The organism is Ruegeria sp. N11, from assembly GCF_056531525.1.
This window is the reverse complement of the sequence record NZ_JBQFLX010000008.1, coordinates 1-56379: the sequence shown is the minus strand read 5'-3', so window position 1 is coordinate 56379 and position 56379 is coordinate 1. Positions and strand designations below refer to the sequence as shown.

The window sequence follows — 56379 nt, the reverse complement described above, 5'->3', positions numbered from 1 at the left end:
CGACATCATTCTGGATTTTCACTCAGGCGGAACTGCCACGCGTTACATTGACTGTGCGTTCGTTTGCCTAGGGAATGATGCGGCGCTGAATGCAGACAATATTGATCTTGCGCGCCAATTTGGTGCCGATTTCACAATGGTGAGTCGAACGTCCGGCGAGGGTGCAGATTTCGACTCGGAAGCCTATCGTCAGGGCAAAAAATTCCTTTCCTGCGAGCTTGGGGGGATGGGCACGATGACCACCCGCTCTTTCCAGATTGGCTGGTCGGGCTGCTGCCGTGTTCTGTCAAACCTAGGGCTTTTCGCAGTCGATGAGGTCATGACGGAACCCGCGGATGCTGCCATGACCCGTTTTGTTGATGTGGGTGCAGACTGCTCGCATGTCACCAGTAATTTTGAGGGGTTGATTGACCTTCACGTGCAGCTTGGTGACGAGGTCGGCAAAGGACAGGTCGTTGCGACCTTGTATGACATACACAACATCGGGCACCCACCTGCATCATTGACGACCCAGCAGGACGGAGTCGTTTGCGTCACGCGTCGAAACCCTTTGGTCTCACCCGGTGATCACCTGCTGATGATTTGCGGGGACTACGCAATTTAGCCAATAGGCTGCGGGGGCTGGCCGAGATTCTGCCGCAGACCGACAATCACAGCATGGGCATGGGGGACGTGTTCAGGCAAGTGGCGACGAGCTGTGACCTATGTCAAGGACAGCGCTAGGGTCTCGGTGTCCATTGGGCGCGGTTTGTTGGCCGGGTTGCGACCCGTCCGATCATGAACAGTGTTGACGCTGGTTTGCCGGGGTTGTCCTTGCATTCGGCTGAACCCGGAGAAACAAAGATGGCTGATGGATGCGCCTGCGACCGGCACGCCCACATGTACGTGTCCGTGGCGGACGCCTTGACACGGGGGCTGGCCGCCGCCAATCCGATTGTCGAAACAAAGTCCGTACCGTTGACTGAGGCGATTGGCAGGGTTCTGGCCGAGGATTGCCTCAGCAGGACCGACATGCCCGCCTTCGACAACTCCGCCATGGATGGCTACGCGATCCGCACTCGCGATCTGGGCGCGGGGCCGGTCTTTGATCTGCCCGTCGCCGGGCGCGTGGCCGCCGGGGACAGTGGCGCGCATCAGGCACCCGCAGGAAGCGCCTTGCGTATCTTTACCGGTGCGCCGGTGCCGAATGACTTCGATGCCATTCTGATGCAGGAGGATTGCGAGCTATCAAAAGGCGGTATCCGCTTCTCAAGTCGCCCGACCGCCGAACAGCATATCCGCCGCGCCGGTGAGGACCTGAAAGCGGGGGCACTGATCCTGCGTCGCGGCTGCAAGATTGGCGCGCGCGAGGCCGCGGCGCTGGCCTCAGCCGGGTTTGGCCAGGTCAAGGTATACCGCAAGCTCAAGATCACCATCTTCTCGACCGGCAGCGAACTGCGCCAGCTCGGAGAAGACCTCGGCCCCGGCCAGATTTACAACTCGAACCGCTATATGCTGCGGGCGCTGCTGGACAAGCGCTGGATCGACCTGACGGACATCGGCCCGGTCGAGGATGACCCTGTTTTGCTGGAACAGGTCTTGCGGCAGGCATGCGACACATGCGATCTGATCGTCACAACCGGCGGCGTATCTGTTGGCGACGAAGATCACATGCCGCGCCTGTTTTCCGAAATCGGCGGTCAGACAGATGTGATGAAAGTGGCCATGAAGCCGGGCAAGCCGATCATGTTCGGACGTCACGGCGATGCGCTTTATATCGGGCTGCCGGGCAATCCGGTTTCCGCCTACATTACCTGGCAAATCATCGGGTCGCCGATGATGGCACGGCGCGCCGGTTTGCATCCAAGCCCGCTTGTCGCCGAACAGGCGGTGCTGGCGGAACCGCTGCAGCGTCATCCCGGGCGGCAGGAATTTCGCCCGGTGCAGATCCGGGGCACAGCTCCGGACGGCAGGCCGCGCCTGCACCTGATGGCACCGTCCTACAGCGGGCGCGTGGAGTTGCTGGCGCAGGCGGACGGGTTGGCCGTGATCCCGGCGGATGTCGAAACCCTACCAAAGGGGTACGCTCTGGAACTGATAAGGTTCTGAGCGCTCGGTGCCCGGGCCGAAGGTTGTGTCCCTATCGTGTGTTGAAAGACAGTGGCTTGATCCTCTGATGGGCGCAAAACAAAACCAAGCAGTCGCTGACTAACCACTAGTGGTTGTGAGCTTCATCAACCAAGACCTTGGGCAAGCTTCTTCAGCTCACATTGTGGGGCCACCAATCGTTCTGCCAACGCGACATTGTCTTCCATCAGCGCGCGGCAAATCTCTTCCTCCAGTTGGTTTGCAAGTCGCAGCAACAAAGGCGCGACTTCGTTGGCTCCGTTGTTGTTGCCAGAGGCTCCGGGTTGACCCAGTTTGTTCGTTGATACTTGTGGCATAGCGCGAATTCCTGATTGGCTCTCCGGAACATGGTATCCGCATGAACTTGGCGATGCCGTTGACTTATCGTTGATGTATCGTTGATCTTGCAGGCAGTGTGGGAGGAGCACATGCGGCGATGGGTATTGAATCTCAAGGATGGCAAATTGTCATCGGGAAAGGATCAATCGACACTATCGCCAAAAGCTACCGAAGTGCTGGAGTACATGATTTCCAGGGCCGGTATGGTTTTGTCTCGGGAAGAAATACTTCAGGCCGTACGGCATGGCTTGTTTGTGAACCCGGATCTTGTGCGCGAGTACATTTTTGAGATCCGAAAATCGCTCGGGGATGACGCAAAAAATCCAAGTTACATTGAGACTGTAGGGCGGCGTGGATTTCGGCTGATCGGACCAGTTTCCGTCCAACACGGTGAAGATCAGGCTTCGTACTCTGCTCTTTCCCCGGCGCAACCTAACCCATTGCCTTTGGTGAAATATTGTCGTTCCAAGGACGGGACCTCCATCGCGCATACTGTTTCCGGCGAAGGGTATCCGATGTTGATTTCCGGAAGCTGGACGACCCACTAGGAACAAGACTGGCAAAACCCTGCTTACGGCGATTACATTCGAAACCTTTCGGATAAGTTTACGGTCATTCGCTATGACCAACGGGGGAATGGTCTGTCCCAGTGGGCGGATTTCGACATCAGTTTTGAGCGCATGGTCGACGACATGGAAGTCGTGATCGATGCCTACGATTTTGAACAAGTAGCGATCCTGGGTTTGTCACAAGGCGCATCTGTTTCGTTGGCATATGCGCTGAGGCATCCGGAACGAATTTCGCATCTTGTACTAAGTGGAGGGTATTCAAGGGGGCGCAAACATCGCGGCAACGAAGCCGAGATTGAAGAAAGCGAAGCTCTTGTCAATTTAATCCGCAACAGCTGGGGAAACGAAAACCCCGCAATTCGGCAGATCCTGACAACGATGTTCATGCCGGACGCTACAAAAGCAGAAATGCAGTGGTTCAACGATTTCCAAAAGCTCTGCGGACCAGCCGAGAATATTGCTCAGTTTCGCGCTTTGTTTGACGACATTGACGTGAGCAACCTGTTAACAGAGATTTCATTGCCGACCTTGGTTCTTCACAGCGACAGGGATGCAGTGGCACCGCTTTCGGAAGGGAAAATACTAGCTTCCCAGATTCCGGATGCTTCATTCGTGCAACTGGATAGCCCCAACCACTTACTTTTTTCGTCAGAACCAGATTTCGAAAGAATGATTGCCAGCATCGACAGCTTTGTTCGGTCCTGATGCTTATTCTTGATGAGTTGTCGTTCCTTTTCCGACAGTTGCACAACAGGCCTGCCAAGAAACACCGCTTCAGCCCGGCGCTCTGAGAAATTCAGACGCCGGGCCGCTTGGCTCGAATCAGGCGGTTGCGCCCTTTATGCGGATGGCACTGCCCACCGCGCCCGCGCAAACGCCGACGGCGATGGCGATCATCAGTTCCAACACTTCGACATGGGCAAACTGCCATTTGGCAAAGACCAACGTCTCCAGCACGCCGACCACACCGCCCATGACCGCGCCCAGCCACAGCTTGCGGGTCATCATGCCAAGCGCCAAACCCAGAATGCCGGGCAGGCTGAGGATGTTGCCACCGATGGTTCCAAGTAATTCAAGCATGTGTCGAGCTCCTCTCAGTCTGCCCGTTTGGCCAGAAACGACCGGATTTCGTCACTGCCTGCCGAGGCGTGCTGCTGCAGGTTCTGCGGCGCCTCGTCCAGTTCGGCAGTGATGTCCTGATAGGTTTCCAGATAGTTGGGCGGCAGACTGTGGGCGATGCCCTGGTGGCAGTCGATGCATGTCATGCCGGAATCGATAGCGCGCTGATGCTCGGACGCGGCGCGGGTTTCCTGAAGGGTGAAGTCCATATACTCGAAATTGTGACAGTTGCGGCATTCGCGGCTGTCGGATTCCTTCATTTTCTTCCACACTGCCGAAGCCATGCTCAGACGATGGTCCTCATATTTTTCCGGGGTGCTGATGGTGCCGGCCAGCTCGTGATAAACGTCCTTGACCGCCATGATCTTGGCTTTGATCTTGTGGTTCCATTCGTGCGGCACGTGGCAGTCGGAACAGATCGCGCGCACGCCCGAGTGGTTGTTGTAGTGGATCGTCTCGCGGTATTCACCAAGATTGGTTTCCATCGTGTGGCACGAGGTACAGAATTCCTCGGTATTGGTCAGTTCCAGCGTCCAGTGGAAACCGCCCCAGAACAGGATACCGGCCAGAAAACCGGCCAAAATCAGGAAGCCCGAGCTGAACATCACAGCCGGAGTCCAGATCGCGTTCCAGAGGCGGCCAATCCAGCCGCGATTTTCGGGGGAGTCTGCCATATCGGTGCTCCTTTCAAAGATGCGTTGGATCAGTTGCCGGAAGAAGGTTCGAATTCATTGTCGACCAGCGCCGGAGTGTCGGCCTGCGGCACGTGGCACTGATTGCAGAAATACCTTGTACCCGCGATCCGGTCCAGTTCACGGCCTTCGCGGTCCAGGTAGTGGGTCATCGAAAGGGTCGGCGCGTTGCGTTCGCCCGCTTTGGTCCAGTCGTGACAGGACAGGCACTGATTGGTGCGCAAGTCGATCTGGTATTGTTCAATGGAATGCGGGATCAGTGGTGGCTGCTGGCGATAATTCCGCTGCATGCGTCCTTCGACATTGCGATGGACCTGATCGAGGACCACTGGTTCATCCACTTCGGCTCCGCGTAGCGAATTCACCTGAGCGGACTGCGCCAGAGCAAACCCACTCAGGAGCAAAACGGGGATCAGGGCAATTCCGCCTGTCAGGATTGGTCTATTCATCATGGCACTCCCTTAGATAGGTCTGGCGGCGCGCGGCTTGGGCGCGGCGGCTGGATCGGCAGGCGCGACGAGGGCCTCGTCGAACCGGTGAGTAAATTTGAAGACATCGACCGCACACACATCAATGCAGCGGCCACAATTGGTGCAGTCAGGCGACAGGATCAGTGGGCTGGATCCCGGCTTGCCCTTCAGCGCGGGCGAAATCACCTGGTTTTCCGGGCAGACCGCATAGCAGTCCATGCAATCGTCACATGCGGCGCGGTTACTGGCGCTGACGCGCAGCAGGCTTTTTGCGCCGATCAGGCCGTAGAATGCCCCGACGGGGCAGATATGTCCGCACCAGCCATGGCGTGCGACCAGCAGGTCAAGCACAAATATCGCGGCGATCATGGCCCAGACAAATCCCATGCCGAAGATCAGGCCCCGGTGCAGCATGGTGATCGGATTCACGATCTCCCACGCAATCACGCCGGTCAGGCCCGAGACGATCAGGACTGTCGCCAATATCCACAGCCGGGTGCCGCGCTTTGGCTGCCAGCCTTTCGGCAGGTCCAAACGCCGATGCAGCCAACTGGCGGCATCAGTCACCGGGTTGATTGGACAAACCCAGGAACAATAGACCCGGCCACCGATCAGCGCGTAAGTGACAAGCACGATCAGCCCGCCGATCAGTGCGGTCAGTTCGGGCCAGTGGCCTGCCACCATGCTTTGCAGCAGGATCAGCGGATCGGTCAGCGGTAGAACGCCCAATGTCAATGATCCGGCCAGGTTGCCCTGAACGATCCAGATGCCAAACCACGGCCCCAGCAGGAACAGCACCAGAAAGAACACCTGGCTTGCCCGGCGCAACAGCAAAAAGCGATGCGCGCCGATCCAGCCCTTGGCCTCTATCGCCTCTTGGCCCACAGGTATCTGGGTGCTGGCGCTCATTGTCCCACTCCCGGCAGGTTGTATTCGGGCGCAAACCCTCCGGGTGTGACCAGATTGTCGGTGCCGGGCCCCGGCAGGCGGTCGGGCAGGTCAATGATGCCCTCGACCAGAGGAGCGCCCTTGGCGGCCTTTTCTTCCCAGCCCTTGCGGTAGTGATCCGCCGCGCTGCCACGCGCCAGACGGGCTGGAAGCACCTTTATTGCGGCTTCCGGCAAAACGCAGCTTTTCTCGCATACGCCGCAGCCGGTGCAGCGGTCCGCATGAACCGTCGGCGCAAAGATCGCGTGGCTGCCTGAGCGGGTATTGTGTGACGGCTCAAGCGTGATGGCCTCATCAATGACGGGGCAGACGCGATAACAGACATCACAGCGCAGGCCGAGGTAGTTCAGGCAATTCTCCTGATCTACCAGCACCGCAACGCCCATCTTGGCATCGTCGATGTTGTCCAGCGACGGGTCCAGCGCGCCGGTGGGGCAGGCGGCGACGCATGGAATGTCGTCGCACATCTCGCACGGCACGTCGCGGGCGGTGAAAAAAGGCGTCCCGGTGGCGCCGGAATCCGAGCCCAGTTCCGCCAGTTTCAGCGTATCGTAAGGGCAGTCCCGCACGCATAACCCGCAGCGGATGCAGGCCGACAGGAAATCCTCTTCGGGCAGCGCACCGGGCGGGCGCAGGGCCTCGGCCGGCAGGCTGCGCGCATCGCGCGCCAGCCAGGCCAGCAACGATCCTGCAACCACGCAGCCGCCCGCCGCGCGCGCCGTTCCCTGCAGGAAACGACGCCGTTGCGGCGAAAGAGGTGTGCCGGCAAGGGACATGGGGACTACCTTCGCGATCCGTGCCGGTTACGCGCGCTCGACCTTGCAGGCGCATTTCTTGAAGTCGGTCTCCTTCGAAAGCGGGCAGGTCGCGTCCAGCGTCAGCTTGTTGGTCAGCTGTCCCTCGTCGAACCACGGCATGAAAACCAGACCACGCGGAACCTTGTTGCGCCCGCGGGTCTCGACCCGGCTTGTGACTTCGCCGCGACGGGTGGACAGAACGATCTCCTGACCACGGCGCAGACCCCGATCCTTGGCATCTTGCGGATGCATGTAGACCACGGCCGCCGGATAGGCGCGGTGCAACTCGGGCACCCGGCGGGTCATCGAGCCGGAATGCCAGTGCTCCAGCACGCGACCGGTGCACAGCCACAGGTCGTATTCCGCATCCGGCTCCTCAGGGGCGGGTTCATACGGCGCAAAGATGATACTCGCCTTACCGTCAGGCTTGCCATAGAATTTCACGCCTGCGCCTTCGGGCACGTACGGGTCATAGCCTTCGCGGAAACGATAGAGCGTTTCCTTGCCGTCCACGACCGGCCAACGCATGCCGCGCGCCTGATGGTACATTTCGAATGGTGCCAGATCGTGGGCATGGCCACGTCCGAAATCGGCATATTCCTCGAACAGACCCTTCTGGACGTAGTATCCGAAATGCTCGGCATCATCGTTGTCGAAACCTTCGGCAGTTTCCGACAGCGGGTACTGGTCGATCTTCCCGTTGGCATACAGCACGTCATACATGGTCTTGCCGCGATGTTCCGGCATGGCAGCCAGCAGATCCTCGCCCCAGACCTCCTCGACGGTGAAGCGTTTCGCGAATTCCATCAGCTGCCACAGGTCGGACTTGGCCTCACCCGGGGCCTTGACCTGCTGCCGCCAGAACTGGGTGCGGCGCTCGGCGTTGCCATAGGCGCCTTCCTTCTCGACCCACATGGCGGTTGGCAGGATCAGGTCGGCGGACAGGGCGGTAACGGTGGGGTAGGGGTCCGACACGGTAATGAAGTTTTCCGGGTTGCGGTAGCCGGGATACCCTTCTTCGTTGATATTCGGCGCGGCCTGCATGTTGTTGTTGCACTGCACCCAATAGGCGTTCAGATCGCCATCCTTCAGCTTGCGGTTCTGCAGCACAGCGTGGAAGCCCGGTTTGGGCGGGATGGTGCCCGCAGGCACGTTCCATGCGGTCTCGCAGATTTCGCGGTGCTTGTCATTTGTCACCACCATGTCGGCGGGCAGACGGTGGGCAAAGGTGCCGACCTCGCGCGCCGTACCACAGGCCGAGGGCTGACCGGTCAGCGAGAAGGGCGAGTTGCCGGGTTCGGAAATCTTACCAACCAGCAGGTGCACGTTGTACATCAGCGAGTTCACCCACGACCCGCGGGTATGCTGGTTGAACCCCATGGTCCACAGGCTCATGACCTTGCGGTTCGGATCGGCATATTGCTGGGCCAGCTTCTCAAGCTTTTCGGCGGGCACACCGGACAGTTCCTCGGTGTATTCCAGCGTGTATTCCGACACCGCTTCGGCATATTCCTCGAAACTGATCGGTTCCATCTTGCCGACATTGGGGTTCGCTGCCTCTTGCTGCAGCGGGTGGTTGTCGCGCAGACCATAGCCGATATCGGTGGCAGTCTTGGTGATGTTGACGTGGTTCTTGACGAATTCCTCGTTCACCGCGCCGTTCTGGATGATGTAGTTGGCGATATAGTTCAGGATCGCCAGGTCGGTCTGCGGATTGAACACCATGCCGTTGTCGGCCAGCTCGAACGAGCGGTGTTCGAAGGTCGACAGAACATGTACCTCGCACCCCGGCTTGGTCAGGCGCGTATCGGTCAGGCGCGACCACAGGATCGGGTGCATCTCGGCCATGTTCGATCCCCACAACACGAAGGTATCCGCGTGCTCCAGATCGTCATAGCAGCCCATCGGTTCGTCGATACCGAAGGTGCGCATGAAACCCACAACGGCCGAGGCCATGCAGTGCCGCGCATTCGGGTCGATGTTGTTCGACCGGAACCCGGCCTTCATCAGCTTGGCGGCAGCATAACCTTCCCAGACCGTCCACTGACCGGAACCGAACATGCCGACACTGGTCGGACCTTTCTTGGCCAGCGCTTCTTTCCACTTGGCGGCCATCACGTCGAAGGCTTCGTCCCAGCTGACCGGCTCGAATTCGCCGTTCTTGTCATATTCGCCGTTTGACTTGCGCAGCAGCGGAGTGGTCAGGCGGTCATTGCCGTACATGATCTTGGACAGGAAATAGCCCTTGATGCAGTTCAGGCCCCGGTTGACCGGCGCGTCCGGGTCACCTTGCGTGGCCACGACGCGGCCATCCTTGGTGCCGATCAGAACCGAACAGCCTGTGCCGCAAAACCGGCAGGCCGCCTTGTCCCAGCGAATATCCGGCGTTGCCACCTGGGCATTGGCCTGTCCGGCGGCCATTGGAATACCTGCGGCCGAAGCAGTGGCTGCCGCGGCTGAAGCTTTTAGAAAAGTCCGGCGAGATTCAGAGATGGTCATTGCATGGGCCTCCTGCTGGTCGGTTGGCTTGGGGCATCAGGACGCGGATAGCTTTCCGCGAGATCCTCGAAATGGTGATAGGTCAGCGTCAAAGAGATCACTCCGGGGATCTGGTGCAGATCCATGATGATCTCGGACGCCATACGTGCGGGCGTGTCTTCGACGACAACGACAAAGCGGCCGTCGTCGGTTGCGGCGTGAACCTCGACCCCCGGCGTGTCTTCCATGACCTGGCGCGCTGTGCCGGTGCTGTCCGGGGCGACGTGAACAAGGCAACCGCAGATATTCATTGCAGTGTCTCCGGGTGTAAGGTTGCAGGGCGTTCAAATCTGACCGCGTCGGCGGGGCAGGACGTGGCGCAGCCGCCGCATCCGGTGCAGGTCTCGGTATTCAGAACCGGTTCCGCCTTGCCGCCAGGCATCAGCTTGAACCGGATCGAGCCTTCATCGCAGCTGTCCTGGCAAAGGCGGCAACTGATCCCGTTCAGTGACAGGCAAGCGCTGGCGACGATGGATGCGCGCCAGGGCCAGTCGGCCATGCGATCAGCGATCAGGGCGCCCGTTTGGCAGGCTTCCACGCAATCGCCGCAGAACGTGCACGCCCCGTCCGTCATCCGTAGCGTCGGGTATCCCCCCGCGCTGAGCGTAATGACATCTTCGGGGCAGGCGTCCAGACAATCACCGCAGGCGGTGCACATGTCCAGAAACCTGCTTTCCACCGCGCCCGGAGGCCTGATGGCACCGGGGTCTTCGCGGAGCATGCGCCCACTGAGAAAAGCGCGTCTGCTGGTTGGCTGACTCATGCGTTGCTGACCTGCGTTTCTGGGGGCAGGTGATCCTGCCCGGATTCGCTTGCTAGCGCATTTTCACAAGACCGGAGTTGATCCAGATCATGTTTTTTTGGAACCGTTTCTCCAGCTTGCAAAAACAAGGCAGACACGCCCAAGAGCGGTTGCCGAAGTATCTGCTTGTTTGCCAGCGAAACATCCACTCTCACAGTGGTACAACACCTTCGGCCCTTTGCCAAAACTTTTGTGCCACAATCAAAAGTTGTGATCAGATCATCATCTCGATCCGACTGCCGGGAAAGTGGGCCAGCACGGTATCAACCCGCGTCTTTGGGATCAGGCAAAGGGCTGTGGAAAGACCATCGGCAATCGCCGCTCGGGGGGCCGAGACCGAGACGGCCCGGTGCAAGGGCTTGCTACCGTCCGGGCTCAGGATGTGGCCCTGACCGTCCTTCAGAATCGTGCCTCCGGGTGCAGAAGTGGCAACCGCCCGGTCGCTGATCCCGATCCGTTTCAGAACCGCACCGTCAGGCCCGGCCAGCCCGACACGCCAGTGGCGGCCATCCGCGTTGGCGCCTGTGGCTGCGATCTCGCCCATGTCCACCAAAACGTTCCCAAGGCCCATGGACCGCAACAGATCGGCAATACGATCTGTTATCGCCCCCTGCGCTATTCCGTTCAGGGTCAGAGCCGACACACCGGGTTGTGGCAGAAGAATATGATCTGCCGTCACTGTGACTTGGTGCCAGCCGACCACCTGCCGGGCCGAGCGGATCACGCTTTCATCGGCACCAGAGGCCAAGGCAAGCCACAGAGGTTGAACACTCGGATCAAACGCCCCATCCGATGCGTCATGCAGTGCCGAACACAGGCTGAGAACGTTCAGCAACTCCGGCGCGGGGGCGGTCAGCGTCCCGTCGCGGTTCAACCTGCTCAACTCAGAATCGGGGCGATAGAGGCTGAAAATGTTCTCAAGCCTGCGCAGTTCCGCCTCGATGGCAGAGTTCACAGGACTGGCCTCGTCATCGGTCAGACCGGACAATTGCAGGCTGGCACGCGCGCCCAGTGCGGTGCCGCGCCAATGAGCGACTGGGGCAGCCTTTGCTCCGGCGGGCAAGGCCATGCAAGCCGCGGAAATCGACAGGAAACGGCGACGGGACAAAACGGTCATACGGGGGTCTCCAGATTCAGGTCCAGATCGACGGGCCCCAGAACCTCGTCAGCCGGGATGTCGGACAGGGGCAGGGCGGTGCCGCCATACCGATTGATAAAGTCATCGGCGTCGGCGGGATCACCAAAAGGAACAACCTCGCGTGCGCCCATGCCGCCGGCGACGTTGGCCCCGACCACAAATGTCGCGCCGTCGGCGGTGATCCAGTTGGAGATACCGGGTTCTCGCCAGTTTACCGCGATGCCCATGTCACTAACATAGACGGCGGTAATCTTGGCATCGCGTTCAGGGCTTTTCAGATAGGCCACCATGTCGCGCACTTGCGCAAAGAACAGCGGCGCAGGGTAGCCATCCAGATGAATCTGGCCCTTGGGTCCACCATGTTCGGCGATGTTCATCTGGCAGAAGAAACTCAGCGCGTCCGGGGTCAGATCGACCGGATCGGGGGCGACAGCGACCTCTTCCTTGCAGGCGGCCAGAGCAATCAGCGCAATCAGGCACAGGCGTTTCACGGCTCGACCCTCCGGAATGCCGCACGGGCAAGGGCAAAACCGATCACCGGCCAGAGCAGCAGCGACGCTGGTGCGGCCCAGACGGGCAGGGCCTGAGCTGCACCGGTCATACCAGACGCCATGGCGACGCCTTCGGTCGCGGCGATGTTCCACAGACGGAATGCGTCGGCCGGGTTGGCCACCATCACCCATGGAAAGACGGATTGGGTGAAGGTGCCGCCCTTGTCCATGACGACGGCCCCCAACAGGCCCAGATCATAAAGGACGACAAATACCAGCCATAGCCCGGCCGACAGACCTGCCGCCGCCGTGGACCCCTTTGCCAGGGCGGACAGCAGGTATCCCAGCGCCAGAAAGACAGCGCCCAGAAGGATGGATGTAAGGATGAGGCGTGCCAGCGCCATCAGGCTTTCCGGGCCTGCGCCACCAAAGAAGGCGGCGACGGCGCCAGCGGTTCCGAAACCGACGGTCATGGCAAAGGCCAGGGCGGCCAGATGGGCGGTGAACTTGCCTAACAGGATTTCTCCGCGCCCCGCCGGGTAGGACAGCAACAGCGACAGGCTGCCCCGGTCCACATCCCCCGCGATAGCGTCGAACGAGATCATCAGCGCCAGCAGCGGCGCCAGGTAGACTGAAAGCGTTGTCATCGAGGCGACCGAGACGGTCAGCATGTCAACGCCCAACGTGCCGGTCGGGGCGCTGCCTGCAAAGGTCAGGGCTAGCGCGAACAACACCATTATCAACGTTGCCACCAGCAGCCAGCGGTTGCGGCGCAGGATCAGCATCTCGGTGCGGGTGATGGCGAGGAAGCGGGTCATAGCCTCTCCTCCTGTGCATAATGGCGATAGAGGTCTTCCAGCTTGGGCGGGGTCATTTCCACATCCGCCACCGCGTCGCCCAACCCGGCGATTCGGCGCAGGGCCTCCATCTTGTCGTCAGATGTACAGAGCAACTCAACGGATGCGCCGTTGATCCGGTTGCCGCCCAGTTCGGCGGCAAGCGCTTCAGGGTTTGCGCTGGCGCGGACCCGCAGGCGTATCGGAAGTCCCGCCAGGGCGGACAGGTTGGTCAGCGTATCGTCGGCCACCATCCGGCCCTTGCGCATGATGGCAATGCGGTCGGTACGCGCCTCGACCTCGGTCAAAGCATGCGAGGCGATCAGGACCGCCGTGCCTTGCGCCGCCAGTTCGTCGATGATGGCGTAGAGATCCTGCCGAGAAATCGGATCCAACCCCGATGTCGGCTCGTCCAAGAGGGCCACTTTCGGCCTGCCCAGAAGAACCTGAGCCAGACCCAGACGCTGCCGCATCCCCTTGGAATAAGCGCCAATCCGGCGGTCGAGTGCATCGCTCAGGCCGACGCGTTCCAGCAGACCGGGCACATCGGCTTTGGCTCCGGACAGCTTGGCAAACAGCGTCAGTTGCTCGCGTCCGGTCAGGGCCGGGTGGAAGGAGACCGCTTCGGGCAGATAGGCCGTCTCGCGCCGCGCTTGTGCGCTGCCGGGGGCGGCATCCCCGATCCGAATGGCACCACCATGGATAGGTGTCAGTCCGAGAATGGATTTGATCAGGGTTGACTTGCCCGCACCGTTATGGCCCAGCAACGCGACGCGCTGGCCGGGGGCAAGTGACAGGGTGATATCGTCAAGAACGCGGGTTTTCCCTCGGTCCTTGAGTACATGGTCGATTGACAGGGCCTTATCCGTCATGAGGCACCTTTTTCATAGCTGGGGGTTCAGGGGCTTGCATTAGCGGGTTGCTGTCCATCACACCGCCCGGCAGCAGGGCCGGGAATGCAGATTGGGACCAGCGCACCAACTGCACGGCAGGCGAGCCGAGCAGCAATTTGGCTGAGGGTTGGGTCCACAGCACATGGTCCATCGAGTCATTGGGGCGATAGGGGGCATCGGCGATACCGTTGCCATCCACATCATACGCGGCGAAATCGGACCAGTAATTGCCGCGCCCTTCTTCTGACCACTCGACCCATTTGGTCGAAACGTATTTCACCTGTGTCCGGTTACCGACAAAGGCGTTGCCGACGATCCGATTGCGCTCGGACCCGGCGGTAAAGTGGATGCCGATGCCGCAACCTTGGAACCAGTTGTCGGTAAATTCGTTTTTGTTCGAGTTATAGAGGAAGGTGCATTTTTCCTTGGCACCTTTCACCACGTTTCCGGTGATAACGCTCTTGTTAGCGTAGTTCAGCATCACGCCATGTTCCCGGTCACTGATCGAGACATTGTTGGCGACGGTCACATTGGTCGTGAACATCACCGCATAGCCCAGATCGTTCCCGATTGAGACGTTGTCGCTGACCACCGAATTGTCGGCATACATGTAGTGCACGGCAAATCGAAGATCGCGGAACAAATTGCCCGTGAAGGTGTTCTTCTTGGACGAGTTCACAAAGATCCCATCGCGGCCGTAGCGAATGTCGTTGTCTTCCACTCGCGCGCCCGGCGCGTTCCAGACGTAGACTCCATTGCCACGGTCGTTCATCCGCTGGTCCAAACGCCCTTCGATCCGGTTACCACGCACGATGCTGTGCTTGGCCCCGTGAATGTCGACGCCATAAAGGTTGCCCAGCAATACGTTATCCTCGACCACTGGCGCATTGGCCGTTTTGGTCAGCTGGATGCCACTGTCGATTCCGTCATGGTCAGAACCCGAGCCGACCACCGTCAGCCCGCGTACCGTTACGCCCGGCCCGGTCACGGTAATGACGCTGCCGTCGCCTTGCCCGTCGATGGTGGCCTGGCCCTGCCCGTCGAGGGTAACGGGCCGGTCCAGAACCAGTGTTTCAAAGTATACGCCTGGGCTCAGGCGGAGGGTGTCTCCATCCGCCGCCTGCGCCAGTGTTTCGTTGATGGCCCCCGCCCGGTTGGGCACATCCCAGTCCGCCGCCCAAAGGGGCGAGCCGAGCAGGAGCGGTATGAGCAGGGACCAACGCATCGTTATGCGCTCCGCGGCTCAACAAACATCCGGCCGCGCATTTCCATGTGCAGCGCGTGGCAGAACCACTGGCAGTAATACCAGTGCACGCCCGGACGGTCAGCAATGAAGGTGACCGAGGCGGTGGCCTGAGGTGCGATCTCCATCGCGACGCCAAAGTTCGACAGGCACAGACCGTGGGTCACATCATCCACGTCATCCAGGTTGGTGACATAAATGGTGACTTCATCACCCTGCTTGACCGTGAACTTCTCCATGCTGAAGACAGGCGCGGTCGAGGTCATGTAGACGCGGACCTTGTTGCCGTCACGGATGGGTTCTTCGGCCCCTTCCTCCAGATCGACACCGTCTGCCGCGGCCTGCTGGCGCGCATCTTCCCACATCGGGTCGTTGCGGTCCCAGACATTGACCGGGTTCACCTTCGACCGGTGAACGATGATCGAGTCATGAGGCTCTGCAAAGGTCGGGCCGTCGTGGACCACTTTCATCTTGTCGCCCGAGATGTCGATCAGCTGCTCGTTCTCGGGCTTCAGCGGACCCACGTTCAGGAAGCGGTCTTTCGAGAACTTATTCATCGAAATCAGCCACTTGCCGTCCGCCTCGGCCGTTTCGCCCATCGAGGTCGAGTTATGGCCGGGCTGATAATGCACATCCACCTTGTCGACAATGGGATCGACGTCCGCACCCGCATAGGCTTCGATGGCCTTGGCGATGTCCCATTTCACCACCTGGCTGTCCAGGAACAGGGTGGTATAGGCATTGCCCTTGCCGTCGAACGCGGTGTGAAGCGGGCCAAGGCCCAACTGCGGTTCAGCAACGATGGCAGAACGCGGATCGGCATTGTCAGCAAACAGCGCGTCGACTTTCTCCACATCGATCACGGACACGGTCGGCGACAGCTTACCGTTGATCATGATGTGTTTCTTGTCGGGCGCGGCGTTCACACCGTGCGGCGAGTTCGGGATCGGGATATAGCGGGTCAGGTTGCCGCCAGCCTCTTTGCGGCCGTCCACGACCTTGACGCCGTTCAGTTCCTGATAGTTCCCGGCGGCCACGGCCTCTTCGATGCCCTTGAGGTTGAACACGACCACATGGTCCAGCTCGTTCTCGGTCATCTCGGCCAGGTTCATACCCATTTCCGAGTTGTACGAGGTCGAGAAGGCGTATTTGCCCTGATAGTCGCAGTCGGTGTTGTCGAGGTTGCCCGACACCATCACCTGCCACGCGATCTCCATCGTGTCACCGTCGATGGCGGTGAAGATGTTCACGTATTGCGACGGATCGTCGAGGATCTGACCATCATTCACCAGCGGCGCTTCATGCTCACCATTGGCAAAGACGTAGCCGGTGCGCGGGTATTTCTGCGGACGCAGGCCGTGGATGTCGTGCGCGTTCGGGATCTCGATGATCTTGTCGCATTTCATCACGTCACAGCGCACACGGGCCACGCGGGTGTTGGCCTTGTCATTCATGAACAGATAGCGGCCGTCATAGGTGCCATCGGTGAAGGACATGTGCGGGTGGTGCAGGTCGCCGTTGTCGTAAGTCACCTTGCCGTTTGCGGCCAGGAATTCCTTGGTTTCGGGCAGCAGGCCCTCGGTCAGGATTTTCAGTGACTCGTTGGTCTGACCCCAGCCCGTGGCCGAGCAGCGGTTGAACACCGGAACCCGCATCAGTTCGCGCATGGACGGCACGCCCATAATGCGCAGTTCACCGGTCTGGCCCGAAGACCAGAAGCCGTAATACTCGTCCAGTTCGCCCGGTTCCAGCGCGGCATTGGCGGCAGCGCTGGCTTGCTTGGCCGTCATCAGGGTCGAGCCCAGGCCGGTCCCGGCAATCACCGCGCCGGTGGCGGTTGCCCCCAGCATCCCGCGGCGTGTGATGTTCAGTTTGTTTTCATTGTCCGACATGATCGTTCCTCCTTTTTTAGGAAACGGATTGCGGTTTGGCGTTCGGATGGTTCGCCGGTGGTCGTCCGAGAGGGGTCTTGAGGTTGACCGACCCTGTCTTGGCCCGCCGTTTTAGCTGGCGGATAACGACGGGACATTTCGTCTCGGACTGATAGAGCACCTGGCAATGCAGACAGGTGACGCACTCGTTCGGGTTGATCTCACCTGTGGGGTGGATCGCCTGAACGGGGCATTCGTTGGCGCAGGTCTGACAGGGGCTGCCGCAATCGGGGTAACGGCGCAGCCAATCGAACATGCGGATACGGGCAGGGATCGCCAGCGCTCCGCCCAGCGGGCAGAGGTAGCGGCAATAGAACCGTTCGATGAACAGCCCAATCCCCAGCAGGGCCAGCGCAAAGACCACAAAGGGCCAGTCACGCATGAATTTCAGAATGATCGCGGTCTTGAACGGCTCGACCTCGGCGTATTTCTCGGCCAGCGGGATCGAGACAAAGCTGATGCCGAAGAGAACGAGGAAGATCATGTACTTCGCAGGCCAAAGCCGTTCGTTCAGGCCCCAAGGCAGGGTCCATTGCGGAACCTTCAACGCGCGCGCGATCTTGTTGGTCAACTCCTGTAGTGCACCAAACGGGCACAGCCAGCCGCAATAGGCCCCGCGCCCCCAGAACAGCAGCGCAGCGGCGACAGCGAACCACTGAATGAAGACCAGCGGGTCCAATAGGAACGCGTCCCAGGAAAATCCGGTCCGCAAGCTTCCGGCCAGTGCCATCAGATTCACCACACTCAACTGCGCATTGGCGTACCAGCCAATGAAGAACAGCGTCATGGTCAGGTATCCGATGCGGAACCAGTAAAAGACGCGCGCGTTCATGGTGGCGTGGAACTGGAAGAAGAAAGTCGCGGTCAGCACCAGCAGCATGACGATAAGAACGCCGATCTCGACGGTGCGGTCCTTCCAGATGCGTTGCCACAAAGCAGCCTTGGCAGCGGCTTCGCCGGTGGCATCATCGACAACAACGGGGGCAGCGACGGGCAGCAGGTACTGTTCCGGCAACTTGTAGCCCAGGTCGAAGGTCAGAAAGGTTTTTTCGACCGCACCCACGGCGCGCTGCACCAGCAGTTGCAGGCGGAAGGGTGCGGCGGGGTCGAACTCGGCGTCGGCCGGGATCTTGAAGATGTCGAGTTCGGTAAAGCTGGGCGCATCCGGCGCGGCCACTTCACCTAGACGACGCTGTTGACGGTCGAAGAACCGCACCGAACTGTCGCCCTGAATCAGTTGAACCCGGTCGAAAATCCCGCCACGCACATAGCCCGAGCCTTTGAAACTATAGGCGCCGCGCCCCAATACCAGAATGGCCTGCTCGCCTTCGTCCAGCCAGTTGATCAGGTTCTGGTATTCAGCCTCACCCAGCAGCGACTTGCCGATGGACGGCACCGAAACCAGTGCCACGTGCATGTCGATGAAGGTATCATCGGGTTCGCCGGGTTCGGGGCGTCTGATGGCGCGCTGATCTCCGGTGGCCTCGAAGGCGGCATTCACCTGGCCGATATCCAGCGTCATCCGCCGGACCGAACCGTCGCCCGAAAGTGTCGTCCAGTCGAAAACAGCATTCTGCGCCATGTCGACTTCGCGTTTCGGTCCATCGGCCTTTACCGGAGACAGTCCACCCAGCCCCAACGCGCGCGCCACTTTGATACCACCACGCACAAGGCTGTCGTCAATCACCATGATCGTCACGGTCGCGCCCGAGATGATGTCCAGGTCATGCCCTTCACCGCCGGTTTCGGCCTCACGCTTGAGGTCCAGGCCGGCATAGCCTTCGGTCAGCTCGACCATGCGCGAATTGGGGATGCCGATCAGAACGATCGGTTCCGAGTGTTTGACCAGTTTCACACCGGTCAGGACCGCGTCACTGTCTATGGCCGCCACCACGTGAATGGGTTTGCCGGAATAACCGGTGGTGCCGACGAAATCAGATGTCAGGAACGCCCAGGCAACCGTTTCGCCCCCCTTCAAAACCGGGGCAACGGGTAATTCATCGCGGACCGGACCAAAGGCATCGGCTTCTGGAACCAGATCGGCAGGAGCAATTTCGGGCAGAAAGCTGGCGAGGCTGTCGGCATGCGCGCTGATCGCCATCAGGCAGGACAGGGTGAAGGCCAGCAGGAAATGGATTGCGCGACTTACGACCATGGCGCACCTCCGATTACTTGGGTGGATGCCATGGACGTGCGCAGGGCGCGTTCAGATTCTTCTTTGGTCAAATGCGGGGGACCCCGGGTTTCGGGCCATAGCCATTTCGGGCTGTACAAATCGCACTGGCGCTGGTTCGCGACGTGTACAAGCCGCACATCTCCGGCCTGCACGACAAGCGGCAGGTCTGGCAGCGGCGCTGCCGTCGTCACCGCGCAAAGCGCACAATCGGCGCATTTCGGACAGGGCGCGGTCGGGTCGTCGGTATCTTCTTCCAGATCAACCTCAACCCAGACCGCCCCTGCCTCCGAGCAGATCTCGATCCACATGCTGTCGCCGGAACTCGCCAGTGCCGGGCCAAGCATTTGTAACAGCAACAGGAATATGCCCACCAAACCGCACACCGCGCGGGACACGCGATCAAACAAGTTATGCGGAGGGCGGAAGGTGGGCATTGAGAATCCAACTCGGCGTTCTTTCCCGAACCCTATGGGATTCTCTCAAGCAGAAACTTGACTTAGGTCAGGTCCGAGAAAATTTGCACCTATTCATCGGCCTCATCCATCAACCCGCGCAGCCAGCGCCCGGCCAGCCATGTCGCTGGAATCCCTAAAGGAATCGACCAAAGGATCGCCGGAACTGGTTCAATTGCGCCGAAACCGGCGCTGTGCAGGATCAGGCCAAGCAAAAACAGGTTGATGGCCACGGTCAGTGCCGTGGCCGGGTACAGCAGTATGGCCAGTTTCCAAACTGGCCATCTGCCCTCAGTGGCTGGTGCCTTCCGAGAAGGTGATCTTGTTCCAGACATTGTATTTCCCCGAAGGTTTGCGCATCGGCAGACGGCGAACTTCCTCCAGCGTCTGCGCATCATAGACGATCACCGCGCCGTCATCCTCCCAGATCGAAACCAACGCATGGCTGCCGTCCTTGGTAAATTCTACATGGGCCACGGTTTTGCCCGGAGCAGGCCGCAAAGTTTTTATGATTTCAAAGCTTTGCTTGTCGATGACATGCATCGCATCCTTGTTGGGTCCAAAGAACACGTCGGCCCAGACGTAGGGTGAGTTCTCATGGCTGCGCATGAAGAACCCGGGCCCTTCGGTCTTGATCCGCTTGACGGTTTCCCATGTCTGCATGTCGATCACCGACACCGTGCCATCGGTCAGATGCGGAGTGGCCATCACGGTTGTATCACCGTGCTGCCATGTGATGCCCGACCCCAGATGCGGCATCCCCGGCAGGTCCAGATCGGCCACTTTCTGACCGATGACCAGGTCGATCACCTGCCCGCCTTTACCATCACGGGACGCACCCATGACGTATTCGTAGCTCTGATCGAAAAAGAAATCGTCCAAATAGTCCGGCGTCGTGATCTTGCGCACCGGGAAGGGGTTGGGGTTCTTGAACTGCCCTTCGATGCGGAAGTCATGACCCAGCCCGGATTGCGGCGGGTTGGCGCCATAAAAGACCTCCCAAATCTCGGGCACATCTTTCAGCGCCAGAACAAAACTCTCGCGCGGCGGAGCCTGATACACGGCCGAAACACGGCTGCCCTTGCCCTTCTTGCCTTTGATCTCGATGACCTTGGCAACCGACAGATCCTCTGTCGACAACAAGGTCAGGGTGTTGGGCAAGTAATTTGCCACGGCCACCCATTTGCCGTCGCCGGACATGGCGATGTTACGGCTGTTCAGGCCGGCGCGCACTCGACCCACCTGTTTCAACGCCCAGATGTCATATTTCTGCACCCAGCCGTCGCGCGACATGATGAAGACATATCGTCCGTCGGGGCTGAACTTTGGCCCGCCATGCACGGCAAAGGGGGTCTCGAACCGGTCGAGAACTTCGAACGTGTCACCATCCAGAACGCTGACATGGTGATCGCCGGTTTCAACGACCAGCGTGATGTTCATGGGGTCACTGTCCCAGACAGGGGCATCAACCGATGTGTAATCCTCGTCCAGGGCACGGCTGGCCATAATCTCGGCCTCGCCCCAATCCGGGTCGGTCTCCAGCGGCGATTTAAGCCAACCTGCCAATTCCTCGACCTGCAAGGCGTCAAGCTCATGCGAAAACCCCGGCATCTGTGTCGCCGCCCGCCCTTCGGCAATTACTGCGGCAACACGGGGGCCGCGCATGCGTTTCAAGGTCTCGGGGATCAGCGCCGGACCCACACCGCCCAGACGGCTCTCACCGTGGCACGATGCGCAATGCTCGGCATAGTCTGAAGGCGCATCCGCCCAAGCCGCCCCGACACTGAGGATCGAACACAAGACCCCGATCTTCATCTTTTTACAAATACTCCCGCCGGAGGCTTCAGAACTCACCACCCGCACAGGTGCTGGGTGAACAGAACGCCCATTATCAAAAGAACTGATGCGCCGGATCATGACGTTTCCCCCGGAACGGCGTGACCTGCAGACGTTCGCCCGCGTCGTCCACGCCGATTTCTTGATTTGACAGATAGCAGGCCGGATCTTCGGCCCAGGGATCGCCGGTCAGTTGCAAGGCGCGAATGCGGGTGTTGCCGCCACACACATCCTTCAGCTGACAGGCGCCACAGCGCCCCTTCAGCGGGCGGGGGCGCGTGCGCAGCATGGCCAGCATCGGGTCATCACTGGTCCAAAGTTCTGAAAACGATTTTGTCTTCACGTTGCCGACCGTGTAGTCGGACCAATAAGTGTCGGGATGCACGCGACCGAGATTGTCGATATTGGCAACACCCAGACCGCTGGAGTTGCCACCCCATGCGGCAAGATGTTCGCGCACATGCGCCTCTTTCTCTGCATCGAAACGCGAACGTACCCAGTTCAGAAAATACCCGGCATCCGCGTCGTTGTTGCCGGTGACGATATCCAGCGGTCGCCCTCCAGAGGCCGCCTCCCATGCGCGCTCCAACAACAGGTCCAATCCCTTGCGGGTGAGCAGATGCTCGGCATCCTCGCCCCGGTTCTTGTCGCCACGTCCGGCATAGACCAGGTGGGACAAGTAGAACTTGTCCACTCCCTCGTCGTCACACAGTTTCAGCAGGTCGGGCAGGTGATGCTGGGTCCCTTCGGTCAGGCAAAAACGCAGACCAACCTTGATGCCGCGTTTCTTGCATTCACGTACGCCGCGCAGGGCGTCGGCAAAAGCACCCTTGACCCCACGGAACCAATCGTTCGTGGCCCCGATCCCGTCCAGCGAGATGCCGACATAGCTGAACCCCACATCGGCGATCATGTCAGCGGTTTCGTCGTAAATCCGCGTTCCATTTGTCGACAGCGCCAGCATCGGCACCAGATCGCGGGCGCGTTTCGCGATGTCGAAGAAGTCGAACCGGTCCAGCGGCTCCCCACCCGAGAGGATCAGGGCCGGGACGCGAAACTGGCCCAGATCCTCAAGGGTAACCATGGCTTGCTCGTGGCTGAGCTCACCCGGGAAGGCCACATCCGCCGAGACGGTGTAGCAATGGCGGCACTTCAGGTTGCAGCGCCGTGTCAGGTTCCAGATCACCACCGGCTTCGCCGGACCCGGACGCCGTTTGCGCACCGGCGTCGGATTGACCAGTTGATGCATGTATTCGGTCAGGCGGAACATGTTTCAGCCTTTCAATTGCTCTTTGGACTTCAGACGCAGCCCGGTTTTTTTCAGGATGCGTGTAGAATAAAGGATGTCTTTGGCGCGGCAGGCGTCGCCCAGAATGGCCGTGATTTCTGCCCGCTTTTCTTCGACCTCGGTCCGGTCCGAACCATGGACCATGGCAAAAAGGTTATAGGGCCAGTCGGGCAGGGCGCGCGGGCGTTCATAGCAGTGCGTAACATAGGGCAGCGCGCCGATTTCTGCGCCCAGTTCGGCAACACGGTTGTCGTCCACATCCCACACGGTCATTCCGTTCGACGTCATGCCCAGCTTGTAGTGGTTGGGTGCCGCAGCGATACGGCGGATCACCCCGCGCGATTTCAGACCCGCAAGCCGAGAAAGCAAGGCGTCTTCGTCCATGCCCAGGGTTTCGGCCACACTGGCATAGGGGGCAGGGACCAGCGGCAGGCCGCCTTGCAAAGCCTCAATGATCTCTCTGTCTTTTGCGTCGATCATGCTGCCACCCGGAAGCCTATGAAAAATTCCTGTAGTTTGGGGAACTGCAGGACGGCGATCCCGGTTTCCCTTTCGATTGCCTCGGCCGCTGTTGCAATCCCTTCAGGTGTTTCGGTCGCCAGAACGAACCACATGTTCAGCCGGTGCGTGCGTTCATAATTATGGGCCACCTCGGGGTGCGCATTGACTTTGGTTAGGACGGCTTCGAAATTCTCGGGTTCAACAGCCATGGCACAGAGGCAAAAAGCCCCCCCCATGGCGGCTGCGTCGAAGAACGGGCCAAACCGGGTAATCACACGCTCTTTCTTCATCCGGGACAGGCGATTCAGCAAATCGCTTTCAGATATGCTCAACGCGTCTGCCACGGCGGCGTAGGGGTTCGGTACCAATGGCAGGTCGTCCTGCATCCTGTTCAGGATTCTGCGATCAATTGCGTCGAGTGTCATGCGGCGGACTCCTTCGGTTGGATCAGCGCGCCGGTCTGTTTGAAGCAGCGGGTCGAAAACAGAACCTTGTGCCGCGCACCGGTCAGCTCCTGAAGCTCGGTCGCGCCAGCCAGCACCTCATACGCTTCGCTCCGCGAGCGGGCGTGGATCATGGAATAGAGCCGATAGGGCCAGACCCCCTCGACCGGATTGCGTTCGTAACACAGGGTGATCCCGGGATGGGCCGCAAGGGCCGGTCCAGCAGTGTCAATCTGATCGGCGGGAAGGTCCCAGACGACCATCGCGTTGGCAGACCATCCGAGTGCACGGTGACGCACGATGACGCCCAAACGCGAGATGATGCCCGCCTCGTGCAGGCAGCGAATGCGCGTCATTACATCTTCGGGCTCTCGACCCAGCGACCGGGCCAGCGCCGCGTAAGGGTCACCGACAAGTGACAGGCCCGAGCTCAGTGACTGGAGCAAATCACGGTCACCGTCCTGCATGGCCGACCGGTCGATCCGACGCGCGCTGGGAACGCGTCGCGCGCCACCGGACATGCGGAACCCCAGATCTACGTTGAAGGGGCGCACCAGCCGCAGGTCGAGAACGCGAAGTCCGGTTTTTTTTCTGATCCGGGCCAGCGTGTTGTCGACATGTGCGCGATCCGGCCCGGTGGCGACGAACCAGAGGTTCCAATCATCTTCCCGCTGGTAGTTATGGTTCACGCCCGGTTCCGCGTCGATCAGGGCAGCAATCTTTTCAATGCGGTGCTCAGGTGCCGCAACCGCAGCCAGCGTGCTTGCGGAAACCGCGCCGGGCGCGATGGTCGCCCCGACACGCGTGATCCGGCCTGCCGCCCGCATGCGGGCCAGCCGGTCGATCACATCGGCCTCGCTGAGCTTCAGTGTGTCGGCCACAACTTGGAAAGGGCGTTCGGTGACTGGAAAGTTGCGCTGGAAATCATCCAGAAGGTGGCGATCGATCGGGTCGGTGATATGGCACATGGGTTACAGGCCTGTTCTGTGCGCGCGGGCGGTGAAGAAGATGCCCGATGGGCTGTCCGCTTCGATTTCACGCAGTTTTTCAAATGTTTGCGTGTCGTAGATCATGACCTTGTTGGCATCCCGGACGCTGATCCAGACCTCATGCCCGCGCGGCGTGAACTCCATATGCAGTACGGCGGGGCCGGGTTTGAATTCGTGGATGATGTCCTTGCTGACACTGTCGATGACCTGGATCGTATCGTTCAGCGGGTGGGCGAAGTTGACCCAGACCTGCCGCCCGTCGGGCCGGGCCATTGCAAAGACCGGCTGGCCATGGGTTTGGGTGCGCCCGGTCTCGGTCAGGGTATCGGCGTCGATCCACAAGACCTCGTGATGGCCAACAGCAGGCAGAACGAATTCACGACCGGTCAGCGCCCAACCTTCAAGATGGGGCATCTTGTAGACGGGCACCTCTTCTTGCCCGCGCCCGTAATCGGACAGCACGCGGATGGGTTCCGGGGTGTCAGCCCAGAGGTCCAATGCCGTTAGGCCATCCTCGCCAAACAGGCCTGTGATATAGGTCCGGCCATTTGCGGTTATCAAAGCGTCGTAGGGGTTTTCACCCATGTTGGGGATTTTGGTGATTTCCGGCCTACCTGAGGAAAAATCGGCAATCCAAGTCTCGCCCGTGTCCCACATGGTGAACACGAACCGCCGACCGGGCGCGTCAACCAGGCCGATGGTTTTGCTGCCGGTCGGAATGTCCGCGACCATTTCAAGCGTATCGGAATCGAACACGCGCACGCCGCCGGGTTCATAGTTGGACACTGCCACCAGCGTACCATCGTCAGAGATTGCGCCGCCGATGGCGTTGCCCGCCTGTACAACACGATTGGCAATCTGGCGGGTGACGATGTCGACCTTGGTCAGACCTCCATCGCGGCCGAACACGTAGGCGAAACGTTCGTCGGGCGAATAGACCAGCGACGCATGAGACAGATCGCCCAGGCCTTCGATCCGGGCCAGCGCCGTGCGCTCGGATTGATCGACCAGCAGGACTGAACCCTGCGCCCGTTCGATCACCAGCCCGAGGTCGCCGGTGGCGGTGGGTTCCGCCTGCGCAGTGGACATCATAAGGGTTGCGGCAAGGCCGAGGATGAGCTGTTTCATTGTGCCTCCGGTTCCAGCAGGTAGCGGGCGATCCACTCGGCCTCTTCTTCCGTGATCAAGGGGCGCCAGGGCGGCATCGCGGTGTCCGGGATTCCGTCAAGGATGACGCCGGTCAAAACTTCGGCGTCGTAATGTGCAAGAGTTCCCGCACGCAAGTCGGGGCCCAGGCCCCCCTTCAAAGACAACCCGTGGCACGATCCGCAATCCTGATGGACAAGCCGCTTCAGAGCGTTGGGGTCCAGCGTATCAGCGGCAATTGCCGAGGTTGCCACCAGCACGGCAATGGTCAGGACGGTGCGCCCGGCCCATCCTGACTGCGGATTATTGCGGGCCGGCGCGGTATTTCGGCGACCGAGCCTAGCCATGAGCCTGTTCCAATAACTCAGCCACGGGTCGCTCGGAATACAGCGAAACGACCTGGCCGATGATGAACAGGGTAGGGGCCGCAAGTTCCGCCTTACGTACATCCGCAGCTAAGCGATCCAGCCGGGAAACAAGGCGGCGTTCAGCGCGCGTGGTGGCCTTGGCGACGGCCAGAACCGGGGTCGATCCGGGCAGGTTTTCTGTCATCAGACCCATGGCAATCTGACCGATATTGGCAACGCCCATATAAACCACCAGCGTCGAATCCGGGTCGGCCAGACGTTTCCAGTCCAGATCCAGGACCTTGTCTGCCTGCCGGTGCCCGGTGACATATTGGACTGAGGTCGCAAGGCCCCGATGGGTCAGTGGCACGCCCGTTGAACAGGACGCGCCTTGTGCCGCTGTAATACCGGGCGCGTATTCGACCTCGACTCCGTGATCCATCAGATAGGCGGCCTCTTCCGAACCGCGGCCAAAAATCATCGGGTCGCCGCCTTTCAGGCGCGCCACAGTATGGCCGGCGCGGGCCTCTTCCAGCAGGATTTCGTTGATGCGGTCTTGTGGGACAGTGTGGCATTTCGGGGCTTTGCCGACAGGTATGAGTCGTGCCCCTTCGGTGTGCATGGCAAGGATTTCGTCCGAGACCAATCGGTCATAGACCACCACATCCGCCTGTTGCAGCATCCGCAGGGCGCGCAGGGTCATCAGCTCCGGATCACCCGGTCCGGCACCAATCAGAAAAACCTTACCGCTCATGTGCAAACTCACTTGTCCTGAATGTCGTCGGAACCCGGTGTTTCCTGCGCGAATCCAGTGTGATTACGGGACGTTGCTGGGTGAACCGGGCGTGTCATGACGGCAGGTTGGCGCATTCACGGTTCAACCTCCTTGACATAAGTTAAGGAGCGCGGGATTTGCATCCGCGCTCCTTACTTCTGCCCGTATGTCTGCTTCTGCTCAGGGATCTACTGTGATCATTCCGATCATGTTCTGTGTCTCCCAATGCGGACCGCACAGATAGTCCTGCGGCCCCGGGGTGAGGAAGGTCAGATCAACCGTTTCCTCGGGAAACAGCCGGTCGCTTTCAGGTTCGCTGCCGTCTTTCAGCAGCACGCTGTGGCTGGTGCGTTTGTCCACGTTCACCCAGCGGACCGTGGTTCCTGCTTTGACGGTCAGTTCGGCAGGGCAGAAATTGTATTTGTACATCAACACAACTTCGGCGTCCTCAACGGCTGACGATGGTTGGCCGAACAGTTCGACATAACGTTCTTCGGCCTCGGCGCAGATTGCGGCTGTGTCTTCGTCGGCCGCAAGCACCGGTGATGCCAGAAACAAAAGTGCAGGAAGAAGTCTTTGGGTTTTCATGATCCAATTCTCCTTACTGAAAGGTTGGGGGCCGGATCCTCCGGCCCCCAACCTTTACTGTTTCACCACGTTGATATTCGCGCTGTCGTCGTCCAGCGCGAGGCTGGTGTTCAGCGTCACATGGTGGAATCGCGCACTGGCATAGTCATCGTGGATTGCAAAGCCGACCGTATAGGTCTGCCCGGGTTCCAGCGGCACATCACCCGGCGCACCGGAGTTCAACGGCCGCGTAAACACGACAGTCCACATTCCGCCGGAAAGCTCGGCCGAGGCAGCGATTTCACCGTCATTGACCACGCGCTGATCCAGCAGATAGCCGTTGGTGGCACTGCCATCGGCATAGACCCGCATCAGGTCAAGATAGGTGCCGTCGGCCAGGTATTGCTCAATCTGCTCGGCAGACTGCAGCTTGTCCCAACCACCCAGGGGCTTGCCACCGCGGCCTTTGACCTCAACCTCGGTGCGGCTTTCGCTGATGTATTTGGTCACTGTGTCCTGCGCGGTCAGACGTCCCGTAACATCACCATTGGCGGCAATGGCATCCGCACCCGGGTCAAAGGGCATGTAGCTGTTGTCGGCGTGACATGAAGCCCAGCAACCCACTTGATCACCCAGCTCAATATCTGTGCCGGTGATCATCATGGCGACCTTGATCTGGTTGTCGGGGTCCATTTTGCCGCCATCAACGAACGGGGCAGGGCTATGGCCCGCATCCGGCCATTGCAGGCGGATATAGAGGTTTTCATCGTCATGCGCTGCCTGAACGGTTGCGTCGATCACCCCACGTTTGCCCGGGATCGGGGTCGGTTCCAGTTCGCCACCGGCAACGATCTTGTTTCCGATGGTGTCCAGTTCCTTGGCGTGACAGGTCGAACACTGATCGCCCCCCTTGGTCAGCGGACGGGCACCGCCGTGGGTCTTGCCGTTCTGCACCCATTCGAAGGACGCCTGACCGGGATAGAAGAGTTTCAGGTCCGCACTGGTCACGGCATTCCAGTCGATGTTCGAAGCGACGTCGCTGCCACCGCCGCCCGCAGGCGCGGCCGAGGCCTCTCCCGCAGCGTTGGCGCGTTCTTCCGCCACAGCGGCGTCAACAGCGGCCGCAATCTGGGCCTGAACAGCCTCTTGCTGGGCTTGTTTGGCGGCTTTTTCCGCGTCGGCCTCGGCGGCCTCCAAGGCTTCGATCTTCTCGAGGCTGGCCAGATATTCTGGCGGGATCGGCCGGACAAACGCAGGGTTCGGGGCTTCCAACTCTTCCAGATACTCGTCGGTTGCACGGTCCCGGATGTTCGAGTGCGCAATCCCCTTGTGGCAATCGATACAGGTCTGACCGGTTTCCATCGCGTTCAGGTGTTGCTGACGGGCGCGGGGTTTCTGGAATTCGGGCATCATCGATTCGAAATCGTGGCAGTTACGGCACTCGCGCGAGTCGGTAGCCTTCATCCGCTCCCATTCGTTCATCGCCAGATGGATGCGTTTGGCTTCGAATTTCTCTGGGGTGCTGATGGTCCCGACCATTTTGCCATAAAGCTCTTTGGAGGCCTGGATTTTGCGGATGATCTTGTGGGTCCAGTCCTTGGGCACGTGGCAGTCTGAACAGACCGCGCCCACGCCGGAACGGTTCACATCGTGGATCGTGCCGGTGTATTCGGTGTATATATAATCGCGCATCTCGTGACACGAGACACAGAACTTCTCGGTGTTGGTCGCTTCCATGGCGGTGTTGAAGCCGCCCCAGAAGATGATGCCTGCAGCAAAGGCGGCAGCGAGACCGGCCACGGGCATTCCCCACAGGAAATACCGGCGCCAGATCGGTGGTTTTTTATCCGGTTCGGAGGTCATATCCGTGCTCCGTTATGGCTGTCTTGTCAGGCCTTGTGTGGCAGGCCGGTGAGTTTGGCTGATAGGTCAAACGAGGAAAGGGCGGGCGAGGGGCCCGCCCTTTCCGGTTCTGGATGCGATCCCGTCAGGTGACGTGGTTCGAACGGTTGTAGACGTTGAACTTGCCGGTCGGGGCATAAAGCCCTTCGATGCGGCCAATTTCTTCCAGCGTCTTGGCGTCGAAGATCACGATCTGACCGTTGGGTTCTTTCGAATCCGACAGGTTCCATTTGGAAACCCAGACCTCGGTACCATCCGCGTTGAACTCGAAGTGAACAGCGGCGCTGCCTTCATCTTCGGTGATCTGGATGGTTTTTACGATCTCGCCGGTCTCTTTCGAGATGACCTGAACGGACTGCTGAATTTCCGGTTCCGGATGTTTGGTCTGGTCAGCCCAGATGTAATCCGAATTCGGGTGTGTGCGGATAAACAGGCCGGGGCCGTCGGTTTCCACTTCGTAGCAAACCTTCCAGGCATCGTCCGGACGGTTCTCTGGGTCGTTGCCCCAGACGGTCACGGCACCAACACCAAGGTGGGTTGTACCGGCAACCGGACCACAATTCGGGTCAACCCAGTTGGCGCCCGGGCCGGGGTGCGGCAACGCAGCCGTGTCGATCATCGCCTCAAGCTTGTGAGTTTCGGTGTCGACGACAACCATCTTGTTCGACGCGTTCGCGGCGATCTGGAAGTAACGGCCTGTCGGGTCGAAGAACCCGTCATGCAGGAACTTGGCACTGTCGATCTTGTCGATCCGCAGGTTCTCAAGGTCGGTATAGTCGACCTGCCACAGCTGACCCAATTCCTTGATCGCGACAATCCAGGTTGGCTCGTTCGGTGTGGTGTAGATTGCAGCCACGCGGGCCTCTTCCACATAGTCCCCGTCCACGTTCACGCCGCGTGTCGACACAACCTTGACCGGTTCCATGGTCTGGGCATCGACGATTGCGAAATGCGGCGGCCAGTAACCACCACCGATGACGTATTTGCCGTCGCCGGAAACGGCCACATCGCGGGCGTCGTAGGCAATCTTGACCTCGGAAACCAACATATTCTCAGGTTTCTGCCAGAGGTCGATCTTGGTCATCTTGCCGTCGCGGCCCATGGTGTACCAGAAGCGGCCCGGATGTTCCGGTTCGGTAGTGCTGTGGTGTTCGGATGCTTTCAGAACGTGGACAGCGTAACCGGTCGGGATGTGTGTCAGCACTTCTTTGGTGTCGCCGTCGATCACGGCCACTTTACCTACGTCACGTTCGATGACGACAAAGAAGTTCTCCCAGTTGCGGCCATGCAGCGGTTCGGTCGGATAGTCGGCTTCTTCGACATAGACCTTGCGTGTCGCTTTCATCTGTTCCAGCGACATCTCAGGCGGCTTGGGGGCCTCCATCATAATGTATGTCGCCATGTCCTTTATTTCCTGCTCGGTCATGATGTCCGAGAAGTTGTTCATGCCGCCTTCGGTCCCCCAGGCGATGATCTTTTCAAGACGTTCCTGCCCAAGCGCGAGGGTGCCGCCTTCGGTCACGGTGCCATCGGCTGCGGTTTTCTTCCAGTGGGGTTCAAGGTTTTTGCCTGTGGCGCCTTTACGCAGAACGCCGTGGCAACCTGCGCATTGCTCGAAATAGAGCTGTTTGGACGATTCAAACGCTTCGTCGCTCAATGTTGGCTCTTCGGCGAAGACTGGTGCAGCGACGCTGCCCAGCAGCATCGCCAAACCGACCCCAAAGGCGCGGCCAGTTTTGTTGTAGCTGATTCCAAGTGACATGATCACTCTCCATTTGCTGGTGAGGCAGGCTGGAGACTGAAACATCACGGAGATGTTATCCTTGACCAAAGTCAACGGAAGGGACGGAAACGGGTTTGTACACAGACTGAAATGCAAAAATAATTCCTAATAAAACACGTGTTTCCGGGTCATGTTTTGCGACGGTTTTGATTTTGGTTAAGTCATCCGGGCCGCCGGGCTGCTACGTGTGGCAAAACGGTCTAGGAGAGCAGAAATGCCCACGATCATCACCCGTATTTTTGGTGAAGGATTCCGAGTTTTTTTCCTGTCTGCAGGTCTCTACGGCTTGTTTGTCGGCCTTGTCTGGGGGCTGTGGCTGGCGGTGCCGTATTTGGCACCGGATTACGGCATGACACCGCCTATGTGGCACGCGCATGAGATGATTTTCGGCTATGCCACAGCAGCTTTGGGAGGGTTCTTCCTGACCGCGGTGCCGAACTGGACCGGTGCGCCCGACGCGCGGGCTCGCTTCATCGCACTGGCGGCAGGGGTCTGGCTGGCCGGCCGGATGGCAATGTGGTTTTCCGGGATACTGCCGCCGCTTGTGGTCGCGGTTTTGGATCTGGCCTTTGTGCCAATTCTGGCAGCCAAGATCGCCACACTGCTCATCCGCCGTCCCAAGCCGCAGAACATGGTGTTTCTCCTGCTGCTAAGCCTCATCTGGGTCGCGAACCTGCTGACCCATCTGGAATGGGCTGGTATTACAAGCGACACACTGCAAACAGGTCTGCGAGCAGGCTTGCTGACACTCTGTGCGATGATCGCCATTCTGGGGGGCCGGATCACTCCCGCCTTTACACGCAATGCAATGAAACGCGCCGGAGAGCCCGAGGCGAACTGGCCGGTCTCGGTGGCGGGCCTGGACAAGGCGGGCATGATTCTGGCCTTGGTTCTGCCCTGTGGCGTTCTGGTATTGGGCGCGACGGGCACGGCCGGAGTGCTGGGGCTGGCCCTTGGCGGTGTGCAAATCCTGCGCATGTTGCGCTGGCGCATGATCTGGTCCGCGCGGCAGCCAATCCTGCTCGCGCTGCACCTGGGACTTGGAATGCTGGCGCTGGGGCTGATTCTTTGGGGGCTTGCGGCATTGGGTTTCGGCAACGAGGTTGCTGCGCTGCACGTTCTGGGCATCGGTTGCGTGGGCGGCATGACCCTTGCGGTCATGAGCCGAGCTGCGCTGGGGCACAGCGGACGGGATCTGATCGCACCCGGCCCGATGGTCGTGGCCTATGGACTGATGGCCGCGGCAGCGATCTCGCGCTGGATCGCGGCGGATATGGAATCTGGCTATCTAGTTGCGATGCTGCTGTCCGATGGTCTCTGGGTCAGCGCATTTGCGCTGTATCTGATCGCCATGTGGCCTGCACTGACGGGTCCACGACTGGGGCGCTCGACCTGAATTTCAATTCCTGTCGCAAGTCTTGACTTTCGTTAAGGCGATACCATGACCCACCCGCCATTCTGAGCAAACTAGCTAATCTGCGCAAAGGAGAGCGCGATGCGAGAAGTCATGACAAAGAGCATGGCTCGCAATATATTCTATGGCGGGTCACTGTTCTTCATTCTAATCTTTCTGGCCCTGTCGGCCCATTCCCACCTGTATATCGTCAATTCCGAAAACGCGGCAAAGCTTGACGACAGTGTGGTTCGCGGCAAGCACGTCTGGGAAAAACACGCCTGTATCAACTGTCACTCGATTCTCGGCGAAGGGGCCTACTTCGCTCCCGAAGTCGGTAACGTGATGACCCGTTGGGGGGTGCTGGACGACCCGGAATCAGCCTTTGAATCCCTCAAGGGCTGGATGGAGGCGCAGCCGACCGGCATTCCCGGTCGCCGACAGATGCCCAATTTCAACCTCAGCGACGAAGAACTCCGCGACCTGACCAACTTCCTGATCTGGACGGACAATATCGACGCTCAGGGCTGGCCGCCCAACGAGGCAGGCTGAGAAAGGGACAAGGACAATGAAATACGAATCCCAAAAAATCGCCTACGCCTACTTCGCAGTGGCAATGGGCCTGTTCGCGATCCAGGTGATCGGCGGCCTGCTGGCCGGACTGATCTATGTATCGCCAAACTTCCTGAGTGAGCTTCTGCCGTTCAATATCGTGCGGATGCTTCACACCAACTCGCTGATCGTCTGGCTGATCCTGGGCTTCTTCGGCGCTGCTTACTTCCTGATCCCGGAAGAGGCCGAGCGCGAGATCCACTCGCCCAAGCTGGCCTATCTGCAGCTGATCATTCTGGTCGTCGGCACGCTGGGCGTGGTCGTGACCTATGTCTTCAACCTGTTCGAAGGCAACTGGCTGCTGGGCAAAGAAGGGCGCGAGTTCCTGGAACAGCCCAAATGGGTCAAGGCGGGTATCGTCGTGGCTGCGCTGATCTTCCTTTACAACGTGTCGATGACCGTTCTTAAGGGCAAGAAGACCGCTATCACCAACATCCTTCTGTTGGGTCTGTGGGGTCTGGCGCTTTTGTTCCTGTTCGCTTTCTACAACCCCGGCAACCTGTCACTCGACAAGCAGTACTGGTGGTACGTTGTCCACCTGTGGGTCGAAGGCGTGTGGGAACTGATCATGGCCTCGATCCTGGCCTATCTGATGCTAAAGCTGACCGGTGTTGACCGTGAGGTGGTCGAGAAATGGCTTTATGTCATCGTCGCCGCCGCACTGTTCTCGGGCATCCTCGGCACCGGCCACCACTATTACTGGATCGGTACACCCGCCTACTGGCAGTGGATCGGATCGATCTTCTCGAGCCTCGAGGTGATCCCGTTCTTTGCAATGATGGCCTTTGCCTTCGTCATGGTCTGGAAAGGCCGTCGTGACCACCCCAACAAGGCCGCACTGTTGTGGTCGCTGGGCTGCGCCACATTGGCCTTCTTCGGGGCCGGTGTCTGGGGCTTCCTGCATACGCTGCACGGTGTGAACTATTACACCCACGGCACGCAGATCACGGCCGCACACGGTCACCTGGCCTTCTACGGCGCCTATGTCTGCCTCAACCTGGCGATCTTCAGCTATGCCATGCCGATCCTTAAGAACCGCGATCCATACAATCAGGTTCTCAACATGGCGTCCTTCTGGCTGATGACCGGCGGTATGGTCTTCATGACCTTCGTGCTGACCTTCGCTGGCACTGTTCAGACACACATGCAACGAGTGGTCGGTGACTACTTCATGGATGTGCAGGATCAGATCGCGATCTTCTACTGGATGCGCCTTGGCTCTGGTCTGGTCGTGGTGCTTGGTGCGCTGCTGTTCATCTACTCGATCTGGGTCCCCCGGAAAGAGGTCATTGAACCCGGCGCAGCTGAAACTCCTGCGGAGTAATGGATATGGACGGCTCCATGCAACTGGGAACGGGGGCGGCTGACGCCCCCTTCTACCTGCCCCAAGGCGACGAATGCGACGTGTTTGCCGCCGCCTATACCAACAACCTGCCGGTTCTGCTGAAAGGGCCGACCGGATGCGGCAAGACCCGCTTTGTGGCCCATATGGCCGCCAGCCTTGGCCGCCCGCTTTACACCGTGGCCTGCCATGATGACCTCGCTGCCGCCGACCTGATCGGCCGCTACCTGCTGAAAGGCGGCGAGACCGTCTGGGTCGATGGCCCGCTGACCCGCGCAGTGCGCGAAGGTGCGATCTGCTACCTTGATGAGGTGGTCGAGGCTCGCAAGGACGTCACCGTCGTTCTGCACCCGCTGACAGACGACCGGCGCATCCTGCCGATCGACCGCACCGGCGAAGAGCTTGAGGCCGCACCCGGCTTCATGTTGGTGGCCTCATACAACCCCGGCTACCAGAACATCCTGAAAACTCTGAAACCCTCGACCCGACAGCGTTTCATCTCGCTGGAGTTCGACTTCCCGTCGCCCGAGATGGAGGCCGAAGTCGTTGCGCAGGAAAGCGGTCTGCCGCTGGAACGATGCAAACCGCTGGTGCGCCTTGCAGGCAAACTGCGCGGGCTTAAGGGTCAGGATCTTGAGGAAGGCGTTTCAACCCGTCTGGTCGTTTATGCCGCAACGCTGATCGCGCAGGGCATGTCCACCGACCGCGCCATCCTTGCCGCCATGATCGAACCTCTGACTGATGACGAGGATATCAAACGCGGGCTCCTCGATCTTGTCACGGCTGTCTTTGGGTGAGGCCGGCCGATGGTCAAGATCGACTTTGAGCCATGGGAACCCGAAGAAACGATCGGGAAACTGTGGCACACCCTTGCCAGCCGCCTCGATGCACCTGAGGTGCATGTTGGAGCCGCGGTCGACCTCTCTGAGGTCGCGGGGCGGCTGGCAGTCCTCTTCCGGGGACTGGGGGGCAGCCCGGGCGTCGAATTGCGCCCGGTCTCTCCTGAAGTTTCGCGCCACCGTCTCGGCTGGCGCCGCCGTCTGGCGACCGAAACCGAACTGATGCCGCGCGCGTCGTTCGACGGGGAAGTACTGCGCCTGCCGGACCGGCTGGCCGTATTCCCAGCGCGCGAAGCAAACGGCGCGCTTTATGTCTGGCTGGCCGCAACTGCCGCCCATGCCGCAACAAGAATTGACGAAGACGATCCTCTGCGCGGCGACCTGCGCGCACTGGTCGCTGCCCGGCACATGGTCGAGGCGACATTGGAAAATGCCCCCGGTCTGCGCCCGCTTTACGCTGAACTCTGCAAGGGCGTTCTGTATCAACGGAACATACCCGGCCTGCCACCACTCGAGGCGGCGGTCGAAGAGGTTGTCCGCAACATGCTGGGTGACCCCGCGCCCCTGTCACCGAAAGCCCAAGAGCTTTTGGCACTGGATGACGATCTCACCGCCCCGCGCGGCTATCAGCATTTCCGCCCGGTCCCGCTGTGGCCCGAGTTGCGCGCCGTCGGGTTTTCCGAACATAACGAGGTTGAAAACCCCGATACCGAGGGTCCGCCCGAAGAATCCGGTGAAAAGACCCACCGCGCGCGGCGCCGGAAATCTGACCAGGCTTCGCGCAGCGACAGTTTCATCCTGCACAAGTTCGAAGCAATCCTCAGCTGGGCTGAGTTTCTGAACATCAACCGTCGTATCGATGATGATGACCCAGACAACGCGAAGAAAGCGGCCGACGATCAGGAGGAGATCGGCCTGGGCCAGATCTCCAAGGCCCCGCCGACCAAGTTGAAACTCCACCTCGATCTTGCGCCAGAAGACGTGAACCGAGAACGCCTGTCAGGCCGCATCCTCTATCCCGAATGGGACGTGCGCACCTGTCAGTACCTGCCCGACCACGTCAACGTTCTGCTGTCCGACGCCGATATCCGCGACGATGCCGCCGAGTTCGGCAAGGACCCCGCCACGGCCCGCCGCATTCGTGCCGTCAAACGCCAGTTCGAAGCCCTGCGCCCCGGTCGGGTCATGACCCGAGGTCATCTGGACGGTGATCAACTCGACATCGAAGCCGCCGTGCGGGCTGCTACCGACCGTCTCGCAAGCGGGGAAAGCAACGAACGCGTCTGGATGCAATCCCGCCCCGAAGCCCGCGATCTGGCGGTGTCGATCCTGCTGGATGTCAGCCGCTCGACCGAAAGCGCCGTCACCGGCCGCGCTGTGATCGACATAGAACGCGAGGCGCTGGCGGCGCTGGCCTGGGGCTTGAATGCCTGCGGCGACGATTTCGCCATCCACGCCTTCAGTTCGCTGAAACGCCAACGCGTATACGTTCAGCGGTGCAAACGTTTTGACGAACCCATGGGGCCAAAGGTCGAGCAACGTATCGCTTCGCTGCGACCGGGGCACTACACCCGGCTCGGAGCCGCAATTCGCCACTGCTCCGCCGACCTTGCCGCGCAATCTCGCAAGCGCCGCCTGCTGCTGGTCATCACCGATGGCAAACCGAACGACCTGGACCATTACGAGGGCCGCCACGGTATCGAGGATACCTGCATGGCTGTGCGCGAAGCCCGCCGTACCGGTCATTCGGTCTTTGGCGTCACCATCGACAAGACCGGCAAAAGCTGGTTCCCGCGCATGTTCGGGCAGGGTGGCTTTGCCGTCATCCCGGACCCGCACCGCCTGACCATGGCCCTGCCGCAGATCTACCGCCAACTGGTCGGCGCATGAGCGACACCACCCTGATCGACGAACTGCCCGGCGAATTGCTGATGTGGGTGCTGATCATCAGTGAACTGCTGGTGTTCGGGGCAGGGCTGATCGCCTTCATGGGCGTGCGTCTGACTGACCCGGCAGGATTTGCCGAAGCCCAGTCGCATCTTCACCGCACCGGAGCTGCATTGAACACCATCGTTCTTGTCACGTCTGGCTATCTGGCCGCACAGGCACTGCGCTGGCGGCGGGATGCCCGCCGGAATACCGCCCGATTGGCACTGTTGGGTGCGTCCCTGCTGGGACTGGTTTTCCTTGTCATCAAAGGGGTGGAATATGCCGACAAAGCAGCGCACGGCATCAGCTACGAAACCCACCCGTTCTTTCTCTTCTACTATCTGCTAACCGGATTTCACGCCGCACATGTGCTGGCCGGAGCCTTCATCCTCCTGCTGGTTGCCTGGCGGGATGACCCCGGAAATGTCGAGGCAGGCGCCCAGTTCTGGCACATGGTCGACCTGGTTTGGATCATGCTGTTCCCGGTCATCTACCTGCTGGGATGAACATCATGGCCGCCCCTTCATCTTTTTCCAAATACTCCCGCCGGAGGCTCCCGAACCCGCTAACGAAGGCCTGGCTTGGACTACTGGCGCTCAGCCTGGCATCCGCGCTTCTGACCCTGCTGCCTGCGGCGCCTGCGACAATAGGGGGTGGAATCCTGCTTATGGCGTTGCTCAAGGCGCGCCTCATCCTCACGCGCTACCTCGACCTGACGGACAGCCCCGGCTGGCTACGAGGCTTTACAATGGTACTGACCGGGTTTTCAGTCGCGGTTTTTGGCCTCTACCTGGTATGATAGAAAAAGCCGCCCGAAAGGGCGGCCATTTTATACAATTTTCAAGCCGGTATCACTGCGCGGCCATCGGCCTCCGGGCAATCTGACAGCGTTGCCACAGCGCGGACAGCGCGCCGACAAGATGATCGATATCTGCGTCAGTATGGACGGGCGACGGCGTGATCCGAAGACGTTCAGTGCCTTTGGGAACGGTCGGGTAGTTGATCGGCTGGATATAAATGCCGAATTCTTCTAGCAGTGTGTCCGAAATGAATTTGCATTTCACCGGATCACCCACCATCACCGGAATGATGTGACTGGGGTTGGGAAGATGCGGGATGCCTTCGGCATCCAGTCTGGCCCGGACCTGTTCCACACGAGCCTTCTGCAAACCGCGCTCGGCGTTCGACTGTTTCAGATGCCGAATTGATGCCGCTGCCCCGGCTGCAATCGCCGGCGGCAGGGCGGTCGTAAAGATGAATCCACTGGCGAAGCTGCGCACGAAATCGCACAAGGCGACCGACGCCGCGATATAACCGCCCACTACTCCGAACGCTTTGCCAAGCGTGCCTTCGATGACGGTAAGGCGGTCCATCAGCCCTTCACGTTCGGCGATGCCGCCGCCACGTGGACCATAGAGACCAACGGCGTGAACTTCATCCAGGTAAGTCATCGCCCCGTATTTGTCGGCCAGGTCGCAGATCTCTTTGATCGGGGCGATATCCCCGTCCATTGAGTAAACGGATTCAAAGGCGATCATCTTGGGCGCATCGGGGTCAGCGGCGGCCAGTTTGGCCTCGAGATCTGCAAGGTCGTTGTGTTTCCAGATCACCTTTTGCGCCCGTGAGTGGCGAATGCCTTCGATCATCGAGGCATGATTCAGCGCGTCGGAGAACACGATCAGACCAGGAATTTTCGCCGCAAGTGTTCCAAGCGCGGCCCAGTTCGAAACGTAACCGGATGTAAACAGCAGCGCAGCTTCTTTCCCGTGCAGGTCAGCCAGTTCCGCCTCGAGCAACACATGATCGTGGGTCGTGCCGGAAATGTTGCGCGTTCCACCCGCACCCGCGCCGCAGCGGTTCAACGCATTATGCATCGCGTTGATCACATCCGGATGCTGACCCATGCCCAGATAGTCGTTCGAGCACCAGATCCGCACATCGCGCTGGATATCGCCATCGGTTTGCCGCGCATTAGGGAAATCGCCGCGGTGGCGTTGCAAATCGATGAAAACCCTGTAGTTTCCCTCATCCCGCAATGCGTCGAGGCTTTGACTGAAAAATCGCTCGTAGTCCATGGTGTGTGCTCCCCGGATTGCTGGCTTTGCAGCGAGGTTAATCGCTGCGGCCGAGGCGTGACATGACAATAGTCAAGTTGGTGCGCGGGAAAGGGCTGGTGCCGGGGCGACGGCTTTGGCATAGCCATAAGTCAAGGGAAAGACCGGTCGGAGACCCGGCCTGAAAAAGGGGAATATTCGTGGCCCATGAAGCCGAAAAGGCAATTGCCCGGCAGTCTTTGCTGCTCAGGAGCTTGCCAGAGCAACATGTAGATACATTACTGAGCCAAGCCATCTGGCGCGAATACGACCGTGGGGAAACCATCTTTCTGCAGGAAGAGACGGCTCAGGCCGTTCACGTGGTTCTGGCTGGGTGGATCAAACTGTTCCGGATGTCTCCGTCCGGTGCCGAGGCAGTGGTCAGCGTGTTCACCAAGGGCGAGAGCTTTGGCGAGGCGGTGGCGCTGCGCAATATGCCCTATCCGGTCTCTGCCGAGGCCGTGTCGCGTTGTCAGGTGATGCATATCCCGATCCCTGTGCTGATTTCGCTGATGAAGGAAGACCCCGAAATCGGTATCTCGATACTGGCGGCAACATTTACGCACCTGCATTCACTGGTGGCGCAGTTGGAACAACTGAAGGCGCAAACCGGGGCACAGAGGGTGGCAAAATTCCTGCTGGGTCTTTGCGATCGCGACAGCGGCGCCTGCGAGGTGGTGCTACCCTATGACAAGATGCTGATCGCCGGACGCCTTGGAATGAAGCCCGAAAGCCTGAGCCGCGCGTTTTCGCGCCTCAAGGCAACCGGAGTCGTCATCGATCGCAACCACGCCCGGATTTCAGATGTCACTTCTCTTCTGGAATATGCTGAAAGCGACCCGATGGACAAATGACCGGACTGTCCTGTCACTTCGCTGATTAAGCCTGAACTTTGTCTTCCTATCATGCAAGTTTCCTGCATGGCTTCGACCCGTTTTGAGCCGGGGCCCTGTGCACAAGTTCCATTCCGGAATATTTGGAACCGTTGCGAGGTACTGAACAACCCGTCAAGCAATGGCTGCGCAGGCTCTCTCGGCCCATGCACGCCCGGCAGGTGATAGCTGCGGACCGATCCGGCGCAGGACCTCGGCGTTGTATGCGTTCAGCCAGCATCGTTCCGCTTGGGACAACTTGTCAGTAAGCAGCATATCAGTCTGGATCGGTATCCATGTGAGGTTGGAAAACGCCATGAAGCCATCGTCCTCTTCGACGATCTCGAACAGGTTTTCGATACGGATGCCAAACCGGCCCATCTCATAAAACCCCGGCTCGATGGACAGGATCATACCCGGCACAAGATCCACCGGGTTGTAGGGCTTGCCGATACGTTGCGGGTGTTCGTGTACGGAAAGGCGATGCCCGATGCCATGTCCGGTTCCGTGATCATAGTCCAACCCTAGATCCCACAAAGGGCGGCGGCAGATGGCGTCGATGTGGTGGCCCTGTGTGCCGGGTGGAAACCGCAGTGTTGCTAGGGCGTGGAACGCTTTAAACACGGCGGTATAGGCGCGGTCATACCCATCCGGCCTGACCTTTCCGAAGGCAAAGCTGCGGGTGGCGTCGGTTGTGCCGGTCTCATACTGGCCGCCAGAATCCAGCAGATATGTCCCTTCAGGGTCAATTGTTGCCGCATCCTCCGGAATGGTCGCGTAATGGCACATGGCAGCATTCGCACCCGCGGCCGAAATGGTATTGAAGCTTTCCTCAAGATACCCGGCACGGTCGCGGCGGCAGGACTGAATTTTGTCTTTTGCTTCAAGCTCGGTCACTTGTCTGTTGAGAGAGGCTCGCGCCGGGATTTCAGCATTTAGCCAACCACAGAACTCGGTCCACGCGATGGCATCTTGAAGGTGACAGGCACGCAGGCCTTCTATTTCGACCGGATTTTTCCGGGCCTTGAAAAGCGTCAGCGGACTGCTGGCCGCTCGACCTTGCGCAGATGACCGGTCGAGGGCCAGACGCACCGCAGCCGGGGAAAATTCGCCATCGTATTGCACGCACGCGCCACGACCCGACAACTCCGAAAGGGTCGGTAGAAATGCTGCTGGCGGATGCAGCGTCACGGTGTCGGGCAGATGATCGCAGATTTCTGGGCTGAATTTTTTGGTTTCGACGAACCAGTCAACCTGACCCGATGAACGCGCCAACAAAAAAGACTGTGGAACCGGACAATAAGCCACATCCGAACCGCGCACATTGAGAAGCCATGCTATGTTGTCCGGCTGTGTTTCCACCAGCAGATCGACCTCGTCGCTTTGCAGGGTTGCGACAAGCTGAGAGATCTTTTCATCCGCGCCTACACCCGTGAATTGTGTCGGAAAGGCAGAGATGATGCCGTTGGGCGGCGCGGGCTGATTGGGCCAGATCGCGTCAACAGGGTTGTCTTCAACGGCGACAAAACGGGCGCGCGATCCATTCAGCGCATCCGTGAAGCGGTCATGCAAAACGGGCGGCAGGTGCATGGCGTCAAACCCGACGGACCAGCCCTGTTCGGCGACGGTGGCCAGCCAGAATTCAGGCGGCTCGTCGTGCAGATGGTGATGCGAGAACAAAGGTTCCGGGCATTGATTGGCAGCCTGAACCACATATCGTCCATCAACAAACATGGCGACAGTGTCACCTGTCACGATGGCCAGTCCGGCAGTACCGGTGAAGCCGGTCACATAGGCCAGCCGTTCGTCATGCGGCGCGACGTATTCGGCCTGATGCGCATCGTAGCGGGGCAGAACAAATGCATTAAGACCACGGGTGCGCATCTCGTCGCGCAGGGCTGAAACGATCCGAGCGCGGTCAGGCATGGGCGTTGATCTCTTTGACGTGGTGGCAGGCGACCCGGCCGCGATTTTCGAACGGCATCAGGGCAGGAGTATCGGTCCTGCAAATCTCGGATGCGTGGCGACAGCGGACATGGAACGGGCAGCCCGATGGCATGTTCAGGGGCGAGGGCAACTCTCCTTCAAGCGGGATGGCCTTGCCCCGATCATCCGGGTTCAGGGATGGCGCGGCAGACAAAAGCGCCTGACTGTAGGGATGGGCAGGGGCGGAGAACAATGTCTCGCTATCGCCGATTTCGACGATCCGGCCCAGATAGATCACCGCAACGCGATTTGACACATGCCGCACCAGTCGCAGGTCGTGAGCCACAAACAGGATGGTCAGGCCCAGTTTTTGCTGCAGGTCCAGCAGCAGGTTGACCACCTGCGCCTGCACCGACACATCCAGCGCCGAAACCAGTTCATCCGCAATCAGCACTTCGGGCTCGACCGCCAGTGCGCGGGCAATGGCGATGCGCTGTCGCTGGCCACCGGAAAACTCGTGCGGCAGTTTGTGCTGAGCGTCCTGAGGCAGACGCACAAGGTCCAGCAGTTCCGCGACACGGGCGGGGATGTTCGCTTTGGTGCGCATGTCGTGGACCGCCAACGCCTCGGACAGAATCTGGCCCGTTGTCATGCGTGGGTTCAGCGAGGAATAGGGGTCCTGGAACATCATCTGAACGCGCCGGTTGTAACTGCGGTCGCCGCCTGCATCTTCGAAGATATCCTGCCCCTCGAAACGGATCGTCCCGTCACTGGGGCTATGCAATCGAACGATGCAGCGGGCCAGCGTGGATTTCCCGCAACCGGATTCGCCGACGACGCCAAGCGTTTCACCCCGGATAAGATCCAGGCTGACGCCATTCAGCGCCCGCACCACTCGACCCGGCCGGCCGGTGGCAAGATCAGAAAGGCTGCGACCCAGGGCAAACCGCTGATGCAGGTCGCGTATTTCGATAACGGCATTGTTCATGCGGCGTTTCCTTCGGCCTTGGTCACAGGGTTGAAGCAGGCCACCTGCCTGCTATCCGCGATCACCGACAGAACCGGGCGGTCCTGCTGGCAGGGCTGGATGCAGGCCTCGCAGCGTGGCGCAAAGGCGCATCCCTGCGGAAGCGCGTCCAGAGATGGAGGAACACCCGGCACGGAATAAAGCGGCGTCCGAGGTGTAAGATTTTCCGGAACCGAGCGCATCAGGCCAACTGTGTAAGGATGGCGGGGTTCGCGCAGCACATCCCGAACCGGCCCCTGTTCGACGATCCGGCCTGCATACATAACCGCCACGTTGTCACAGGTTTGGGCGACCACGCCCAGATCATGAGTGACAAGGACGACGCCCATTTCCATCTCGTCCGCCAGACGCAGAATCAGATCGAGGATCTGCGCCTGAATGGTCACATCCAGCGCCGTAGTCGGCTCATCCGCCAGCAGCAACCTGGGGTTGGCGGCCAGTGCGATTGCGATCATGACCCGTTGGCGCATTCCACCGGAGAACTGGTGCGGGTAATCCCTGAGCCTTTGCGCCGCCGAGGGGATGCCGACCAGATCCAGCATCTCGACCGCCCGGTCGCGCCGGGCTTTTCCGGACAGATCCGTATGTGCGCGCAATGTCTCCTCCAGTTGCAGACCCACTGTCAGCAATGGGTTCAGCGAGGTCATGGGTTCCTGAAAGATCATCGCGATCTCGCGCCCCTGGACCTGCCGCAGAGCGCGGTCCGGCAGCGGCACCAGATCGCGGCCCTGCCAGCGGACCTGCCCGCTGACATCGCCATAACGCCGCGCCAGTCCGATGATCGAGCGCAGGGTGACGCTTTTGCCCGAACCGCTTTCACCGACCAGCCCCAGAACCTCGCCACGAGCCACGCTGAAGCTGACGTCGCGCAGGGCCGGCAGTTCCCGGCCGTTGCGGTGGAAAGTGGTGTTAAGCCCCTGAACCTCGAGGATGGGAGTTCGTTCAGTCATCTCTTATCCCCGTGGTCTCAGCAGATCGGCCAGCCCGTCGCCCAGCAGCGAAAAGCCAAGGCCCGTCAAAACGATTGCCAAACCGGGCATCAGGCTGAGCCACCATGCGGTCGAGATGAAATTGCGCCCCTCGGCGATCAGCACGCCCCATTCCGCCTGCGGTGGCTGCGCGCCCAACCCAAGATAGCCCAGCGACGAACCCAGCAAGATCACCAGCGCCATGTCAGTCATCCAGTAAACAATGACCGGGGTGATGGCGTTAGGCAGCAGGTGGCGGAAGATGATGCGCCGGTCGGAATAGCCCATGACCACCCCGGCGGCGGCATAGTCATTGCACATCTGTGCGATCACCTCGGCCCGCATCAGACGCGCGTAGTAGACCCAGTAGACCACTGATATGGCGATATACATGTTGATAAGGCCCGGCCCCAAAACGGCGACTACCGCGATCACCAGCACCAGAAATGGAAATGTGATGACCGCATCGACGATCCGACCAAAGATCAGATCGGCAAAACCCCGGTAGTATCCAACCAAGGCCCCGATGATGACACCTGTCACCAGAGCAAAGACGGTGCCAAAGACCGCCATCTGCATATTGACCTGATAGGCCCAGATCACGCGGGACAGGCTGTCCCGCCCCAGCAGGTCGGTGCCGAACGGATGCTCCCACGAGGGAGGCTTTCGCACCGCCAGGTAGTCAATCGCATTTGGATCGTAGGGCGCGAAAACCCCCGGGAAGATGGCCAGCAGGGTCGAAAACCCGATGATCAGCAACCCGGCCGCAAAGCCCGGTTTGCGCAAGGCGGCGCGGGCAAAGGACGGGCGGCTGGCGGTAAAGGTCACGTCACTCATTGCAGGCGCATCCTTGGGTCCAGGCGGCTTTGGAACAGGTCCGTCATCAGAAAGACCAACGAGACAAGAAGCGCGAAGGTCAGGGTCAGCCCCTGTATCAGCGGGTAGTCGCGGGCAAAGATCGCCTCCAGCATCAGCCGTCCCATGCCGGGCACCGCAAAGACTGTCTCGGTAACCAGCGTGCCGCTCATCAGATTGCCGATGGACAGACCCAAGAGGGTAACCGTGGAAATCAGCGCGTTGCGCAGCACGTGACGGCCAAGGATCAGGCGCGGCGGCAGACCCTTGGCGCGGGCGAACTGGACATACTCGGCATCCAGAACCTCGATAATCGCGCTGCGCAAGTTCCGCATGATGATGGCCGAAGTATAAAGCGCCACGGTCACCGAAGGCAGAAACAGGTGATAGAGACGCTCACCAAACGTGTCGCCATAGCCACCCACCGGGAACAGGCGCAACTGCGCCGCCAAAAAGGTCAGCAGGACCAGCCCGATGTAAAACACCGGCATCGACAGGCCGATCTGGAACACGGTGCGGATCACCGCATCGGGCCAGCGGCCGCGATTGAGCGCCGCGACAAAGGCCAGCGGACCAGCGATGATCAGGGATAGCACAACCGAGTAGATCGTCAGGAAAACGGTGATCGGCAATCGATCGGCAATGACGCCCACGACATCCGTCCGCATCAGGATCGAACGGCCCAGATCGCCCTGCAGAGTATTGGTCAGAAACAGCCAGAATTGCACTGGCATCGGTTCCGTCAGACCCAGCCTTTCCCGGATTGCAGCAATATCGGCGTCAGATGCGCGGTCCCCGGCCATGGCGATGGCCGGATCACCGGGCAACAGGCGCACCAGCATGAATATGATGATCATGACCAGAAAGAAGGTCGGGATCATCAGCAAAAGCCGTTTAAAGATGTAGGACAGGCTGGACAATTCGACGCTCCGCAAAGGGCCCCGCCGCAGGGTGCGGCGAGGCAAGGGATCAGCTCTTAGCGGCTGACTGTGGCTTCATCGAAGATGTTATTGCCAAGCGGGGTCTGAACATAGCCCTCGACCGCCGTCCCCAGCGCGACAGCGAAAGGTGTTTCATACATGAACAGCAAGGGGGCTGCCTCGGCATAAAGTGCCTGCATGCGGTCGAACTTGGCCTTTCGAGAGTCCGGGTCCATGTCTTTGGCGGCCTCTTCGAACAGGGTGTTGAACTCTGCGTTCTCCCAACCGGTGCCGACAGCCTTGGCAGTCGGTGTGTAGCCCAGCCAGCCGACAACCTGGCTGGGATCGTTCACATCGTTGACCCAGCCATAGGTGTGAATGTCAAACTCACCCGAGCGGTTCTTGGCCCCGCGCGTGGCGCCGTCGACCTGTTCAACGACCAGATCAATTCCCAACTCGCCCCACATTTGCTGAAGCGCGGCGAAAATTGTTGCGTCATCGGCGGATCCGGCCAGCGTGGTCAGAGTCACCCGCGTGCCGTCCGCGACCCCGGCATCCGCGATCAACCCTTTGGCTTTTTCAAGATCATAGCTATAGAGCGGGCTCAGATCGGCCGCATATTGCGTTGCTTTGGCCATCAGCGGTGAGCTCATGGGTTGGCCCGCACCGTGCAGAACCACACCGATCAGAGCATCCTTGTTGGTGCCATAGTTCAGCGCCTGCCGCACGCGGGGGTCTGCCAGCGGGTTGGGGGAACCGTCGGCGCGTGTCTCACGGGTGTTGATCGGCGAATAGATGATCCGTGTTGACGGATACAGCTGCATGTTGATGTTCGGATCGGCCTCAAGCTCGGCCACGCGGCTGAACGGGATGAACTCGGCTGCATCCACCTCTCCCGCCTGGAGGCGCAGAATGCGGGTTGCATCATCGGGAACGATCTCGAAATGGACGCCGTCCAGATAGGGCAGGGCTTTGCCATCCGCGCCCATGCGCCAGTAATGCTCGTTGGCGCAGAAATCCATGCTGGCCCCTTGTTCAAAGCCGCACAAATAGAACGGGCCGGTGCCGACGCCTGCGCTTGTGGCCGCGAAAATGGCAGCGGATTTGTCCTGATCCGTTTCACCTGCGGCTGCGTCAAATGCGGCTTTCGAAACGATGGCCGTGTTGAATGTGGCCAACATCGACAACAGGGTGGGATCGGGGTCCTTCAAAGCGATGGTGATCGCGTTTCCATCCGCGGACACCGTGTCAATCGATCCCAGCAGACCGGCCCATGGGCTCAGGTCAGGGTTGCGGGCGCGATCCAGCGAAAAGACTACATCCGCGCCCGACATGGGCGAGCCGTCAGCGAACTGGATACCTTCTCGCAGGGTCAGGGATACGGTCTTGCCATCCTCTGACACTGCATAGTCTTCTGCAAGCCCGGGTTCTACCGAGTTGCCATCGGGGCTGCTGCGCAAAAGCGTGTCGAACAGGCTGCCAACCATCCAGATATCGGGGTTGCGGTCCGCGTAAATCGGATCGATCAGGCGCGATCCGTCATAGCGGGCAAAGTTCAATGTGCCCCCGCGTTCCTGCGCCAGAACGGGCAGCGCAAGCGTCGCGGCGACCGTGGCGCCCAATAATGTCTTCAGCTTCATCTTCTTCTCCTCCCGCAAGTCTTCTTGCTCCTGCGGAGGGACATTAAGCGATTCTTAGTTTTACTAAAGTTTTTTTTAGCAAAAGATGAAACTTTTTTAGACCGCGGCATTCCGGGACTGAGTTTTTCGCAGTCCTAACCGCTGTCTGGTGGCGCGGAATCCTTGATCGGAGAGGTTGTAACCCACAGTTCGACGGCCTCGGTTTCGCCCAGGACAACGGAATAGTGAGGCGTCGATGTGTCGTGATGAACCACATCACCGGGTGACATGATAAAAACACGATCACCCAGATGGTATTCCAGTTGACCGGCTTGCAGATAGCAAAAGGCTTCACCGCTGTGGCACATACGTTCCGATACGTGGCCCGGCGGGCGATGAACGATCTGCGGGTGGAACAGAGCGCCCAGAAATCCCGGCCCGAGTTTCTCGTAAAACCGCCCGCGCAAGCCAAGGGAATAGGTCTGTCTGCTATCCTTGGCGACAAACTCGGAAAAGACCTGTGGAACGCTCAGCAGTTGTTCGATGGTTGTCTGCAAGGCCGCGGCAATTGCCATGAGAGAGGTTAAGGAGGGAGAGCTGAGCCCACGCTCGACCTGCGACAGGAAACCTGTGGTCAGATCGGCCTTCTTGGCCACCTGATCCAGCGTCAGCCCCATCGCCTTGCGGCGTCGCCGGATCGCCTGACCCAATTCGGTCGGCTGCCCCTTGGTTTTTACCCGCGTTGTCGGAGCTTGCATCCGGTCTCTCCTGCATTCCATTTGTTCTGACCATTGAACAGAAGAATGTGGGGAAGATCAAAATTTATTTTAGTACATCTAAAAATCCGGCACCAAGTGTTGTCAACTTTGCTTCCTTGCCTTTTGAAAATCAAGAAACTCCCGTGAGATGGCTTGAGCCGCCATCTCCAGCAGTCGGGCTCCGTCTGTGGGCGTGGCCAAGGCAGAATGGGATCCGACCCGCCCGTCCGGGAATTCTGCGCGGTGTTCATCGGGCGGCCCGTGACGGTCTCCGCTGTGATCACGCAGGTATTGAGGGGTCAGCTTTTGCGGCGGCTCTTCGGCGCGTTCGTCGGTTATGACGCCCAACAAGGATTGCGTGATGGCAACTTCGGACGGGGTGGCGTGCATCCCTTCCCATTCTCCGTATAGCGTTCGCCGCAATGCGTTGACGGGTTCAGGTTCCCACCAGCTGCGGGTGATCAAGGCGTTCGGGGGCAGGTCGGCGCTTATGGCCTGCAGCGGTGCAATGTTCGCACCATGGCCGTTAACGATGAAGACGCCAGAAAAGCCCTGCGCCAAAAGGCCTTCAATGATTTCCCTTGCGTAAAGGGTGAACACATCCGGGGTAACGGAAACCGTGCCGGGAAAGGCAGCGTTGAAAGGTGCGGGCGTGTAGGCCAGGGCGGGTGCCACGATCGCGTCACACAGATCAGCGGCGCGCAGCGCGACGGCCCGGGCACAGATCGTATCGGTCCCGATCCGCCCGATCGGCCCGTGCTGTTCGGTCGAACCGACAGGAAGTATAACGGCGCAGCCATTGCTTAGGCGTTCGTCAACTTCGTACCAGGTCATGTGTTCCAGTTGCATCAGGTGTCCTTACGGTTACGCGCGCTTTCCCTTTTTGTACCGGGGCGGTACGCTGCGAGCATGGAAGATTCCGCACCCATCGAAGGGGAAAAGCCCCGGCTGGATCAGGTAATCGGCGCAGCGGTCAAAACCCACAGGGTTCTGGCCGGCCTGACGATCGCTGAACTGTCGGCGCGCGCCAATGTCTCGCCAGCGATGATTTCCAAGATCGAGCGGGGACAGGTATCCGCTTCGCTGAGTTCGCTTGAGGCGTTGGCGAAGGCCACGGGCGTTCCGCTGATCAATTTCTTCGCCGGAACTGCCGAAGTGACGGATGTATCCTTTGTGGCCGCCGGCGAGGGCATGACGGTTCAGCGTATGGGCAGCGATTTTGGGCATGCGTTCAAACTGATCGGACGGGCGGAAGCCAGCCACGTGAGCTTTGAGAGCTTCCTTGTCACGCTTGAAGGCCCCTTGCCGCTGGGCCCGCTTTATCAGCATGAAGGGGCAGAGTTCGTGCATGTAACCGAGGGCGAAATGATCTTTCGGTGCGGCGAAGGCTTGTACCACATGCGCCCCGGCGACAGTCTGAGTTATGATTCCAGTACGACCCATGGGGCGGTTGAGCTTAAGACGGACAAGGTCAGTTTTATTTCACTTCTGGCCAAAGCAGTGCCTGGCTAGACCGTCCGCTCCGGCCGGAGCGAACGGTTCTGAATATGGGGATCAAAGCCCCCATTTTTCCTTGTTGGCCTCAAAGAACCCCTGCGCCTTTTTCACTTTGATCCAGTTGTTCACGTAATTGATCCATACCTGATCGTCCTGTGGTAGCAGCATGGCGATGGGCGAAGGAGAACGCGCCTCGGCGCCGGCAACCGGGACAACCGGAAATTTGGCTTCCAGCGTCGCGCCTTCGATGTTTGACGTGATAAAGACGTCGGCACGTCCGGCCAGAACCTCCTGAAATCCGCGGGCAGGGGCCTCGACCACCTTGATATCCGCGTTCGGGAACCATTCGCGCGCACGTTTTTCGAATGTGGTGCCAAGGGTTGTTGCAACCTTGACGTCAGGCTGGTTGATCGAGTCGTAGCCGTTGAAACGGTCGGCCTTGTCCTTGGTCGTGAACGGATAGAGTTCGACCGAAATGTAGCTTTCCGAGAAACCCGCAACCTTCATGCGCGGCGGCGAGATCGAAGCCGAACCGGTCATGTGGTATTTGCCCGAAACCACGCCGTTGACCAGCGTTTTCCAGTCGGTCGGAACAAACTCGACCTCGACCCCTAGGTCGTTGGCCAGCTCGGTCATGATGTCGATGTCATACCCTTTGTAGCTGTTGGTTGCAGGGTCGCGCAGGGTCATCGGGTTCCAGTCACCGGTTGTGCCAACCTTCAGGACACCGCCATCAAGGATTTCGTTCAGCGCTGACTGGGCCTGTGCGGCCCCGGCAAGGGCCAGTCCGATGGCTGCCGCAGCGGCCGTCCTGAGTAGGTTTTTCATCTGAGTGCTCCCGTTGGTTGTTCATTGATTGCCGTTGTATACTAGCATTTTTGATGCTTGATTTAACGTCAAGTGCAACGTTAACCTCAAGAAAAATATTTCTTCCCAGGAAAACTTCATACCAAGGGAGCCCGGCCAGTGAGCGAAACGGCAATCGAACTTGTGAATGTCAATAAATGGTACGGCGATTTCCATGTTTTGAAGGACATCAATCTCAGCATCAAGTCGGGCGAAAAGGTTGTGATCTGCGGCCCTTCGGGGTCCGGCAAATCGACCGTGGTGCGCTGTATCAACCGATTGGAAGAACACCAAAAAGGCACCATCCGTGTTGATGGAATTGAACTGACGAATGACCCCAAATCCGTGACGGCCATCCGGTCCGAGGTCGGAATGGTGTTTCAGCAGTTCAATCTATTCCCGCACCTGAGCGTTCTGGAAAACCTGACCCTTGGCCCGATCAAGTCACGAGGAATGTCGCGTGCCGACGCCGAGGCTCGGGCGAGGCACTATCTGGAGCGGGTTCACATCCCGGATCAGGCCGAAAAACGCCCCGGCCAACTGTCCGGGGGACAGCAGCAGCGCGTCGCCATCGCGCGGTCGTTGTGCATGGAACCCCGGGTCCTGCTGTTTGACGAACCCACGTCGGCACTGGACCCCGAGATGATTTCCGAAGTGCTTGATGTGATGGTGGAACTTGCGCAAGAAGGTATGACCATGGTCGTGGTGACACATGAGATGGGCTTTGCCCGCAAAGTGGCAGACAACATGGTGTTCATGGATGCGGGGCAGATTGTCGAGCAGGGCAACCCCGAGGAGTTCTTTGGCGCCCCCCGATCCGAGCGCTGTCAGAAATTTCTCAGCCAGATACTGCAACATTGAGGGGGCCAAACGCGATGATAAGAAACCTTCTTCTTCTCCTGTCGTTTCTGGCGCTTGCAGCTTGTTCCAGTTCTTCCACATGGGGATGGTATGTCATCAATCCGATGACCGAAGCGGGCTGGATCAATGTCAAATTCCTAATTTCCGGCATGGGCGACACCATCTTGATTTCAGTGATCGCCGCTGTCATTTCGATTGTTCTGGGGCTGATCGTGGCATTGCCGGGGCTGGCCAAAAGCAGGGGCTGGCGTTTGGTGAACCGGGTCTATGTCGAACTGATCCGCTCGATCCCGCTGCTGCCCATGCTGTTCTGGGTCTTCTACGGCCTGCCGATCGTTTTTCGTGAAATGGGCCTGAACATACCGATTGATCCGTTTTGGGGCGCGATCATCACGCTTGCCTTGTCCGACAGCGCATTTACGGCCGAGATATACCGGGCCGGTATCCAGTCGATTGCCAAGGGACAGACCGAGGCGGCCCAGACCATCGGCCTGAACTATCTTCAAACCATGCGCTATGTGATCCTGCCTCAGGCGATCCGGCGCATTTTGCCGCCGCTGGCGAACCAGTTCATCTACATTGTCAAGATGAGCGCCTTTGCCAGCGTCATCGGCATGCAGGAACTGACGCGGCGCGCGAACGAGCTGGTGGTGACGGAATACCGCCCGCTTGAGATCTATTCGCTGCTGATCCTTGAATATCTGATCCTGGTTCTGATCATCAGCGCCGGAGTGCGCTGGCTGGAACGCCGCATGGGATCGGACGAACGCGGCTGAAGGAGGACGACATGGACTGGAATGACTTCATGGCCGGGATTGAGGCCGACATCGCAACATATTCGAAAGAAGTGCCCGAAACGGTCAAAGGCTTTGGCATCATGGGGAAGGCCGCCAAGTCTAACGGCGCGCTCAGCGAAAAAACCAAAGAGTTCATGGCGCTCGGTATCGCAATTGCGACGCGCTGTGACAGTTGTATCGGCTTTCACGTCCGTTCTTTGGTGCGCCTCGGTGCCAGCCGGGAAGAACTGTGCGAGGCGCTGGCCATGGCGACCTATATGGGCGGCGGCCCGTCTTATGCCTACAGCGCCAAGGCGCTCAAGGCGTTCGACACCTTTTCAAAACAAGCTTAACGGCTGATCGTGATGCCCGCGCGGCGCGCCGTTGTTCTCAGCTGATCCAGCAAGTCCGCGTCGCGCTGAACGTATCGTGTTTCTGTTACAGTCAGCGCGCCGGGTGTTACCCGATCTTCGAACAGCATCATCGCCAATGCGGAACTGTCACGCACGGATGACCAGATCATGCCATCTGCGGCGGGATTGTCTTTCCAGATCAAGGCGGCAAGCTCCCGGCAAGTGGGATAGTTGCTTTCATCGTAGGTAAGCAAGTCAGCTTCCGCGATGTCCCAGGCGGCGAGTTCCGGCGTAAACAAACGAACCAACTGAAGTTCCCGCCTGGTAGTTAACCGGCTTGCTGCATAGTCATCAAGACGGTTACGAGGGAATGTCTGATACTTGGCCGGACGTTCTCGGAACAGTGTTTCATAAGCCGCGCCATCAAATGTGGTAGCGGAGTAAAGAGTGGGAACTATTTTGCCCTCGAGATCCTGAAAGGGGGCGAAGCGGGACGTGCCGTAACCGGGATTGAACTGATCACCATCCAGAACGTCTCGGTGCAGGCGAAAGACCTCTCGCCCGCTTTCCAGCGCAAAGTAGGGATGCTGTCCGGCCGCATTCGGAAGTATCACGCGCCGTCAGCCTGCCGGCGTTTCAAACGCGCGCGCAGCGGCATCGACAACCCGCGCGTCACCGGCCTGAACAAGATCAATCGGCCGAGCACCATCCAGCGCGTTTTGGGGCGCGACAAGCCAAAAGGCAGTTTGCCAGGGAGTCAAATCCTGCGGAAGCGCCGCAAGCACGTCCGCCAAGGTCGCATGGGGCCGCCCATCAGCATTAAATTGGAACGCCGGATACAGGTCCTTGCCCTGCAGTTTGACCGAAAAGATCTTTCCGGCCTTTTTCCAGTCGTTCGCCGTGGCTGACTTGTTTCTCGATGTGCTGCCAGACATGGCATGGATCTGGGCGCTTGTAAGGACCTCAAAATCGCTCAGGAACTCAGCGCGCAGCCGGGCGTTGTCGTCGTCAATCTTTGCCTCGACCTGATCGAACGCGTCCGTGTCGAGATAGGCATCGATCATCGCGTCAATACGCTCCTGAGCGCGCTCCAGCTTTCGTCTGGCAACCGAGGATGCGATGAGATGAAATGTCCTGGGCGACATGTCCCGAACACCGCTGATAAGGATCAGGGATTTGTCCTTTTGAGCAAGCCGAACCGCTTCCTGCGCGGAAAGATCGCGTTCGGTATCTTCTGCGACATCATAAAGATGAAGAATCCTGGACATCACAAGCTTCCTTATATTTCATATACGACAATATAGATAAGAAGCATCAGAAAACAAGCATTGCGAAGCCGTTGTCATTGGCCAAAGCGAGTACTTCGGCAATACAAATCTTTTTAACATAATCTTGATTATGCGATTAACGCATGTAGCGGGGTGGATTCACAAACGAAGTGCGAATTCTGTATCAAAACAAAGTGTTGCATGAAGGATATTGAATGGGAAGCTGTTACCCTCACCTGAGTTTGGAAGAACGTCGTAAGATTGCCATGTGGCGAGACGCCAGAATGCCGGTGCCGGAGATTGCGGATCGGATGGGTCGCGCACCGTCGACGATCTATCGCGAGTTGAAGCGCAATTTCTTCACGGACACGGAAATGCCGGAGCTGAATGGTTATCACGCGATAGCGGCTCAAAACATGTATGAGGGCCGCCGCGCCATCCATCGGAATGTGGTTATGCACCCGGATTTGAAGGAGGCCATCGAAGATCGGTTCAAAACCGGCTGGTCTCCTGAACAGATTGCAGGCCGGACGCGCCTGGAACGCCATTCGATCTGCGTGAGCCACGAGACGATCTATCGTTTTGCCTATTCCAAGGATGGTCTTGATGAGCAGTTCTATCGGCACCTGTCTGAGCATCGCAAACGCCGCCGCCCGTGCGGATACCGGCGGTACCACCGTACGCAGTTCTTCGACAGCCAAGGCTTGTCACGCAGGCCGGAACCGTATCACGCAACGGACTGAGTTCGGCCATTGGGAGTGCGATCTGATGATGTTCCGTAAGGAGTATTGAAAGACCAACGTGACTTCGCTCGTCGAGCGCGTCAGCCGCTATGCTGTCTTCATGCGCAATGAAGATCGTCAATCGAAGCCGATCATGGAAGCATTGATCAAGGGGCTCGCCCCCCTGCCCGCCGATGCCCGGCAGTCGATTACCTTCGACCGCGGGAACCGAGTTCTCGGCCTGGCAAAGATTGAAGGATGGTATGTGAGCTGACAGTTGGTTCTGCGATCCGCGGGCTCCCTGGCAGAAAGGTACGGTCGAAAACACCAACAACAGGCTGCGAAGATACCTCCCCAGATCAACCGAGCCGACGGCGCTGACAAATCGATTTTTGAGGTGGATTTGCCACCGCCTCAATTCAATGCCGCGCAAAATGCCTCGGCTACCGAACACCCGCCGAAGTCTTCGAAAGCAACCTGATGGAAATTCAGAACCGGCTGACGTAAAGAACAAATAAGAAATTGCGCTTCAACGTGAGTCCACACCGGGTGGATTTGTCGGAGTACGAAGATAATACGGTTGAGTTATTGAGACTCGCCTCCCATTGAATTCAACACCTTAAGATTTTTGTTCTTTTTGAATTTTTCGACGGTTCAAGCGCTTCAAGTCTAAGTCAAGCAGAAAGCCAGTAAGCCTCTTCGCAACCTAGAAACCGGTGCAGTGTGTCTTACTAGTACATGGTTGATCGGCAGAATACCCTGCCCCAGCACACGGCCGATATTGTTGAAAAACTCCAGTTTTGGCCAAAACCTGTAAAAAATTACCCATTGAGAGGCGGTTGAAGTTCTTGGCCAGGGGTTCGGCCAAAGCATTGGTTCCGAGATGTGCGAGGCTGTCATGGCCTTCTCTGGGCAAGTGGCGTCAACATTGCTGACGCGATGGAAAATAGGCGAAAAAGCGAGTGGGCCGAATTCTCGAGTTTTTCAACAATATCGGCACATAGCTGCCGTTGGCCACACCGCTTCGATACTGTGATTGCAGCCCGCTTAGCGGCCATTCGCTGCGATCGCGAAATGTGTAGCAGGCCGAACTCACGCTCTGCGGGACGGAGTTTCCATTCGCTGCTGGAAGCACCACGGTGTGTTCTGCGGGCACATCTTCTACGTACTACGAGGTATGGCAGCCCATGTGACAGAGCCGCATAAACAGTGATCTGTTAGACTTTTTTGCTGTAAATTTCCGGCTTTCTGCATCGCACAGCGGTCAGCAGTCTAGGCAACGTTTAGGAGTTTCTTGCACTGCGCCAAGCCCTCGAAAACTGTCCAAAACGTAAGACCACTTTACTCAAGTCAGTTGATCTTTTGAAACCTGATCAAGCAAACCAGTCCAGGCGGCAACCGCATACATTCGATCACGATTTAGCCGTGGGTCGGCAACCCGCTTGAGAGTAACGTCGGGCACATCATCAGACCTACCCAAGTCCTCAAATATCTCCTCAAAACAGGTCCTCGTCGGCACTGACCAACATGCCTACAAGCAATCTCCCAACCACAGATGCTACTGATTTCAGTTGAGACAAAAGTTGTCGGTTCCAGCTACGTTAAGCACGTTGAGAGGCAATGATGAATAAGGCCCAGTTCCCGGGCAGAAAGTCATGTGGCACTCCGGCCCGCCACGACAGGTGCTAGGGTCAAGACACATAGCCAGTAAGTGACGATTGCCGCCAGCGCGATGGCTGACAGGAAGACCTTTGGGCATCTGTCGTAACGGGTCGCGACCCGCCGC

The 56379-nt window shown here is 59.2% G+C and carries 58 protein-coding genes and 1 pseudogene (1 of these 59 only partly in view); 17 read left to right on the top strand and 42 right to left on the bottom strand.

Features of this window, described 5'->3' with window-relative positions; translation table 11 throughout:
• Both ACR0J8_RS10230 and ACR0J8_RS10225 read left to right on the top strand, forming a co-directional pair.
• Positions 1-604 carry the 3' portion of a succinylglutamate desuccinylase/aspartoacylase family protein gene (locus tag ACR0J8_RS10230; RefSeq protein ID WP_480524511.1) on the top strand. It extends 413 nt beyond the left edge of the window, so the window shows 604 of its 1017 coding nt (coding positions 414-1017); its start codon lies off the left edge, out of view; its stop codon occupies positions 602-604.
• Between the two features lie 239 nt (positions 605-843).
• Positions 844-2088, top strand: a complete 1245-nt coding sequence (locus ACR0J8_RS10225) for a molybdopterin molybdotransferase MoeA (protein WP_480524509.1) — start codon at positions 844-846, stop codon at positions 2086-2088.
• Between the two features lie 125 nt (positions 2089-2213).
• On the opposite strand, the gene ACR0J8_RS10220 is transcribed toward ACR0J8_RS10225, so the two are convergent.
• A complete protein-coding gene (locus ACR0J8_RS10220; RefSeq protein WP_480524507.1) occupies positions 2214-2423 on the bottom strand; it encodes a hypothetical protein in 210 nt (69 codons plus the stop codon).
• 111 nt (positions 2424-2534) lie between these two features.
• Here ACR0J8_RS10220 and ACR0J8_RS10215 point away from each other — a divergent pair, with 111 nt between their 5' ends.
• Both ACR0J8_RS10215 and ACR0J8_RS10210 read left to right on the top strand, forming a co-directional pair.
• Positions 2535-2993: a winged helix-turn-helix domain-containing protein gene (locus ACR0J8_RS10215; RefSeq protein ID WP_480889978.1), complete on the top strand. Its 459-nt coding sequence runs from the start codon at positions 2535-2537 to the stop codon at positions 2991-2993.
• A 36-nt stretch (positions 2994-3029) separates the two neighbouring features.
• Positions 3030-3719: an alpha/beta fold hydrolase gene (locus tag ACR0J8_RS10210; RefSeq protein ID WP_480524729.1), complete on the top strand. Its 690-nt coding sequence runs from the start codon at positions 3030-3032 to the stop codon at positions 3717-3719.
• A 117-nt stretch (positions 3720-3836) separates the two neighbouring features.
• On the opposite strand, the gene ACR0J8_RS10205 is transcribed toward ACR0J8_RS10210, so the two are convergent.
• The 29 genes from ACR0J8_RS10205 to ACR0J8_RS10065 all read right to left on the bottom strand — a co-directional run bounded on the left by ACR0J8_RS10205 (position 3837) and on the right by ACR0J8_RS10065 (position 31096).
• A complete protein-coding gene (locus tag ACR0J8_RS10205; RefSeq protein ID WP_170614021.1) occupies positions 3837-4094 on the bottom strand; it encodes a hypothetical protein in 258 nt (85 codons plus the stop codon).
• A gap of 14 nt (positions 4095-4108) precedes the next feature.
• The gene (locus tag ACR0J8_RS10200) at positions 4109-4807 is read right to left on the bottom strand and encodes a NapC/NirT family cytochrome c (RefSeq protein ID WP_170614020.1); all 699 of its coding nucleotides are present in this window, start codon (positions 4805-4807) and stop codon (positions 4109-4111) included.
• Positions 4808-4836: 29 nt separating this feature from the next.
• The gene (locus ACR0J8_RS10195; RefSeq protein WP_170614019.1) at positions 4837-5274 is read right to left on the bottom strand and encodes a nitrate reductase cytochrome c-type subunit; all 438 of its coding nucleotides are present in this window, start codon (positions 5272-5274) and stop codon (positions 4837-4839) included.
• 12 nt (positions 5275-5286) lie between these two features.
• Positions 5287-6204: a quinol dehydrogenase ferredoxin subunit NapH gene (gene napH / locus ACR0J8_RS10190; RefSeq protein WP_480524503.1), complete on the bottom strand. Its 918-nt coding sequence runs from the start codon at positions 6202-6204 to the stop codon at positions 5287-5289.
• Entirely contained in the window at positions 6201-7019 is an 819-nt protein-coding gene (gene napG, locus ACR0J8_RS10185) for a ferredoxin-type protein NapG (RefSeq protein ID WP_480524501.1), read from the bottom strand. The genes napH and napG overlap by 4 nt, the downstream gene beginning before the upstream one ends.
• A gap of 27 nt (positions 7020-7046) precedes the next feature.
• Positions 7047-9539, bottom strand: a complete 2493-nt coding sequence (gene napA, locus ACR0J8_RS10180) for a nitrate reductase catalytic subunit NapA (protein WP_480524500.1) — start codon at positions 9537-9539, stop codon at positions 7047-7049.
• Entirely contained in the window at positions 9536-9829 is a 294-nt protein-coding gene (locus ACR0J8_RS10175; protein ID WP_170614015.1) for a chaperone NapD, read from the bottom strand. Before ACR0J8_RS10175 ends, napA begins: the two co-directional genes overlap by 4 nt.
• Positions 9826-10299 carry a ferredoxin-type protein NapF gene (gene napF, locus ACR0J8_RS10170; RefSeq protein ID WP_480889972.1) on the bottom strand — a complete coding sequence of 158 codons (474 nt, stop codon included), beginning with the start codon at positions 10297-10299 and terminating at the stop codon, positions 9826-9828. The genes ACR0J8_RS10175 and napF overlap by 4 nt, the downstream gene beginning before the upstream one ends.
• A 38-nt stretch (positions 10300-10337) precedes the next feature.
• A complete protein-coding gene (locus ACR0J8_RS10165) occupies positions 10338-10529 on the bottom strand; it encodes a hypothetical protein (RefSeq protein ID WP_480889969.1) in 192 nt (63 codons plus the stop codon).
• Between the two features lie 65 nt (positions 10530-10594).
• Positions 10595-11497, bottom strand: coding sequence for an FAD:protein FMN transferase (locus tag ACR0J8_RS10160; protein WP_480524496.1), 903 nt, complete (start codon positions 11495-11497; stop codon positions 10595-10597).
• The gene (locus ACR0J8_RS10155) at positions 11494-12009 is read right to left on the bottom strand and encodes a nitrous oxide reductase accessory protein NosL (protein WP_480524495.1); all 516 of its coding nucleotides are present in this window, start codon (positions 12007-12009) and stop codon (positions 11494-11496) included. Before ACR0J8_RS10155 ends, ACR0J8_RS10160 begins: the two co-directional genes overlap by 4 nt.
• Positions 12006-12827, bottom strand: coding sequence for an ABC transporter permease (locus ACR0J8_RS10150; RefSeq protein WP_170808020.1), 822 nt, complete (start codon positions 12825-12827; stop codon positions 12006-12008). Before ACR0J8_RS10150 ends, ACR0J8_RS10155 begins: the two co-directional genes overlap by 4 nt.
• Entirely contained in the window at positions 12824-13717 is an 894-nt protein-coding gene (locus ACR0J8_RS10145) for an ABC transporter ATP-binding protein (RefSeq protein WP_170614010.1), read from the bottom strand. Before ACR0J8_RS10145 ends, ACR0J8_RS10150 begins: the two co-directional genes overlap by 4 nt.
• Positions 13707-14963, bottom strand: coding sequence for a nitrous oxide reductase family maturation protein NosD (locus ACR0J8_RS10140; protein WP_170614009.1), 1257 nt, complete (start codon positions 14961-14963; stop codon positions 13707-13709). The genes ACR0J8_RS10145 and ACR0J8_RS10140 overlap by 11 nt, the downstream gene beginning before the upstream one ends.
• A 2-nt stretch (positions 14964-14965) precedes the next feature.
• A complete protein-coding gene (gene nosZ / locus ACR0J8_RS10135; protein WP_480524492.1) occupies positions 14966-16873 on the bottom strand; it encodes a TAT-dependent nitrous-oxide reductase in 1908 nt (635 codons plus the stop codon).
• A 16-nt stretch (positions 16874-16889) separates the two neighbouring features.
• The gene (locus tag ACR0J8_RS10130) at positions 16890-19067 is read right to left on the bottom strand and encodes a 4Fe-4S binding protein (RefSeq protein ID WP_480889964.1); all 2178 of its coding nucleotides are present in this window, start codon (positions 19065-19067) and stop codon (positions 16890-16892) included.
• Entirely contained in the window at positions 19058-19522 is a 465-nt protein-coding gene (locus ACR0J8_RS10125) for a DUF2946 family protein (RefSeq protein WP_480889961.1), read from the bottom strand. Before ACR0J8_RS10125 ends, ACR0J8_RS10130 begins: the two co-directional genes overlap by 10 nt.
• 89 nt (positions 19523-19611) lie before the next feature.
• Entirely contained in the window at positions 19612-19773 is a 162-nt protein-coding gene (locus ACR0J8_RS10120) for a hypothetical protein (RefSeq protein ID WP_480441058.1), read from the bottom strand.
• Between the two features lie 58 nt (positions 19774-19831).
• Positions 19832-21355, bottom strand: coding sequence for a cytochrome D1 domain-containing protein (locus ACR0J8_RS10115; protein ID WP_480889958.1), 1524 nt, complete (start codon positions 21353-21355; stop codon positions 19832-19834).
• Between the two features lie 76 nt (positions 21356-21431).
• Positions 21432-22646: a heme d1 biosynthesis radical SAM protein NirJ gene (nirJ, locus tag ACR0J8_RS10110; RefSeq protein WP_480889956.1), complete on the bottom strand. Its 1215-nt coding sequence runs from the start codon at positions 22644-22646 to the stop codon at positions 21432-21434.
• Between the two features lie 3 nt (positions 22647-22649).
• The gene (ahbB, locus tag ACR0J8_RS10105) at positions 22650-23144 is read right to left on the bottom strand and encodes a siroheme decarboxylase subunit beta (RefSeq protein ID WP_170614003.1); all 495 of its coding nucleotides are present in this window, start codon (positions 23142-23144) and stop codon (positions 22650-22652) included.
• Entirely contained in the window at positions 23141-23590 is a 450-nt protein-coding gene (locus ACR0J8_RS10100) for an Lrp/AsnC family transcriptional regulator (RefSeq protein ID WP_170614002.1), read from the bottom strand. Before ACR0J8_RS10100 ends, ahbB (ACR0J8_RS10105) begins: the two co-directional genes overlap by 4 nt.
• Positions 23587-24576 (bottom strand): siroheme decarboxylase subunit beta, encoded by a 990-nt coding sequence (gene ahbB, locus ACR0J8_RS10095; protein ID WP_170614001.1) that lies wholly within the window; start codon positions 24574-24576, stop codon positions 23587-23589. Before ahbB (ACR0J8_RS10095) ends, ACR0J8_RS10100 begins: the two co-directional genes overlap by 4 nt.
• A 3-nt stretch (positions 24577-24579) precedes the next feature.
• Positions 24580-25725: a cytochrome D1 domain-containing protein gene (locus ACR0J8_RS10090; protein ID WP_480524482.1), complete on the bottom strand. Its 1146-nt coding sequence runs from the start codon at positions 25723-25725 to the stop codon at positions 24580-24582.
• A complete protein-coding gene (locus ACR0J8_RS10085; RefSeq protein ID WP_480524480.1) occupies positions 25722-26090 on the bottom strand; it encodes a c-type cytochrome in 369 nt (122 codons plus the stop codon). The genes ACR0J8_RS10090 and ACR0J8_RS10085 overlap by 4 nt, the downstream gene beginning before the upstream one ends.
• Positions 26083-26844: a uroporphyrinogen-III C-methyltransferase gene (gene cobA, locus ACR0J8_RS10080; RefSeq protein WP_480524479.1), complete on the bottom strand. Its 762-nt coding sequence runs from the start codon at positions 26842-26844 to the stop codon at positions 26083-26085. Before cobA ends, ACR0J8_RS10085 begins: the two co-directional genes overlap by 8 nt.
• Before the next feature lie 201 nt (positions 26845-27045).
• Entirely contained in the window at positions 27046-27453 is a 408-nt protein-coding gene (locus ACR0J8_RS10075; RefSeq protein WP_480524477.1) for a cupredoxin domain-containing protein, read from the bottom strand.
• A 54-nt stretch (positions 27454-27507) separates the two neighbouring features.
• Entirely contained in the window at positions 27508-29295 is a 1788-nt protein-coding gene (locus ACR0J8_RS10070; RefSeq protein ID WP_480524475.1) for a NapC/NirT family cytochrome c, read from the bottom strand.
• Positions 29296-29419: 124 nt separating this feature from the next.
• Positions 29420-31096, bottom strand: coding sequence for a cytochrome D1 domain-containing protein (locus ACR0J8_RS10065; protein WP_170613995.1), 1677 nt, complete (start codon positions 31094-31096; stop codon positions 29420-29422).
• Between the two features lie 235 nt (positions 31097-31331).
• Between ACR0J8_RS10065 and ACR0J8_RS10060 the strand changes: the two genes are divergently transcribed.
• From ACR0J8_RS10060 to ACR0J8_RS10030, 7 genes are all read left to right on the top strand, one after another.
• On the top strand, positions 31332-32513 hold the full coding sequence (locus ACR0J8_RS10060) for an NnrS family protein (protein WP_480524473.1): 1182 nt from the start codon (positions 31332-31334) through the stop codon (positions 32511-32513).
• 99 nt (positions 32514-32612) lie between these two features.
• Entirely contained in the window at positions 32613-33062 is a 450-nt protein-coding gene (locus ACR0J8_RS10055; protein WP_480524471.1) for a c-type cytochrome, read from the top strand.
• A gap of 16 nt (positions 33063-33078) precedes the next feature.
• Positions 33079-34446, top strand: coding sequence for a cbb3-type cytochrome c oxidase subunit I (locus ACR0J8_RS10050; RefSeq protein WP_170678681.1), 1368 nt, complete (start codon positions 33079-33081; stop codon positions 34444-34446).
• A gap of 5 nt (positions 34447-34451) precedes the next feature.
• Complete coding sequence (locus tag ACR0J8_RS10045) at positions 34452-35261, top strand: AAA family ATPase (protein WP_480524469.1); 810 nt, start codon at positions 34452-34454, stop codon at positions 35259-35261.
• Between the two features lie 9 nt (positions 35262-35270).
• Positions 35271-37193, top strand: coding sequence for a nitric oxide reductase activation protein NorD (locus ACR0J8_RS10040; RefSeq protein WP_480524467.1), 1923 nt, complete (start codon positions 35271-35273; stop codon positions 37191-37193).
• Positions 37190-37738, top strand: coding sequence for a cytochrome c oxidase subunit 3 (locus ACR0J8_RS10035; RefSeq protein ID WP_480889945.1), 549 nt, complete (start codon positions 37190-37192; stop codon positions 37736-37738). Before ACR0J8_RS10040 ends, ACR0J8_RS10035 begins: the two co-directional genes overlap by 4 nt.
• A 5-nt stretch (positions 37739-37743) precedes the next feature.
• On the top strand, positions 37744-38031 hold the full coding sequence (locus ACR0J8_RS10030) for a cytochrome C oxidase subunit IV family protein (RefSeq protein WP_480889941.1): 288 nt from the start codon (positions 37744-37746) through the stop codon (positions 38029-38031).
• Between the two features lie 52 nt (positions 38032-38083).
• On the opposite strand, the gene hemA is transcribed toward ACR0J8_RS10030, so the two are convergent.
• A complete protein-coding gene (hemA, locus tag ACR0J8_RS10025) occupies positions 38084-39307 on the bottom strand; it encodes a 5-aminolevulinate synthase (RefSeq protein WP_170825168.1) in 1224 nt (407 codons plus the stop codon).
• Positions 39308-39486: 179 nt separating this feature from the next.
• On the opposite strand from hemA, the gene ACR0J8_RS10020 reads away from it, so the two are divergent.
• Positions 39487-40179 (top strand): Crp/Fnr family transcriptional regulator, encoded by a 693-nt coding sequence (locus tag ACR0J8_RS10020; protein ID WP_480524463.1) that lies wholly within the window; start codon positions 39487-39489, stop codon positions 40177-40179.
• 153 nt (positions 40180-40332) lie between these two features.
• On the opposite strand, the gene ACR0J8_RS10015 is transcribed toward ACR0J8_RS10020, so the two are convergent.
• The 8 genes from ACR0J8_RS10015 to ACR0J8_RS09980 all read right to left on the bottom strand — a co-directional run bounded on the left by ACR0J8_RS10015 (position 40333) and on the right by ACR0J8_RS09980 (position 49119).
• Entirely contained in the window at positions 40333-42123 is a 1791-nt protein-coding gene (locus tag ACR0J8_RS10015) for an aminopeptidase P family protein (RefSeq protein WP_480524461.1), read from the bottom strand.
• Positions 42116-43111, bottom strand: a complete 996-nt coding sequence (locus ACR0J8_RS10010) for an oligopeptide/dipeptide ABC transporter ATP-binding protein (protein ID WP_170613972.1) — start codon at positions 43109-43111, stop codon at positions 42116-42118. The genes ACR0J8_RS10015 and ACR0J8_RS10010 overlap by 8 nt, the downstream gene beginning before the upstream one ends.
• Positions 43108-44100, bottom strand: coding sequence for an ABC transporter ATP-binding protein (locus ACR0J8_RS10005; RefSeq protein WP_480524459.1), 993 nt, complete (start codon positions 44098-44100; stop codon positions 43108-43110). Before ACR0J8_RS10005 ends, ACR0J8_RS10010 begins: the two co-directional genes overlap by 4 nt.
• Before the next feature lie 3 nt (positions 44101-44103).
• Positions 44104-44955 carry an ABC transporter permease gene (locus ACR0J8_RS10000; protein ID WP_480889936.1) on the bottom strand — a complete coding sequence of 284 codons (852 nt, stop codon included), beginning with the start codon at positions 44953-44955 and terminating at the stop codon, positions 44104-44106.
• The gene (locus ACR0J8_RS09995) at positions 44952-45893 is read right to left on the bottom strand and encodes an ABC transporter permease (protein WP_170807990.1); all 942 of its coding nucleotides are present in this window, start codon (positions 45891-45893) and stop codon (positions 44952-44954) included. Before ACR0J8_RS09995 ends, ACR0J8_RS10000 begins: the two co-directional genes overlap by 4 nt.
• Before the next feature lie 56 nt (positions 45894-45949).
• Positions 45950-47533 (bottom strand): ABC transporter substrate-binding protein, encoded by a 1584-nt coding sequence (locus ACR0J8_RS09990; protein WP_480524454.1) that lies wholly within the window; start codon positions 47531-47533, stop codon positions 45950-45952.
• A 134-nt stretch (positions 47534-47667) separates the two neighbouring features.
• On the bottom strand, positions 47668-48270 hold the full coding sequence (locus ACR0J8_RS09985) for a helix-turn-helix domain-containing protein (RefSeq protein ID WP_480524452.1): 603 nt from the start codon (positions 48268-48270) through the stop codon (positions 47668-47670).
• 102 nt (positions 48271-48372) lie between these two features.
• A complete protein-coding gene (locus ACR0J8_RS09980) occupies positions 48373-49119 on the bottom strand; it encodes a creatininase family protein (protein ID WP_480524450.1) in 747 nt (248 codons plus the stop codon).
• A gap of 60 nt (positions 49120-49179) precedes the next feature.
• Between ACR0J8_RS09980 and ACR0J8_RS09975 the strand changes: the two genes are divergently transcribed.
• Complete coding sequence (locus ACR0J8_RS09975; RefSeq protein WP_480524448.1) at positions 49180-49782, top strand: helix-turn-helix domain-containing protein; 603 nt, start codon at positions 49180-49182, stop codon at positions 49780-49782.
• Between the two features lie 42 nt (positions 49783-49824).
• Here the strand turns inward: ACR0J8_RS09975 and ACR0J8_RS09970 are convergent, their stop codons facing one another.
• Complete coding sequence (locus tag ACR0J8_RS09970) at positions 49825-50595, bottom strand: transporter substrate-binding domain-containing protein (protein WP_170613967.1); 771 nt, start codon at positions 50593-50595, stop codon at positions 49825-49827.
• 138 nt (positions 50596-50733) lie between these two features.
• On the opposite strand from ACR0J8_RS09970, the gene ACR0J8_RS09965 reads away from it, so the two are divergent.
• From ACR0J8_RS09965 to ACR0J8_RS09955, 3 genes are read left to right on the top strand one after another with little or no spacing between them, the layout of a single operon-like run.
• On the top strand, positions 50734-51474 hold the full coding sequence (locus ACR0J8_RS09965; RefSeq protein ID WP_170613966.1) for an amino acid ABC transporter ATP-binding protein: 741 nt from the start codon (positions 50734-50736) through the stop codon (positions 51472-51474).
• Positions 51475-51488: 14 nt separating this feature from the next.
• On the top strand, positions 51489-52250 hold the full coding sequence (locus ACR0J8_RS09960; protein ID WP_480524446.1) for an amino acid ABC transporter permease: 762 nt from the start codon (positions 51489-51491) through the stop codon (positions 52248-52250).
• 11 nt (positions 52251-52261) lie between these two features.
• Entirely contained in the window at positions 52262-52603 is a 342-nt protein-coding gene (locus tag ACR0J8_RS09955; RefSeq protein WP_170678646.1) for a carboxymuconolactone decarboxylase family protein, read from the top strand.
• Here the strand turns inward: ACR0J8_RS09955 and ACR0J8_RS09950 are convergent.
• On the bottom strand, positions 52600-53217 hold the full coding sequence (locus tag ACR0J8_RS09950) for an RES family NAD+ phosphorylase (protein ID WP_480524443.1): 618 nt from the start codon (positions 53215-53217) through the stop codon (positions 52600-52602). The two genes, ACR0J8_RS09955 and ACR0J8_RS09950, sit on opposite strands and share 4 nt — an antisense overlap.
• A gap of 6 nt (positions 53218-53223) precedes the next feature.
• On the bottom strand, positions 53224-53871 hold the full coding sequence (locus ACR0J8_RS09945; protein ID WP_480524441.1) for a hypothetical protein: 648 nt from the start codon (positions 53869-53871) through the stop codon (positions 53224-53226).
• Between the two features lie 215 nt (positions 53872-54086).
• Between ACR0J8_RS09945 and ACR0J8_RS09940 the strand changes: the two are divergent.
• Positions 54087-55100 (top strand): annotated as a pseudogene (locus tag ACR0J8_RS09940) (IS30 family transposase).
• Positions 55101-56379: the final 1279 nt, after the last annotated feature.

Bases quoted from the DNA above. Each gene is read 5' to 3' on its own strand.
- hemA (WP_170825168.1), bottom strand. From the start codon at position 39,307: ATGGACTACGAGCGATTTTTCAGTCAAAGCCTCGACGCATTGCGGGAT.
- ACR0J8_RS10100 (WP_170614002.1), bottom strand. From the start codon at position 23,590: ATGACACTCGACGCAATTGATCGCAGAATCCTGAACAGGATGCAGGAC.
- ACR0J8_RS10075 (WP_480524477.1), bottom strand. From the start codon at position 27,453: ATGAAAACCCAAAGACTTCTTCCTGCACTTTTGTTTCTGGCATCACCG.
- ACR0J8_RS10050 (WP_170678681.1), top strand. From the start codon at position 33,079: ATGAAATACGAATCCCAAAAAATCGCCTACGCCTACTTCGCAGTGGCA.
- ACR0J8_RS09955 (WP_170678646.1), top strand. From the start codon at position 52,262: ATGGACTGGAATGACTTCATGGCCGGGATTGAGGCCGACATCGCAACA.
- ACR0J8_RS10125 (WP_480889961.1), bottom strand. From the start codon at position 19,522: ATGCCCACCTTCCGCCCTCCGCATAACTTGTTTGATCGCGTGTCCCGC.
- ACR0J8_RS10145 (WP_170614010.1), bottom strand. From the start codon at position 13,717: ATGACGGATAAGGCCCTGTCAATCGACCATGTACTCAAGGACCGAGGG.
- napH (WP_480524503.1), bottom strand. From the start codon at position 6,204: ATGAGCGCCAGCACCCAGATACCTGTGGGCCAAGAGGCGATAGAGGCC.
- ACR0J8_RS09970 (WP_170613967.1), bottom strand. From the start codon at position 50,595: ATGAAAAACCTACTCAGGACGGCCGCTGCGGCAGCCATCGGACTGGCC.
- ACR0J8_RS10070 (WP_480524475.1), bottom strand. From the start codon at position 29,295: ATGACCTCCGAACCGGATAAAAAACCACCGATCTGGCGCCGGTATTTC.
- ACR0J8_RS09990 (WP_480524454.1), bottom strand. From the start codon at position 47,533: ATGAAGCTGAAGACATTATTGGGCGCCACGGTCGCCGCGACGCTTGCG.
- napA (WP_480524500.1), bottom strand. From the start codon at position 9,539: ATGACCATCTCTGAATCTCGCCGGACTTTTCTAAAAGCTTCAGCCGCG.
- ACR0J8_RS10195 (WP_170614019.1), bottom strand. From the start codon at position 5,274: ATGAATAGACCAATCCTGACAGGCGGAATTGCCCTGATCCCCGTTTTG.
- napF (WP_480889972.1), bottom strand. From the start codon at position 10,299: ATGCTCCGCGAAGACCCCGGTGCCATCAGGCCTCCGGGCGCGGTGGAA.
- ACR0J8_RS10010 (WP_170613972.1), bottom strand. From the start codon at position 43,111: ATGAACAATGCCGTTATCGAAATACGCGACCTGCATCAGCGGTTTGCC.
- ACR0J8_RS10045 (WP_480524469.1), top strand. From the start codon at position 34,452: ATGGACGGCTCCATGCAACTGGGAACGGGGGCGGCTGACGCCCCCTTC.
- ACR0J8_RS10215 (WP_480889978.1), top strand. From the start codon at position 2,535: ATGCGGCGATGGGTATTGAATCTCAAGGATGGCAAATTGTCATCGGGA.
- ACR0J8_RS10200 (WP_170614020.1), bottom strand. From the start codon at position 4,807: ATGGCAGACTCCCCCGAAAATCGCGGCTGGATTGGCCGCCTCTGGAAC.
- ACR0J8_RS09975 (WP_480524448.1), top strand. From the start codon at position 49,180: ATGGAAGATTCCGCACCCATCGAAGGGGAAAAGCCCCGGCTGGATCAG.
- napG (WP_480524501.1), bottom strand. From the start codon at position 7,019: ATGTCCCTTGCCGGCACACCTCTTTCGCCGCAACGGCGTCGTTTCCTG.
- ACR0J8_RS10140 (WP_170614009.1), bottom strand. From the start codon at position 14,963: ATGCGTTGGTCCCTGCTCATACCGCTCCTGCTCGGCTCGCCCCTTTGG.
- ACR0J8_RS10040 (WP_480524467.1), top strand. From the start codon at position 35,271: ATGGTCAAGATCGACTTTGAGCCATGGGAACCCGAAGAAACGATCGGG.
- ACR0J8_RS10225 (WP_480524509.1), top strand. From the start codon at position 844: ATGGCTGATGGATGCGCCTGCGACCGGCACGCCCACATGTACGTGTCC.
- ACR0J8_RS10130 (WP_480889964.1), bottom strand. From the start codon at position 19,067: ATGGTCGTAAGTCGCGCAATCCATTTCCTGCTGGCCTTCACCCTGTCC.
- ACR0J8_RS10115 (WP_480889958.1), bottom strand. From the start codon at position 21,355: ATGAAGATCGGGGTCTTGTGTTCGATCCTCAGTGTCGGGGCGGCTTGG.
- ACR0J8_RS10035 (WP_480889945.1), top strand. From the start codon at position 37,190: ATGAGCGACACCACCCTGATCGACGAACTGCCCGGCGAATTGCTGATG.
- ACR0J8_RS10150 (WP_170808020.1), bottom strand. From the start codon at position 12,827: ATGACCCGCTTCCTCGCCATCACCCGCACCGAGATGCTGATCCTGCGC.
- ACR0J8_RS10030 (WP_480889941.1), top strand. From the start codon at position 37,744: ATGGCCGCCCCTTCATCTTTTTCCAAATACTCCCGCCGGAGGCTCCCG.
- cobA (WP_480524479.1), bottom strand. From the start codon at position 26,844: ATGAGCGGTAAGGTTTTTCTGATTGGTGCCGGACCGGGTGATCCGGAG.
- nirJ (WP_480889956.1), bottom strand. From the start codon at position 22,646: ATGTTCCGCCTGACCGAATACATGCATCAACTGGTCAATCCGACGCCG.
- ACR0J8_RS10000 (WP_480889936.1), bottom strand. From the start codon at position 44,955: ATGAGTGACGTGACCTTTACCGCCAGCCGCCCGTCCTTTGCCCGCGCC.
- ACR0J8_RS10090 (WP_480524482.1), bottom strand. From the start codon at position 25,725: ATGAAACAGCTCATCCTCGGCCTTGCCGCAACCCTTATGATGTCCACT.
- ACR0J8_RS10015 (WP_480524461.1), bottom strand. From the start codon at position 42,123: ATGCCTGACCGCGCTCGGATCGTTTCAGCCCTGCGCGACGAGATGCGC.
- ACR0J8_RS10220 (WP_480524507.1), bottom strand. From the start codon at position 2,423: ATGCCACAAGTATCAACGAACAAACTGGGTCAACCCGGAGCCTCTGGC.
- ACR0J8_RS10055 (WP_480524471.1), top strand. From the start codon at position 32,613: ATGCGAGAAGTCATGACAAAGAGCATGGCTCGCAATATATTCTATGGC.
- ahbB (WP_170614001.1), bottom strand. From the start codon at position 24,576: ATGTGCCATATCACCGACCCGATCGATCGCCACCTTCTGGATGATTTC.
- ACR0J8_RS09985 (WP_480524452.1), bottom strand. From the start codon at position 48,270: ATGCAAGCTCCGACAACGCGGGTAAAAACCAAGGGGCAGCCGACCGAA.
- ACR0J8_RS09945 (WP_480524441.1), bottom strand. From the start codon at position 53,871: ATGTCCAGGATTCTTCATCTTTATGATGTCGCAGAAGATACCGAACGC.
- ACR0J8_RS09980 (WP_480524450.1), bottom strand. From the start codon at position 49,119: ATGCAACTGGAACACATGACCTGGTACGAAGTTGACGAACGCCTAAGC.
- nosZ (WP_480524492.1), bottom strand. From the start codon at position 16,873: ATGTCGGACAATGAAAACAAACTGAACATCACACGCCGCGGGATGCTG.
- ACR0J8_RS10065 (WP_170613995.1), bottom strand. From the start codon at position 31,096: ATGTCACTTGGAATCAGCTACAACAAAACTGGCCGCGCCTTTGGGGTC.
- ACR0J8_RS10175 (WP_170614015.1), bottom strand. From the start codon at position 9,829: ATGAATATCTGCGGTTGCCTTGTTCACGTCGCCCCGGACAGCACCGGC.
- ACR0J8_RS10085 (WP_480524480.1), bottom strand. From the start codon at position 26,090: ATGGCTAGGCTCGGTCGCCGAAATACCGCGCCGGCCCGCAATAATCCG.
- ACR0J8_RS10205 (WP_170614021.1), bottom strand. From the start codon at position 4,094: ATGCTTGAATTACTTGGAACCATCGGTGGCAACATCCTCAGCCTGCCC.
- ACR0J8_RS10160 (WP_480524496.1), bottom strand. From the start codon at position 11,497: ATGACCGTTTTGTCCCGTCGCCGTTTCCTGTCGATTTCCGCGGCTTGC.
- ACR0J8_RS10060 (WP_480524473.1), top strand. From the start codon at position 31,332: ATGCCCACGATCATCACCCGTATTTTTGGTGAAGGATTCCGAGTTTTT.
- ACR0J8_RS10005 (WP_480524459.1), bottom strand. From the start codon at position 44,100: ATGACTGAACGAACTCCCATCCTCGAGGTTCAGGGGCTTAACACCACT.
- ACR0J8_RS09960 (WP_480524446.1), top strand. From the start codon at position 51,489: ATGATAAGAAACCTTCTTCTTCTCCTGTCGTTTCTGGCGCTTGCAGCT.
- ahbB (WP_170614003.1), bottom strand. From the start codon at position 23,144: ATGATCGACGCAAAAGACAGAGAGATCATTGAGGCTTTGCAAGGCGGC.